Here is a 57,671-nt window from a genome sequence, read left to right as displayed (position 1 = left end):
GAAATCGATGTCTTACCCGGTTTGACTTTCCAGATTTCGTTCAGCGCAAGCTGCATTTCGCCGAACACACCGGACGCGGTAACGAACAGCGTGACGAGCCCCAGGATGGCAGCAAGCGTGCCCGCCGTTTGACGTGACGCGTTCTCGAGTGTCGCTTGCAAAAGTTCGGCGCTCTGCGGACCCATCAGCCCCGACAGCTGGGCCGAAAGCGCCAGTTGCGCCGCATCGTTTCCGAAGGCCATGCCAGCGATGGCGACAACGATGAGCAGGATCGGCGCAAGCGAGGTCGTGGCATAAAACGCCATCGCTGCCCCGTGGCTCAAGGCATTGTCATTGATGAAGCCGACAATGCTCTCGGCAAGCAGCGCCCAGCCCTCTCTCGCCAGATTCCACATGTTTTGCCTCACCTGCTTCTCAAGCAAGTAGAAGCAACACGCCAGCGGACCAGAGCAATAAGTTCGAGAAGTCCTGGTCTGTTTGAATCCGGCGTTTAGGTGACGGATCTTGGCGTGACCTGTCCCGAGGCCCTCTTTGTGAGACCATCCTGCGTTGGAAAGGCCGAGAATGCCGCGATGGCTAGAAAGATCGGAATCCCCAGTTCGAGGATTTCCTCGAACACTGTGGAGGTATCGATCCGGGTGAGGTGGATGCCGAGAAATGTGAGATTTGATGGCGCCCCGTCGATGACCTTGGAGAGGACGGCGCAGCCGATAGCGGCGGCAATGGCAACGGCAGTCGCCTCGCCGTGGCGAAGCCCGTGCACAAAGCTACGGAAGCCGTTCTTCAGGAGCAAATAGAAGGCAACGCCGAGGGCAATCACGACCGTCGCGCCGATTAGCTTTTCCAACAGCGGAACGTCAGGCGAGACATAGAGGGTGGTCTTGGTGATGTTGTGGGTGGTGAAATGCGCATGGAAGTCCAGCTCGCGCAGGCACATCGCCATCAGGATGGCGACGAGATACCACCGCTTGAGCAGGTCCCGATATGACATTTCCCGGACAAGCGTTGCCACGACGATCAGGTAGCCGGCGGTCGAGAAGACTTCAATTGGACCACCCTCGCTGAGGTAAAACTTCCGTATGTCTTCGGGAAAGAAAGCGAGCGGCAGGGCGATGAGAAAGACGAGCACCAGCAGCGCAAGGCCCATTTGATTGAAATAGTGGCCTTTGCCGTAACCGGTCTTTCTTTCGCTCCACACCATATCTGTCTCGCCCATCTGTCTTGTGCCGACTCTCTGTTGATCGTGATTTTCACTCAATTTGAAAGACTAGGCCGTTGTCAAGTTGCCGCTCGGTATGCCCGGCCACTTGCCGGCGCTCTGGCGGCATGACTGCGTAAGCGTGGCGAGCCTACTCGGTCTAGCGCGGTGATGGCTGTCCTGTCCAGAAACGTGTCTTTGTAGCGACGACGACCCGTTCGCTCACGCCACCGATCGCCGCCATCCACCCTGCGGCGGTGTTAATCAATCGGCGCCCCACCGCCTGTTGGGTAAAGGCGCTGTTGGACGCTGTCACGATCCAACCAACGGAACTGTGACAGTTGTCGCATAATTGATCGGATATTGGTCGAAGTACGGGAACTCGATCACGAAAGCATATCTGGCCGTGAGATGCGCCATGCGGAAGCCGCCGCTGGGAGGGTCGATTGCTATCGTCACATCGACATCTTTCAATCCCAAACCCAGCAATTTTTCTGTGGCTATGGCCTCTATTTCGGCCTCGGTCAGCGAGTTCTTCAACTGCAGCGCACGTGAGGACGTTTCCAGCGTATAGCGAACGCTGGACATGGCATTCAGAGCCCAGCCGAATGCGAAGATACCGAACAAAAGCATGATCAGAAAAGGTGCGATCAGCGCGAATTCCATCCCAGTCCCGCCTGATGCATCACGGCTGAACGCTCTCGCGATCCGTTTAGCGGACACGGATCACCTCTTGGTGGCCGATCTCGCGAGAAAGAGAAAACGCGCCAAAAATGAAGGGCGGGGACCAGGTCGCAGTCGCTTTTATTTCCACGAAGACCGAGGGAGCTTTCGTCCCCCCGTTGCACAGGCTCGATGCATCGACCACGGTGCTTCCGCACATGTATTTCCGGCCCAGTGTAACCTGTGCGCCTTCGGGATGGTTTTCCCAACTCGAAAGGGCGACGGCTTGGGTGGCCGCGTCGTCGGTTGCTCCCTCCATCACAAGATTTGCCGCCGTCTTGACGCTTGCGCGCATCGACATCGAGCTTGATACGAAAGACCAGCCGTCAATGATGCCGAAAACCACCAGGCAAAGAATCGGCACAATCAGCGCAAACTCCACCGCAGCAACACCCGAATCGTTCCGGAAAATCCGGCCTGACCGCCGTTCCATGACGGTTACTCGACAAGCTGAACGGATTGCGCGGCCGGAATCTCTCGCATTCCGAGGCTCGTGCAATCCTGCTTGATGCTTGTAGCGCCGGACCACTCTATCATATCGGCGACGACCTGTGTGCAACCACCTTGGCCCGAGAAATTGCCGAGATATTTAACCTCCTGCGTTGGAAAATACAGAGCACCGGTCAAAAGCGAATCCGCCGTGCCATTAAACGTGTTCGATCCCGTCAGGTTTGCTCTGTCGCCGTAAAACAGCACACCCGAATAGGTGCCTGACGTCGGTGCGTTAAGCTTGACGGTGGCCGTGCCGTTCATGCTGACACCGGAGCTGCCGGCCAGATAGATGACGACTCCGTCGCCGGAAATATTTGCGTTCGCGCTTGCTTTGAAATCGCCCCCCTCAACGACATACACCCCAGGCGAGAGCGTTACATCGCCGCTCAAGCTGAGCCCCTTGCAGTATGTTCCAGGTTTCAAGGTCGACTGATTGTCGTTTTGACAGGGATTCGTGGCTGGCGGCGCCGGCAAGTCGGCAAAAGGATCCGCAGCGGGCAGCGCCTGGGTAAGCGGGTTCGCGCAAACGGTTTTTACAACGTTGCTCAATGAAACCCCGCCTGCCGATATCAGGCAATCGGCCTCCAGATATGCCGACCCTTGAAGCTTGAGGGCGTCCGCGGCGATTGAATCCGACATGACGGAGCAGCCGGTCAGCTTGAGGTTCGAACTGCCGGAAAAGAGCGCCGCTCTCGAAGCGGAAGGATTGAGCGCCAGAACGCAGGCTTTTGACGCGTCCGTTATAAGAGCCACGGCCCTTGCCTGTGCGCCGACCGCGCTTTGACTGAATATCGATGTGAAAAATCGATCGAGCGTCTGATGGACGACTACTTCAACGGCCTTTTTTGCGACATTCGGTCCGGACGATGGAGGCGTGAAGACCTCGATTGTGCCTGTCGATGGTCCCCAGCCGTTCGTGATCGCTGACAGTGTCGCGGCCGAGACAATCGTTGGCTTGTCGGATCCCGAAACTTTTTCCAAAGCGCCAGCATAGGCTGCCGCGTCCGCCACCGCCTGTAGCTTCAGGCTGCTGTAGTACCAATAGGAAGTCTCGACACCGAGGCCCGCTCCGCCGACAACAATCGGCAAAGACAGGGCAAAGATAATAGCAACGTTGCCGCTCTCGCCATCTGGTCGCAGACAGCTGAAAAGACGCCTGAAGATACCGCCACCCCATCCCATTTGCGTATTCAAGCAGCAATGCATAAAGGAATGACTAAGAATTTCACTCGATTTGTTAGCTGCGCTCCTCGCCATCCGCCGGCGCTGAACCCAAACCAGGCGCGCGCAGCGGCGTCACAAGTTCTGTTGGCGCTGGATAGAACGCGGACGTTGGCCCCAAAAAGATCTTCGTTAAGCGTGCGTTGAGTCAGGACGGCAGTGGCTCATAAACTGAAACCCCGACGTATCGATCGTATGAGCCACGATCTTTCTCAGGAAGCTTGTCTCGGGTTACGCGCAATGTGAATCCCCCATGCAAGTGCCCCTTGGCGAGAACCATCCAATCGAAAATATCGTCGCCTTCAAATGCAAGTCTCTGGGCGGCCTGATGCCATTTCTGAAGCGCGGGTGGCACCTCGAAAAACGTACCCGAAAATAGCCGCTCCTCAGCATGATAATGCACGGCGGTAAGCCAAAGGAAAAGAAAGCTGTCCTCGCCAAGACGTTCGGACTCGTCAGGATCGCGAAACCGAAGCTTCGCAGAACACAGGGCGTCTGCATTCCTCTCTATGTGTTCGATAAATTTCGGCACACTCGCAAGCGCTCGTTCGTAAGCAGCTAGGGTGGCGGGATCTGTTTTCGAGATAGCGACGAAGAGTGGCTCATCCCACGGCTCGTCGAATTTATCGCTCAATTGAGATTTTTCGCTCATAAAAGACCTGTTGGACTAACCTTGAACGCTCAACGAAACCTCAGCACTCGCGAGGCGTTGTCGCAGCACCAGCCAAAGTGCCCCTCACGCCACCGACCAGCCGCCATCCACGAGTATATTCGCCCCCGTGATCAGCGATGCTGCCGGCGAGGCCAGGAACACCACGGTTCCCGCGACATCGATCGGATCACCGATGCGGCCGAGCGGAATGTGGCCGAGCACATGCCTATGAAACTCCGGATCGGCGAGCGAGGGCCGTGTTCCGTCGGTCCAGATGAACGTCGGCGCGACGCTGTTGACGGTGATCTTGTGCTGCGCCCATTCGGCCGCGAGGCAGCGGGTGAGGTGGTTTATCGCCGCCTTTGTCATGCAGTAGATCGCTTCGCCCTTCAGCGTCACCGTGCCGGCTTGCGAGCTGATGTTGATGATGCGCCCGGATTTCTGCTCGATCATCAGCCGTCCGACCGCCTGGGTGGTGAAGAACGTCCCCTTGAGGTTGACGTTCACGGTGAGGTCGAAATCCGCTTCGGTCACGTTCTCCGCCAGGTTTTCAGGTCCAAGCCCGACATTGTTGACCAGCACGTCGATGCGGCCGAAGGCGGCGTGGGCGTCGGCAACAGCTTTTCGCACCGTCGCCAGATCGGTGAGGTCCATCTGTACCGCCAGCGCGCGCATGCCCATGCGCTCGATCTCGGCGGTGAGATCCGCGCCGTCGGCAGCACTGCGCACGCCGACGATCACGTCGGCGCCGGAGCCGGCGCAGGCGAGCGCGCAAGCGCGCCCGATGCCGCGCGGGGCGCCGGTGACCAGCACGACCTTGTCAGCCAGATCGAATTTCGGCGTGAACTCGTTCGTCATCTCAACCTCCCCTGAAAACCCTGCGCGAGGCGCGCCGCCCGACAGGGACGGTCTCCTCAGCCCTGAACATCATCGGGGCGGATACACTACCCGCTCGCGATATGAACGCCAGTCACAAGAAATTGCCGACGAGGGCCGGTTTCGTTGGCAAAAGGTTACCTTTCCCTGCTATTCCCCCTCCAAATCAGAAGCAGTGGACTTGCGCATGACCAATGTCGCCCTGACCGGGCTTGCCCGCGATCTCGCCAAGCGCGCCGCGGAAGGCCGTCCGGTGCGCATCGGCGTCATCGGCTCCGGCGAGATGGGCACCGACCTGGTGACGCAAGGCATGCTGATGCCGGGCATTTCGGTTTGCGCCGTTTCGACCCGGCGCCCGCACACGGCACGGGACGCCGTCCGCATCGCCTATGGCGATGAGGCGATGGCACGGGAGGCCGATACGCCGTCGAAGGTCAGCGAGGCGATCGAGAGCGGAAAAATCGCCATCACCTCGAACGAGATGCTGGTCACCAATCCGCTGATCGACGTCGTCATCGACGCCACCGGCAAGCCCGGCGTCGCCGCCGATTTCGACCTGATGGCGATGGAGCACGGCAAGCATCTGGTGATGATGAATGTCGAGGCCGACGTCACCATCGGCTGCTATCTGAAGCAGCAGGCCGACCGGCTCGGCGTCGTCTATTCGGTCGGCGCCGGCGACGAGCCGTCGAGCTGCATGGAGCTGATCGAGTTCGCCTCTGCGCTCGGCTACACCATCGTCTCGGCCGGCAAGGGCAAGAACAACCCGCTCAACCATGACGCGGTTCCCGATGATTATCGCGCGGAAGCGCTGCGCCGCAACATGAACCCACGCATGCTGGTCGAGTTCGTCGACGGCTCGAAGACCATGGTCGAGATGTGCGCCATCGCCAACGCCACCGGGCTGGTGCCTGACATAGCCGGCATGCACGGGCCCAAGGCCAACCGCGATGAATTGGCCAAGGTGCTCATCCCGCGCGCCGATGGCGGCATCCTGTCGAGGAAAGGCGTCGTCGACTACACCATCGGCAAGGGCGTGGCGCCCGGCGTCTTCGTCGTCGTTGAGGCGACCCATCCGCGCATCATCGAGCGCATGGACGACCTGCATATCGGCCACGGGCCCTATTACAGCTTCTTCCGGCCATATCATCTGACCTCGCTGGAAGTGCCGCTCACCGCCGCGCGTATCGCGCTCTATGGCAAGCCGGACATGGTGCCGCTGCCGAGGCCGGTCGCCGAGGTCTGCGCCGTGGCCAAGCGCGATCTCGCCGCCGGAGAGATTTTCGATGCCATCGGCGAGACCTGCTACCGCTCCTGGACCATGACTGTCGAAGAGGCCCGCGCCAACCGCGCCGTGCCGGTCGGCCTGCTCGAAGGCGGCAAGGTGCTGAGACCGGTCAGCAAAGGCGAGCTGCTGACATCAGACAATGCCGCACCCGACCCGACCACCAGGCTGTTCGCCTTGCGCCGGCTGCAGGACGAGATGCTGTACGGAGCGGGGTAGTGCGGTGCAGAAATTTGATGCCGGCGGGACAGAGGGGGGCGCGAAGGATCGCTACGGAACGTTTGCTATTGCAACTGATCGTCGACCTTCGCCTCGCCGCCGACCGGCTTGCAACGCCTCAAGCAGCTACTTCCCCAACTCGATCGACCGCAGCCGCGCCGCTTCCACCGCTTCGGTAAGCAGTTTTGTCAGCCGGTCCTCGCCCATCAGCACGGCCAACGCGGCGGCCGTTGTGCCGTTGGGGCTGGTCACCTGCTGGCGCAGCACGCCCGGATCCTCGCCGCTTTCGGCGGCGAGCGAGGCGGCGCCATAGACCGTCTGCATGGCCAGCAGCCTGGCGGTTTTGGCCGGCAATCCGGCCTTCTCGGCAGCCACGGTCAGCGCTTCGATGAAATGGAAGATATAGGCGGGTCCAGACCCTGACACCGCCGTCACCGCGTCCATCAGGCCTTCGTCGTCGATATCAGTCACTTCGCCGCTCGCCGAAAGCAGATCGGCAACGAAACGCTTCGTATCGATGGAGACCAGCCGGTTGGAAAACATCACCATCATGCCCTTGCCGATGGCCGCCGGCGTGTTGGGCATGCAGCGCACGACCGGCGCGCGATCGCCCAGAATGGCCTCGAAAGTGGCGACCGGCGTTCCGGCGGCGATGCTGACGAAGGTGATGCGGCCATCGTTGAAGCGCTTGTAGGCGGCAGTCGCGTCGCGGATCACTTGCGGCTTCACAGCAATGACGACGAGGGCCGGAACGGCATCCGATGGAATTCCGCCGGCGTCCGCCGCAGCACTGCAGCCCAGCGCTTCGGCGCGCTTGCGCAGATCGGCATTGGGCTCGACCACGAAGACGGCCGCCGGGGGGAGCTTGCCCGATTTCAGCCAGCCCGAGAGCATGGCGTAACCCATATTGCCGCAACCGGCGAGAACAAGCTTGATCATCATTGGAGCCTCCGCAGAGCATCGGACCCAAAAGTGGGTACCGGTTTTGGGAAAATCCGATGCTCAAACAAAAAGATGGCTTCCCATAGACGTTCGTCGCGGGGCGGGGAAGCCCCTGTTGGGACGGAAGATCAGGACGGACCACGAACCGCCATCGGGCGCAGCGACACTTGTCTGAGGCCGAACATGCCGAACACGAAGAAACCGTGACGGCGATGTACGCGCGGATCGAGAAGATCCATGGCCGCAACTGGGTCGAAATCGTCGGTGCGTCGCGCAAATTCTCCGAATGCATGATCTACGGCCGCTATGTCGACGACGTGCTCGACGGCGCCGGCCATTTCCACGGCTCGGAGGAGATCTGCCGCGTCCACTGGACGGGCGAAGCGCTGTCGGACGACGAGTTCCGCCGCTTCGTCGCCGCCATGGCGCGCGAACAGGTGGCCATCGGCATGCAGTCCTTCATCGGCACAGATATCGGCCGCATTCGCCGCCTGATCGGGCTCGACTAGTTCTTGGGCAAAACCCAATCACTCTAGAGGCGTTGAAGCTTCACCCCAGGTTTCAATCAGCATCCGCATGAACCTCTCGGCGGGCGGCGAGAGCGATGCGCCGCGTCGACGCACGACCCCGATCGTTCGCGAGATTTCGGGATCGCGGATGGGCCTTGTGACCAGGAACGGATGGTCGCCTTGCGGGGTCGCCATGCGCGGCAGGACCGATATCCCGAGACCGGCTTCGACCAGACCGAGTGATGTCGAGAGATGCGTCACTTCATAGGACCAGCGCAGCGCGAGGTTCGACTTCGTCAGCGCGGCATCCAAGAGGATCCGGTTCGCGCTCGACCGATGGACGGTGATGAGATGGTAGGGGACGAGATCCTGCCAGGTCAGGATATCCCTTGATGCCAGCGGATGCTCCTTTCGTGCGGCGAGAACGAAGGGGTCCTCGATCAGACGCTCGAAGGTCAGGTCGGGATCGGACGAACCCATGATGTTGACCCCGAATTCGACCTCCCCGCGCGCGACCGCCTGAAGCCCGTCGGTCGCCGGAAGGTCGAGAATCCGGAAGCGGATGTTGGGGTATTGCGCATCGAACTGCCGGATCACTGAGGGCAGGAAGTAATAAGCCGCCGTCGGCAAGCAGGCGATGGTGACAAGACCGCCTCGCCGCTCCCCCAGCTCGCGGAAGGCGAAGAGCGAACCGTCAAACTCCTCCAGCATGCGGCGCACCAGCGGGACCAGCTCCCCGCCGACGGCGGTGGGCGCCACATGGCGCGTCGTCCGCTCCAAGAGGGGGGCGCCGATGGAGCCTTCGAGTTTCTGAATGCGACGACTCAGCGCCGGCTGCGAGAGATTGAGCGACTCCGCTGCCCGGTGGAAGCTCGCGAGCTCCACGACGAGCAGAAAGGCGCGGAGGTCCAGGATTTCACAGTTAATGTGCATGACGCATCAAAAGCTCCGATTTTAGCATTTCTCATATTAATCGGATTCGCGTAACAAACAAGATGATTGAACCACAAAGCGCATGAAAGGGAGGATGTCGCACGATGAATGATCTGATCCGCATTCCGTGCGCTCTGATGCGCGGCGGCACGTCCAAGGGGCCCTTCTTCCTCGCCTCCGACCTACCGTCCGATCCGGCACTTCGTGACCAGATTCTGCTCTCGGTCATGGGGTCAGGGCATCCGCTGCAGATCGACGGCATTGGCGGCGGCAATCCGGTCACAAGCAAGGTGGCCATCGTCGGGCCCGCAAGCATCAAGGGCGCGGACGTCGACTATCTTTTCGCACAGGTGCGCGTTGACCAGCAGATCGTCGACATCTCACCCAACTGCGGCAACATGCTTGCCGCCGTCGGTCCCTTCGCCATCGAGGCGGGGCTTGTGCCGGTGCAGGGTCCTACGACGCTCGTCCGGATTCACAACGTCAACACCGGAAAGCTGATCGAGGCAGAAGTCCCGACGCCCAACGGCAGCGTCTCCTATCTCGGCGACGCGGCGATCGACGGCGTTCCAGGCAGCGCGGCGCCGATTGCGATTACCTTCATGGATGCAGCAGGCGCCCGCACGGGCCAGCTGTTTCCCACAGGCAAACCGAACGAGGTCATCGACGGCGTCAGCGTCACTTGCATCGACTGCGCCATGCCAATGATACTCCTCGAGGCTGAGGCCCTCGGCGTCAGCGGATTCGAGACCGCCGCCGAACTCAACGGAAACAAGGCGCTGTTGGAACGGCTCGAGAGCCTGCGCATCGCCGCCGGTGAGCGAATGGGTATGGGTGATGTCAGCAACCAGGTGATACCGAAGCCGGTGCTGATTTCCCGGCCAAGGGCAGACGGCGACATCAGTGTGCGCTATTTCATGCCGCACCAGTGCCATCCTTCGCTTGCCACGACAGGTGCTGTTGGGATTGCGACGGCCTGCATCACCGAAAATACGGTGGCATCCCGCTTGATCGGCACTCGCAAACCACCGGTGGTCCTGTCGATCGAGCATCCGAGCGGCCATCTCGATGTCAAGCTTCAGGACAGGAACGGCAAGATCGTCGCGGGCATCCTGCGCACCGCCCGCCGCCTATTCGAAGGACATGTTTTCGCAAAACCTGTCACGCAGTTCGTCTGCGCGGCATAATGACCGTGGCCGCCGGGAGGGCGCCACATAACTTGGAGGAAAATCATGCGTAAGCTCATGCTCGCCCTTGCGGCAACCGTTGCCTTTGCGGGCTCCGCCCTGGCGGAATCCGTGCGCATCAGCGTCGGTTCCTACAACCTCAACAACCTGCCTTTCCCGGTCGCAGCCGGCCTCGGCCTTTACGAGAAGGAGGGTCTGGAGGTTACCGTAGAGAACTTCGCGTCGGGCGGCTCGAAGACCCTTCAGGCGCTCGTGGCTGGCTCGACGGATATCGCCGTTGGCTTTTACGATCACACGATCCAGATGCAGTCGCAGAACAAGGCGGTCGTCGCATTCATCCAGCTCGCCCGCAATTCCGGCCTCGTTCTGGCCGGCGGCAAGGATAGCACCTTCGACCCGTCTAAGCCGGAAACGATCAAAGGCGCGAAAGTCGGTATCACATCGCCTGGTTCCTCGTCCGACTTCTTTGTCCGCTACTATCTGCAGCGGAACGGCCTGTCGGCCGACGACGTGTCGCTGATCGGCGTCGGCTCCGGCTCCGCTGCTGTCGCAGCCCTCGAACAGGGCAAGGTCGACCTGCTCGTCAACTACGACCCGGCGGCCACTTTCATCGAAGCAAAGGGCGTGGGCAAGATCCTGATTGACGCACGTAGCGACGAAGGTGCCAAGGAAATCTACGGTGGCATCTATCCGACATCGGTTCTCTACGCCACCCAGGACTACATCGACGCCAATCCGGAAACGGTCCAGAAGGTCACCAACGCAACGGTAAAGGCGCTCGAATGGATGGACAGCCATTCGGCCGAAGAAATCGTCGAAAAACTGCCAAAGGAATTCATCTCCGGCGACCGCGAGACCTACATCAGGGCCGTCGAAAACGCCAAGGCGATCTTCTTGACGGATGGCCTCATCAGCGAGGAGAACGTCAAAACCCCACTCGCGGTTCTGAAAAGCTTCAACGAAAAGGTCGCGGCGGCTGAAATCGACCTTTCCAAGACCTACACGAATGACTTCGTTGGCAAGGCGCCGCGCAACGTCGCCAACTGACAAGGAGGAAGTCATGGCACTGGCCGTAGTGAAGTCGGCAACAACGATGATGAGCCCGGACAAACCAAGGCCGATGGTGTCGATCGATTCGGTCACCATGTCCTTTGGCACCTTCATCGCCGTCCAGAATGTCAACCTGACTGTTGCGGATGGCGAGTTTCTGGCCATCGTCGGTCCGACAGGGTGCGGCAAGAGTACCATTCTCAACGCCATCGCCGGACTTCTGAAGCCGGCGAGCGGGACTGTCTCGATCGACGGAGCGCCGGTGCATGGCGTCCAGAACAACATCGGCTACCTTTTCCAGCAGGATGCGCTCCTTCCGTGGAAGACGGCGCTCGAAAATGTCGAGCTCGGGCCGATGTTCAAGGGAACAGGCGCGAACGAAAGGCGCGAACAGTCCATGAAATGGCTCGCCAAGGTGGGCTTGAAGGGCTTCGAGCAACGCTACCCGCACCAGCTTTCGGGCGGCCAGCGCAAGCGTGTTCAGATGGCGCAGGCGCTGATTACCGGCCCGAAGGTGATCCTGATGGACGAGCCCTTCTCGGCGCTCGACATCCACACCCGCCACCTGATGCAGAACGAGCTGCTCGCGCTCTGGCAGGAGGAGCGCCGCGCGGTGGTGATGATCACGCACGATCTCGAGGAAGCCATCGCGCTCGGCGACCGTGTGGTCGTCCTCGCTGCGGGGCCTTGCAGCCACGTGATCGACAGCTTCCCCGTCGATCTCGCCCGGCCGCGCGACGTCTCGGAAATCAAACTCGATCCGCGCTTCATGGATCTTTACCGCAATATCTGGTCGTCCCTGCGCGGCGAAGTGGAGAAAAGCTATGAACGCCATGACTGAACGTATGATCCAGCTGGGACTGCTGGTCGTCATTGTCGGCGGGTGGCAGCTCGGCGTGGAAGCCGGAGTGATCGATGTCTTCTTCTTTCCTGCCCCCTTCGACATCATGAAGCAGATCGTGGCCTGGATCATCGACCCAGGCTTCTACAGGCACGTGTCGATCACGCTCACCGAGACGGTGCTCGGATACGTGATTGGTACCGCCCTCGGCGTGGCGGCCGGCGTCTGGCTAGGGCTTAGCCGTGGCGCCTATCGCATCCTCGACCCGTTCATAAAGGCGCTGAACGCCATCCCCCGCGTGGTGCTCGCTCCTATCTTTGTGCTCTGGCTCGGCCTCGGGCTGTGGTCGAAGGTGGCGCTATCGGTGACGCTGGTGTTCTTCATCACCTTCTTCAACGCCATGCAGGGCGTGCGGGAAGTCAACCCGGTGGTGCTGGCGAACGCGCGGATCCTCGGCGCCAAGCGCTCAAGCCTGCTGACCCACGTCTACTTCCCAGCCGCGGCCAGCTGGATCCTATCGTCGCTGCGCACCTCGGTCGGCTTCGCGGTAGTCGGCGCGATCATCGGCGAATACCTTGGCGCCTCCGCCGGCCTTGGCTATCTGATTGCCCAGGCGGAAGGCAACTTCGATGCGGTCGGCGTCTTCGCCGGCATTATGATCCTCGCGATGTTCGTGCTGATCATCGACCGCATCCTCGACATCGCCGAGGCCCGTCTGATCAGGTGGAGCCCGCATTCGACCGAGAGCCGGGCCACCTGACGGGTGCCGAAGGCCGGTCGGCAATGATGCTGGCCGGCGACCAAGGTGACGACGGAACTGAGGCTAGCCGGGCGCTTGTTGCCGCGAGCGTCTGAGCCTAACCTGGTCGCTCCATCGACCTCGGCAAATTCGTAAATTGAGTGCCCATCAGGTCAAACGACCGAACCACGCCTGGTCATTGGGGAGGACGGCTATGCAACTCAACGGCATGCTTTATGGGTCGAGGCTGCTCGGCCACGTCGACTTCCCCGCGTCCGAGGTGCACGGGCCCGACGCTGGCGAAGACGCGATCCAGGACCTGATCGCCCGCCACGGCCTGATCTTCGTCAAGCCGGTCTTCCGCGGCGGCGTCGGCAAGAAGGGCAAGGCGGGACTAATCGGCAAGGCGCGGGACCTCAAGACCGCGCTCGCCGAAAAGGAGCGGCTCTACTTCGCCGAGCACCGCCACGGCAACGCCTTCGCCAAGGCGAACGGCGTGACCTTCGAGGCCGGCATTCCCGCCGAGCACGAGGTCTATTTCGCCATCACCGACGACACGCATTTCCGCGCGCCGACCATGACGCTGACCCACCGCGGCGGCGTGGAAATCGAGGATCTCGATAAATCCGACATCGCCACCGTGCCCTTCGAGGCGCTCACGGGGCTCAAGGCCTTTGTGGTGGCGAACGCGCTGACGGACATTGGCGCGCCGCGGGAGATCATCTCGCCGCTGGTGCAGCACCTGCCGAAGCTCTGGGAGCTGATGCATCACTACGGCATGACGACGCTGGAGTTGAACCCGATCCGCATGCGTCCCGGGCGCGACGGGCGGTTGACGCCGGTGGCCTGCGACTTCAAGTGCGGCTTTGACCGCGACGACCCGCGCGTAGGTCGGCTCGGGCTGCCGGACCAGCTGTTCGCGGCAGACATCTCTGCCTTCGAGCAGGAGGTGAACCAACTGCGCACCCACCAGGGCCAGTCGGACGTCTTCGTGATCAACGAGAGCGGCACCATCCTTGCCCCGACCTTCGGCGGCGGCGCCAACAGCCTCGTCACCGAGGTGCTGGGCGAGGCGGCGATCATCTCGTCGGACTTCGGCGGCAACCCGCCCTACGAGAAGATGAAGGCGGTGGCCTCGATCTGCTACCGGCACTTCCTCGCCCAGACCAACGTGCTCTTCATCATCGGCGGCAAGTCGAACAACACCGACATCCTCGAGACCTTCCGCGGCATGGGCGACGCGCTGCGCGAATATTTCGCCGCGCACGGGCCGACGCCGCTCTACGTCGTCGTAGGACGCGGCGGTCCGAACCTGGTGCGCGGTATGGGCAACCTCGCCGAGACGCTGGAGTCGCTCGGCCTGCCCTACCGCTTCTTCGGCTTCGACAGCGCGATCTCCGAGGTCGTGAACTACGCCAAGCGCGTCGACACGTGGATGCGCGCCGGCGGCCGCGACGAGATCGCCGCTATCCTGGGGCTCAAGGCCTCGGCGGCCTGAGGGAGGACGGACATGTATCACAAGGGCATCGAAGGCTTTCCCTATTTCCTCGGCCTCCGGTCACTGGCCGATATCGCGACCCGCGACGACCGGGTCTGCGTACTCAACATCCTCGGCGGCGAGTCGCGCACGGTCACGCCGACCAGCCACGTCTTCTCCGGCGGCAACGTGGTCTTCGGCACCTCGCCCGGCCGCGGCGGGCAGGTGCTGAAGACGCCCGTGGGCGACATCCCGGTCTACAACAACGTGCGCGAGGGGCTCGACGCCGGCCACGCCTTCGATACCGGCGTCGTCTACCTGCCGCCGTCGGGCGTGCGCGACGGCGTGGCCGAGCTCGTGCGGGTGAACCCGGGCTTGCGCAAGATCGTCATCATCACCGAGAAGATCTCCGTGCACGACGCCCGCGAGATTCGGGCGATGGCTCAGGCGAACGGCATCGACATCATCGGCGGCAACTGCCTCGGCGTCGCCGATTCGTGGAACCGCGTGCGCATCGGCGGCGCGCTCGGCGGCGACAAGCCAGAGGAGTCGCTGCTCAAAGGTTCGGTCGCGATCTTCTCGAACTCCGGCGGCTTCACCACGACGATCGCCCAGTATCTCGCCACTGCGGGCTGGGGCACGACGACGCTCGTCTCCTCCGGCAAGGACGTTTACATCCACTACGCCGCGCCCGACTTCGCCCACGCCTTCGGCAACGACGACCGTTCCAAGGCGGCGGTGCTCTATGCCGAACCCGGCGGCTACTACGAGCAGGGCATCTGCTGGACGAAGCCCGTCGTCGCCTGCGTCGTCGGCCGCTGGAAGTCGAAGCTGACCCGTGCCGTCGGGCATGCCGGCGCTATGGCCGGCTCGGGCGACAGCGCCGAGGACAAGGAGCGCTGGTTCATGGAGGCCTTCGGCGTGCCTGGCCTCTTCACGCCCGAGGACCCGGTCGTGACCGCGAAGGGCGCCGTCGTCACCAACATCGCCGACATCCCCGCCGCCCTCACCGCGGTGATGGCGCTCAACGGCGCCGCGCCCGACTTCGCGCCGCGTGGGGACCTCGCGCTGAAGCCCTGGGTCGCCAACGACCAGGGCCTGCGGCTGCCGCCCGAACTCGCCATGCCGGCCGTCACCGCGCCCGAGCCCTACGCCGGCCAGATCGCCGCGCTCGGCGCCCAGGTCGGGGCGGTGGTCGCGCGGCAGAACATGAAGGACAAGTCCGGCGCGTCGGTCATGGACCCGAAAACCCAGGTGACGAGCGTGCACGGCCATTCAGTGCTCGATCTCGCGCTTGAGCCGCTGGAGGCGACCTTCGCCCTGCCGCTCGTGCACGAGATCGCCACCGAGAACGACCGGGCGATGCTCGACGTCGCGGTCGCAGCCGAGGTCAACCTCGTCGGCGACCCGATCCTCGTCGCCGCCGACGCGGCGCGGGAGGCCGGCAATGCTCCGAATGCGGTGATGGCAACCGCCGCCGCCATCGTCGGGCCGAAGCGCGTGGAGCGGGCGCTCGGCTGCACCCGGGCATTGATCGGGCTCTTCGCCCATTCGGGCCTCAGGGACGGGCGCGACGAGGAATTCGACGCCTCCGGGATTGTCTGTGACGATGCCACCCGGGCGCTGTTCCTGGCCACCGAGGCCGAGGCCGCCGACCCGCGTCCAGAGGCGATGCTCGCGGCGATCGCAGCCCGCGGCGGCAGGTCGGCGTTCCTGAAGTTCCTTGGAGGCCTGGGCGGCCGGTTGTCGCGGGACGCAATTCTCGCGGCCATCGCCACGACGATCGCCTGGGGGCCGCTGATGCGCAAGCGCATCTCGCGCCTTACCGCCGAGACACTGCCCTGGTACCTGCGGCTCTATGGCGTCATGGTCGGCGCGACAATCCCCGGCGAGCACCACCGGTCGGGCTCGCTATGGGGCATCCCACGCGACGAGCGCTTTGGGCAATGGACGATGGCCGACCTCTGCTTCCTCGCCATGACTGGAAAGAAGCCCACCCCCGAGGAGGCGCTGCCGCTGCAGATGCTCGTTGGGCTCCTGATTTCGAACGGCCCTGGGTCGATCTCGGCTCAGGGTGCCAAGGGCGCGGTCTCGGCGGACGGGCCACAGACGCCCGCGCGCGTGCAGATCAACAAGGCGATGGTCGGCTTCCTTACCCATACCGGCTACAGCCACGGCGGCAACGGCTTCGAGGGCATGGCCTTCCTGCTCGAGCAATTCAAGGACGCCGGGCTGACCGACCCCTCCGATCCAGCCCACGGCCTCGACCTGAAGGCGATGGCGACGGCGTTCGCGCGCACGTACCGCCGCGAGAAGGCCCAGGCCAAGGAGCTCGGCACTGAGGTCCGCGCGCTCCCCGGCGTCCATCACCCGGTCTTCAAAGGCAAGCCCGTCAACCACGATCCGCGCGAGCGCTTCATCGCGGAATTCATGGCGCGGCAAGGAAAGTACAACGTCTTCCACGCCTTCTACCGCGAGCTCGTCCAGGCACTCCACGATCAGGGTGCCTCGCCTTACGTTTTCTGCGTCAACGTTGACGCGGTAATTGCGGCGCTGCTGCTGGCGCTGCTGTGGAAGGACTTCAAGTCCGGCACCCTGACCGAGCGCGACCTGGAGACCGCTGCCTTCACCGTCTTCCTATACGGTCGCATGATCGGCGCGGCCGCCGAGATCGACGACCACCTGAACCGCGGCCGCAACATGGACACCCGCACCCCCCCGCCCGCCTGCGGCTTCGTGGTCTGATGGCGGACCCCGCCCGCCACCAGCCCGCGGTCCGCACCATCGCGATGCCGCCGCGGAATACTGAACTGATCCCACACCGGCCTTGGCTTTGACTTTAAGAATGACCGGAACCCACACCCTTAGCGGTCATTTGCTTCGCCCGAATGGATGTCCGGTTTTTGAAGGTTTTTCGATGCGGGCCGCGGCACGAGGGTTGGGGCTGGATCGACATCGGCCCGCGTTGGAAAACCCATGGCCGCAACTGGGTCGAAATCGTCGGTGCGTCGCGCAGATTCTCCGAATGCATGATCTACGGCCGCTATGTGGACGACGTACTCGAGGGCGTCGGCCATTTCCACCGCTCGGAGGAGTTCTGCCGCGTCCATTGGACGGGCGAAGCGCTGTCGGATGACGAGTTCCGCCGCTTCGTCGCCGCCATGGCGCCGGAACAGGTGGCCATCGGCATGCAGTCCTTCATCGGCACCGATGTCGGCCGCATCCGCCGCCTGATCGGGCTCGACTAGTCTTGGGCAAAACCCAATCACTCTTAACGACCGGGTTCGATCCCTTTGCGGATGTTTAGTTGGGGCGCATGACGCGATCTGACCCGAATACGACTCTCACACTCCACTCACGGAACGGCTGTTGTGCGCCGCATCTCAGCCGTTCGTCGACGCTCAGCTCGATCCCGAATCCCGCCGTTCGCTCAGTCGTTGTGATGGGCTCGAGTCAATACCGTGCAATCCAATGGATTGGCGGCTATCCGCCGGCATGATCCCGCCGGAAGAGCGAATTCGATCCAACGGCCGCTCGAATCTCTACCGGTATCGGCGAAGCCGCTGATCTGTGCTAAGCCGCCGCCCGAATAGCCAAAGGAGTACACCCATGAGCGAGCCGACCGTGGCCGAGGCGACCGACAGCATCTATGCATCGCTCCAGGCGAACAATGCCGACATCGACGCACATATCGCGGCGCTCAAAGCAGCGCTGACGCGAGAGGGGATAGAACAAGCGGTGTTCGATCCGACCAGGCTGGCGCAGAACAACCGTTCGGGCCGCAAGCTAATGCAGGCTTATTTTCGGCAGCGCGGCGTGAGCGTGAGGTTTTCGGCCTCGTAGGGTGCACGCTGAGGCGCCACGGCCCGCCGGCAATCATTGTGGTCCAGGATCCCGCGGGGAGTTCAGGCAAGTCCGCTTTTGGCTTCTGTAGGCCGACATGCGGCTTCCGGCCCCGCCGACGTCAAAATACCTAGGAAATCGGCCGACAAATGGTCAATTCAATCACCTGTGCCGGCTGCCGAGTACATCAGCGACCGATGCGCCGCTTCTGGCCTTCGGATTTGACCGGCCCAATCGCATGAATCTGCCGCCTTGAGCGCTTCGGCGCGGTCAGATTTGTCTAACGCGCCGATCCGTCGAACCAACGCGTAGAACCTTGGATAGTCGCCCGAACACAAATCGAACAATCGGAGAAACGTCGCCACCCGATCGCCGTAGACGGAACTCGCGGCGAGCTTCGCGTTGTTAATCGGAGAATCGAACCAGACATCGTATCCCCGGTATCCACGCCAGCGACTGTCGCGCATCTCTCGGTAGCGCATCCGCAGCCGTTCGATCGCGGCTGTCTTTGCGGCCCGCTTCTGGTCCGAGGTACTGGAGTCGTCATAGACGTGCCTTAGCTCGTCTCGGGTCTGCGACACCAGCGCAAGAAATTGAGCTCTGCGCCTCCGGTCGGCTTCGTAACGGCGCAATTCGCCGGTATCACCAGCCGCGCGCAGCCATTTTCTCACGCCGGTTGTTTCGACGGCGACAGCGAATGCCTCGTTGAATGCGGAATCGTCCTTCACATAGACGCGTTGGTGGGCCAGCTCGTGGAAAACTAACCCTGCAAGATACGTTTCATCTTGGCTGAGCATGGTGCCTAGCAGCGGGTCACTTGACCAGCCGAGCGTGGAATATGCAGTGATGCCCGTCACATAGACGTCCAGGCCCTGTCTCTGAAGTTCGACAGCGGTTTCAATCGCAGACCTTTTGGAGAAGTACCCTCGGTACGGAACGCATCCGAACACTGGAAAGCACCATGTTCGTGGCGTCAGCGAGAATTCCGGCGCTGCGAAGATGGCCCATGTCACCGCGTCCCGACCAACGTCAACATAGCTGCGGTAGCTATTGTTGTCCGGCAGCGCTAGGTCATCTATCGCAAACTGTCGGATGGCGCTCGCCGATGCCATTCGAGCGCGCAATGTCCCAGGAGTCGACGGATCGTCGATCAGCTCTCCGACATCCTGGCGCGCCGCCATGATCTCCACGTGACCCTTCAAGGATTGTGCGTAGTAGGAAATGCTGGTGCAACCTGCCACGCCGGACATCACGATCATCGCAGCAACCGAACGAAAAAATACACGCATCACGGTTGCCCACGGCATTGCTCACACGTCCGGATAGGGCAAACGTCGCAACTACGCCCGGTCCCAAACAGTCGCGCTAATTTGGTTGAGGTCCTGGATGGGGTTTAGGTTAGACGTTCGTCTTCGGCAAGATTGTCACAATTCGGTCACTCGCCGCCAAAATGCCGAATGTCCGGACACGGCGGACTGAAGCAACGCAGCATTTTCCACTTTGAGGCGAAGTAATTCTCAACTATGGTCCGCCAGGCTTTTGGCATGGGGGGGAATATTGCCGATGGTTTTATCACGCAGGGGTGTCGTGCTCGGCGGCCTGGCGCTGGTCGCGGTGGGTGCAACCAGCAATATTGCTCAAGCCGCGCCGGCAAAATCCTTTTTCGCCGGTACCGCCAGTGACAACAATTTTGTCTATCGCAAGACCAACTTCGCCAAGATCGACAAGAGATGGCATCGCCAGATCGTCAAGTATTTCAGCAGCGAGCCGGTCGGCACCGTCGTGGTCGATACCCGCCACCACTTCCTCTACGTCATCATGGAAAACAAGACCGCCATCCGCTACGGCGTCGGCGTCGGCAAGGACGGCTTCAAATGGTACGGCCGCGCGACGATCGACCGCCGCGCGCTGTGGCCGCAATGGGTCCCGCCCCCCGAAATGCGTAAGCGCAAGCCGGACCTACCGCACATGGTCGCAGGCGGCGCGTCCAACAATCCGCTCGGGCCGCGCGCGCTCTATCTGCACCGCAACGGCGCCGACACCGGCTACCGCCTGCATGGCACGCTGGAGCCATGGAGCATCGGCACCGACGCTTCCAGCGGCTGCATCCGCATGTTCCCGGAAGACATCATCGACCTCTACCAGCGCTGCCCGATCGGCACCGCGGTGCAGGTCCTGCCGCACATCGCCGACCAGGCGCCCGCTTCCACCACTGTCGAATGATTGGCGCCTCATGAACCGCATGATTGAAAACACGCGCCGGCTGCTCGCCGCCGGCCTGCTGGTGCTGGCCGCATCCTGCTCGACCAGCAACACGCTGGCCCCTTCCACGCCCGACATCACCAACACCGAGGTTGCCGGCTTCCAGAACGTGCAGCCGGGCAGCGAGGAGGATTTTATCCTCAATGTCGGCCGCCGCACCTATTTCACGCAAGGTTCGGCCGCGCTCGATTCTGTCGCCAAGGCCACCCTCGACACCCAGATCGCCTGGTTAGCAAAGCATCCGCGCTGGCTGCTCAAGCTGCAGGGTTTCGCCGACGATCCCGGCGCAAGTGAAACGGCGCTGTCGCAGCAGCGCGCCGATGCGGCGATGGACTACCTCGCCGCCGGCGGCATAGACCGCAACCGCATGTGGGCCAAGGGCTACGGCAAGGACAGGCTCGTCCGCGACTGCCCCGACACCGCTTGCAGGTCGCAGAACCGCCGCGTTGTGTCTAATTTGCGCGATGAGAGGGACGAGTCGTAGGGGCTGCTGTTCTGCTTGTGACCCGAAGCAGAGTCTCACACGCGACGGCGGCATGGCTGCCCGATGTCCGCCCTTCCTGGCGGCGGCAATGACCGACCGCCGCTGGCATGCTAGCCGCCTCGGACGATCCTCTAGGCGCATGACGGCTGCTGCTGGCCTGTTCCTGACCCAGAGGGGGCCCGACGATGCAAAGGGCTGAAGTCGACTTCCAGTGTCGGAAACCTGCTGCACCACGGCAACGGGCGCGTCGCCCGGGCAGTGTGAACGCCGGTCGGCATCTCGCCATGCTGCGCCAGCCAGTTGGTGGCGTAGTCGGTGATGACGTGGGCTCGGATACCAATGGCCTGCGGGCGGTGCGGGCCCGGGCCCAGGTCGGCCTTCGCCCACGCCTTGGCGAAGGCGATGATGCGCCGCCGCTGGCTGGAAAAACGGCTCTTCAAGATCATGCCGTGCCCGTGTGCCCTTGAGCCAAAAACTGTAGCACGGCTAGTTTGGCAAGCAATGGAGACGTCTCCCCCGAACAGCCCGACCATCCGTCCCGGGGGGCGGATTGCCGAAGGCAGGGGTGTGGTCGAATGTGGGGCCCACCCGATATGCAGGCGGCTGGTTTCAGCGGCAGGCCCAGTCGACAGCTGGGGAGGTAATGATCACAAATACACACCGCTCGCTTCAACAGAAGTGCATGGTCTGCGGTCTCCCACTGCACTGATCGGCCCCGACGATGTGGTATGCGACCTGACGTGGAGCGCATCGCGTCAAGCCCTTGAGACCGGTTCGGGGGCCGCCGCCCGCCACCTAGTTTACGCGGCGTGTCGTTGGGCGAGGTGGAACCCCGAACGGGGTCGACGAGGATCGACGGCAGTAGCGATGCTGTGGTGGTGATCGCAATAGACGCGGTCCGGCGAGGTTGGCCCAGCACAAAAGCGGTGGCCGCCGGGCACTAACGGGTCTTCGCGAACCGGAAAGCGGCATTGACAGGAGCCCAGCCTAATGAGGGGGACGCCGCTCGTACTTAGTCTGGCAATTTCAGGCATGATGTCTTTCAGGATCCTAGGGTTGGCAGTAGGCCATCGCCATGACGTGCTAGTCTGCTTCCACCGTGAAGGGCAGCACGACCGTGTCGGGGCGAGCTTTCCTCGCCTTGGCTGGCTATGGACCACCATGTGGTATCGGGCGCTGCTTCAATGAAGTCCGAGGGTTTGCTTTCAGAAGCCATTTGATTGCTGCTGGAGGCCACAGCTGCTGATGGTAGGTGCGCTTGGACTTTCCAAGACAGGAAGACCGTCGGACCCGCTGCGGCTCCACCTTTGCCGATTGTGTTTGCAGCTTCGCGGCGTTTGGCGACCATGTTGCGCATTGCGACCGCCGAACCCGGCTGACGCGAGGTTTGGAGCTCCAATGCGTCGCTTCAACCAGCGGCGTCAGAGTCCGTGTTCCGGTACGGTGAACAGGCTCACAGGGTCAGGGATGCCGCGGATGAGGAAGTCGCCCAGTTCCTCGACGGGCTCTTCGATCAATTCAGCAACCCTGTCGGACAGGAGCAAGCGCCGCCCGGTCGTTTTCGATAGCGGTTCGATCCGCGCCGCCAGATTGACAGTGCGCCCAATGGCGGTGAAGTCGAGCCGATCCCTGGATCCGATATTGCCGAAGAATACGGGACCGCGATGCAGCGCAATTCCCATGCTGAGCGGCCGCCAGGAAAGGTCGCGCGACGGCTCGCCGGACTGAGCCTCGTTCAGGCTGTCCACTGCAACCAAACCGTTCCGAGCGGCGGCGAGTGCCGCAGCGGCGGCGGCCGGCGCCGACTGCATGCCGAAAATGGGAAAGGCCGCCAGCATGCCATCACCGACAAATTTCAGGACCTCACCGCCTTGTTCATGCACCGCATCCACGAGACCTTCGAAAAAGGCGTTCAGCAGCCGGATCATCTCGGCGCTATCGATGCGATCCGAGAGGCTGGTGAAGTTGCGCATGTCGGATACCCAGATGACCGCCTCGATGGTCTCGCCAAATCCGCGCCTTATGTCACCGGCGAGGACCCGCTTGCCAATGCGTCGGCCGAGATACGCATCGAGCACGTGCTCCGCGATCTTGCCACGCGAGACGATCTCGACATTGAGCGCCAGAGCCGGGCGCAACGCCTCGACGGCTTCGATGGTGGCGCGGGAAAAGCCCCCTGCTTGCCGTGTGGCAAGCGTCATCAGCGTAAACTGGCGGTCGTCCCGCTTCAGCGCGAAGCCCCAATAGTCCGTGTATCCGGCCTCCGCGAGGGTCTGCATGATCGGGTATGTCGACTGCGCCACTGAATCCTGGGGGTTCACCCGAATTGACCGGCCCTCCTCGATGATCGGCCTGAGGGGGCTGGTCAGGTAGTCGGTTGTTTCGCGGACATGCGCGTTGACTTCCACCTCATCACAGACACCGAGATCTCCGCGCCAGTGCGCCGTGATGCCCACAAGCTGCGGATGCAGCGTCGACATGTTGAGCGTTGCCCGCTCGATCGGCTGGCCTGCCGCGACCAGTCGGGCGATGACGCCGTCCAGCAGCTCTGCCGGTCCGGCGGATGCTGCCGTCCCCGACATCAGCCAGTCGAGCGCCGTGCCATCATCTGTCGTGACTAGCGAAATGGGTCGGCGCCGGACCAACTGGAGATCAGGCGGATATTCCAATCCCACCGAACCAGTCGACAGCGATGCTTCAGCGAGTTCGGATCGTTGAGCCGGCATCATTCCTCGCGGCGTCATTCAAACGACAGATAGGCTTCCGAGGGGCAATCGCCAAGCTCCTATCATACGGCCTTTGACCCCATCACTGTCTACAAAACGATCTTGCCGACTTCTGCTTCTCCCTACGTTCCTTTCGCAGACTTCCGTGATCGGGAGCATGAGGTAGCAACATGTCCAAGCTGAAAATCGCGGTCATCATTGGTTTCACGCGCGATTCCCGTTTCGGGCCGGCGCCCGCACAGTGGATCTTCGAACTGGCCCGGAAGCGCGAAGAACTCGATATGGAACTTCTCGACCTGAAGGCGAGAGGTTAGCGGAAAGGCGACTGCAAAGCCCTGTGCCAGCAGGTGGATCTGGTCACTCCGCCGAAGCAGGCGCCAGCAATGTCTGGCGCGACCTGCTCGCGCAGATGAGCCAAGGGCAACTTTTCGCTCTCTACGGTCATCCAGTTGCGAGCGTTGCATAACGCGATCTGACCCAAAGACGACTTCCGTAGGCCGAAACCTTGGATGGCTGCTTTGCGCCCGATGTCCGCCCTTGAGGCGATCTTTGCGATTGCCGGATAGCAGACGCTGCCGGCGACCACCCTGGACATCTTATTGCGCCAGAAGCAGACATTTCTGATCGCGGGGCAGGCTGCCCGGATGAGTCGCTACTTCGGCATTGGGAGGAGACTTCTGAAGTCCGGTCCCTCTCCGCCCCCAGATCGGCATTGATGTACCGACACCGGGTAGTCATACTTACGGGGCAAGTGAGGAGAAACGAGCCACAATGCGTCTGCTGCCAAATCTGCTCTCCCGTTTTGTAAAAAACGGGCGCCTGACTGTCATATTCGAGGACGGTTTCAGGCAAGCCTTCGGCAGTGGACAGGATGGGCCCGACGTGACGATCCGCCTAACCGACAAAGCGGTCGAACGCGAGATCTTCTTCAATCCGGAACTGAGGGCGGCCGAAGCCTACATGGATGGGCGCTTGGTGATCGAGAACGGTGGCAAAGCATTTGACCTCTTGTCACTTTTTTCCGTCAACCGCACTGGGTTGGCAGCCCACCCTGTTCAGAAGGCGTTGCGGAAAGTCTGGCGTGCGTTGCGCCGGCGCCAGCAGAACAATAAGCTCGGTCTCGCCGCCAAAAACGTTCAGCATCACTACGACATCCCGACGAAATTTTATGAGCTATGGCTCGACGAGACAATGACCTATTCGTGTGCCTATTACACGGCACCGGACAACAGTCTGCAGCAAGCGCAGATGGACAAGCATCGCCACATTGCCGCGAAGCTCAAGCTAGAGCCGGGCATGCATGTGATGGAAATCGGCTCAGGCTGGGGCGCTCTCGCCATCTATCTCGCCAAGTATTGCGACGTGAAGGTCACGGCGATCAACGTTTCGACGGAGCAATTGGCGGCGTCTCGGCTTCGAGCGATCGAGGCCGGGGTCGCTCATCAGATCGATTTTCGCGAGGTCGACTATCGCGAGGTCAGCGGACAGTTCGACCGTGTTGTCTCGATCGGAATGATGGAGCACGTGGGCGTCGTTCATTTCGACAGCTATTTCACGATCATTAGTAGATTGTTGAAGGAGGGCGGCTTCGCATTGGTTCATGCGATCGGACGCATGTCACCGCCTGGTACGACGGCGCCGTTCATCCGCAAGTATATCTTTCCAGGTGGGTATGTGCCGGCTCTGTCAGAGGTGTTTGCCTCGTTGGAGCGCACGGGGATCTGGTGCGCCGACTGCGAAAATTTGCGGCTGCACTATTACTGGACGATCCACAATTGGCGTCTCGGTTATGAGGCCAGGCGCGAGGAGGCAGTCGCCATGATGGGCGAACGCTTCTGCCGTATGTGGGATTTCTATCTGGCGTCGGCCGAACTCGGCTTCCTAAACGGTTCAAATTTTGTCTTCCAGATACTGATCTCGACTCGCCGTGACGATGTCCCAGTCATCCGCGATTATATTGTCGAAGAAGAGCGACGCCTACTGAGCTCGATGCAGACGAGTGCGTAGTTTCGCTATCTACACCAGTGGGCCCGGTCCGCTGGTTAGCTCCCCCTGCAGGACTCGGATGACAACAGACAGCCACGCCCACTCATCCCGCCGGTCAATCTTCGTCCGACGGAAGCGCCAGTGCAACCAATCGACAAGTCCGCAGATCAAAGCGGTCGGCCACGAATGACAGCTTTGCGCATCTCGGACGTTGACGTCAGCATTGTCACTTCCTGAAAGCGGACATTGCTAGAACGATTCGAGTGGTCGCGGTTGCGCCGATGTCGGCCATTGAGGTGACTGTTGCCACTGCCTGAAAGCAGACATTGTTGACGACCCTCTGGGGGTCGCGGTCGCGCCACTAACGGACTAAGAGTGGATTCTGAGCCCGCACTTAGGGTCCGTACAGAAATTATGGAATCGATTAGGTTCATTAGGCCGCGGCAATTGGCCGAATCCCGTCAAGGAACTGAAGCAGTTATTGCCATACGGGCCCTTAGTAGCCCCGTTCAAGGTTTACGAGATTGGTGATGTCATTGCCCAACTTGATCCCAGTCCTCTGGCTCAGGCGTCGAGCCATACTTTTCCGAAGTCGTGCTCGAAGGTCGGGTGCATGCCGTGGTTCTTCACCGCGGCCACCGAGTGGTTGTAGAGCTTGCGCCAGTAAGGCTGGATGATGATGCCGGAATCCTGGAGCATCTTCTCGATGTCGGCCATCACCGTCTTGCGCTTCTCGGCATCGGCGATCGACAGCGCCTCGCCGATCTTGGCGTCGAGGTCCGGATTGGAATAGGCCGCCTCGTTCCAAGCCTCGCCGGTGCGGTAGGCGATGGCGATTACCTGGATGCCGAGGGGGCGCATGTTCCAGTTGGTCATCGAGTACGGATACTTCGTCCAGTCATTCCAGAAGGTCGAACCAGGAATGACGGTGCGCTTGACCTTGATGCCGGCCTCGCGGAGCTGGGCGGCGATCGCGTCGCCCGTGTTCTTGTTCCAGTCCTCGTCGACCGTGATCAGCTCGTGCTCGTAGTTGGCCTGACCGGCTTCCGCCATCATTGCCTTGGCCTTTTCGATGTCGCGGGTCACCTTGGGCAGCTCCGCATAATCCGGATGGATCGGGCAGACATGGTGGTTTTCAGCCACAGTGCCGGCGTTGCCGTAGCCGAGTTGGAGCACCACCGCATTATCGACCGCCAATTGCAGGGCGTTACGGACCTTCTGGTCGTCATACGGCTTGTTAGCGACGTTGGTGCGCGCCACGATGGTCGAGGCGGTGACCACTTCCGATTTAACCAGATCGAGCGCATCGAGTATCGGCATATAGTCGGCCGTGGTCTCGTGGTTGGTGTGGACCTCGCCGGCTTCAAAGGCTGAGACCATGGCTGAAGGATTGGTGCCGTAGTCGATGAACTCAACGCCGTCGAGCATGACCTCGCCGCCCCACCAGGCGCCGTTTTCGCGACGCTTGTAAACGACCTTGCTGCCGACATCGTAGGAAACGAGTTCGAACGGGCCAGTGCCGATCGGGTTCTGGACGAAGTTGGCGCCGGTCTCATCGAAGGAGTGATGCACGATCAGGCCGGGATAGTCGCACAGGTTCGGGATGAGGCCGATGTCCGACTTCGTCAGCGAGAGCTTGACGGTCATTTCGTCGACCTTGGTGATGGACCCTTCGCGCAGCTTGCCGGACGCTTCGTCGACCAGTGTGCCGAGACGGCCAGGCATCGAATTGCCTTCGGCGCTCTTGTCGGCCCAGCGGGTGAAGTTGAAGATCACGTCGTCGGCGTTGAACGTGTCGCCATTGTTCCAGGTGACGTTCGGCCGAACCTTCAGCGTGTATTCGGTCGCTTCGTCATTTACTTCCCAGCTCTCGAGCAGATAGGGCTCGAAAGTGAAGTCGCGCGTGTATTTCACCAGCGGCTCAAGCGTCTGGCGCTCGGCATTGGCGATTTCGGACCAATCGGCAGTGCGTGGATCCTTGGGATCCCTCACGTTCATCGCAACTTTCAGAACGCCGCCCCTTTTCGGCGTCTCCTGGGCAAGCGCCTTGCTCGGAGCGGCCAAGCCGAGCATTCCGTAAGCCATCGCGGTCGAAGCGCCGAAGGTGCTGGCCATCGCAAGAAATTCGCGGCGGTCGAAATTTCCCGCCTTTACCCCTTCAGCTATTTTCCGGATGTGATACGGAGCACGATTCCCATTACTCCTATAGAAGGTCATGGCTCGCTCCCATTATGGCTTTGGCGCGATCCCCACGTTGCACAGTTTATCCAGAAGCGCCTTCGCATCGATCAAGTCGCGCGTGTTGAAGCCTTCCGTGAACCAGGCGTAGGTCGGCGCGAGCAGGTCGTAGGCTTCTTGCCGATCGCCGCGGTCGGCCCACAGGCGGGCCAGCGAAGTCGACGCGCGCAGCTCCAGTGATCGCGCCTGCTGTTCGCGAGCGATCTCGATGGCGCGACGATAATGCGCCTCGCTCTGTTCGGAGTCACGGGGTTTTGCCAGGAGCAGAAGATTTCCAGCGAGCCGGCTGAATTCCGACTCCCAAAGGCGCGCGCCAGTAGCCTCCGCCTCGGATATTGCTGGCAGCAGCATGCTCAGGCCCGTGTCGACGTCGCCCGCCAGTTCGCAGACGCATCCGAAAAGACAGAGAAAAAGGCCCTTTCCTTCGACGTCACCGAGGATTTCGTTTGGCAGCGGCGGCGGGGCGGCGGTGACGGGGGCTGGAACTTGCTGTGCGCTCTCGAGGGCCTCGATCATTGCCAACTGCAGACTGATATGGGGGACCCAGGCCGGAGATACCTCGTGCGCCAATTGAAGCCTCGCCGCGACTACCTCCCGAGCCGCCGCGGCGTCGCGGCGAAAGTAGTGCAGCACGGTGGCATAATAGAGAGCGTGCTCCAAACTGGGCGGATGAGGCAGTTGGCGGGCCCGGGCAATGGATTCTCGCGCCCGGGCCAACGCCTGATCCGGAAAGCCAAGCATCCACAGACTGACGCCCTGCTTGGCAGCTGCGCACACGCCGGAGTCGTGGCCACTATAGACGAAGGCGTGCGAGAAGTGTTCTGGCCGATAGAGGAGAAGACCCTTGTCGGTGTGCTCGTACACCGAGCGCCACTTGCCGAGCGCGTGTTGCGTCGTCCAATTGACGTGGTGGGCCTCCAGCAGCAGGGACGGGTCGCCCGATTGTCGGGCGATGTCGATCAGTTTATCAGCGAGGGCGGTGGCCGTGTGCATCTGCCCCCGGGCCCGGTGGCCGGTGCACAGGCCGCGCAGCGCGGGGAAGGATTTGGACGTCTCGCTGCCCAGTTCGGCACATAGCTCGCAGGCTCGCGTATAGGCGGCGACGGCCCCGGCAGACCCATAGCCCTTGAGCGATGCCAAGGGTATGCCAAGCGCAAGCTGCAGATCGATCTCGCGATCGTCGCGGGCCCGGCTGTCGGGGAGTTGGGCGAGGAGGTCAAGGCCTTTTGAGAGGTGCGCAACGGCTTCGTTGTGGGCCGAGCGACGATTGGCGCGGAGGCCCGCCTTGTACCAGGACGACACCGCATCATCGAACAGTCCGCCCTCGGTAGCATGGTGGGCGAGAACCTCCGGTTCCGCCTCTGCTCGCTCGGGAAAGCGATCACGGAGGAGCGTGGCGATCCGGCAATGGAGTTGCTGGCGTCGGCTCTTCAGTAGCGACTCGTAGGCGGCATCACGCACGAGTGCATGCTTAAAGGTATAGATGGCGTCCGGAGGCTTGCCGCGACAAAAAGCCAGTTCGGCATGGACAAGTTCGTCCAGAGCGGTCCTGACCTTCGGCTCGTCCCTCCGTGCCGTCGCTTCAAGCAATTCGTAACTGAACTCGCGGCCGATAACAGCGCCGATTTGCGCCACTTCCTTAACCGGCGACAATCGATCAAGGCGAGCCAGGAGCGAGTCCTGCAGCGTCGAGGGGATGGCGAGCGGTGGAAGCGGGCCGGCAAGCTCATAGTGCTCACCGGCATCGCGGAGCAGACCGGATTCGAGCACGGTCTTTGTGAGTTCTTCGACGAATAGCGGCACGCCTTCGGTCTTGCGGAGAATATGCGCTTGCACTTCGCCGGGAAGCGGCCGGCCGCCAGTGAGATGGTCAATAAGTGTTGCGCTTTCGTTCCGCTGGAGATGACTGAGTGTCAGCAGCGTCACATACGGTCGGCCGGTCCAGCGTGGCGCGAACTCGGGCCGGAAGGTAACAACCAGCAGTACCGGCAACCGCTCGACCCGGTCGACAATGCGATCGAACAGCTCAAGGCTGGTGGGATCGAACCAGTGAGCATCCTCGACCGTCATGAGCACCGGCTGCTTGGCCGCGAGGCCCTCAAGCTGGGCGAGCAGCGCCTGAAACGTCTTCGCCTTTTTCTGTTCCGGGGCGACTTTGGGCACCGGGTAGCGGTCGCCTGTCGGGATCGCCAAATACTCAGCGATCAACGGGATCGCCGATTTCGGGTCAGGCTCAGCCGCGGTAAGCAGTGCCTCCAGCTTGGCCAATTTCACCTCCGGCGCATCCTCGTGCCTGAAGGCCGCAGCCCGACGCAGCTGGTCCAGCACCGGGAACAGAGCGCTGTTTGTGCGATGGGGCGAGCCGTGATAGCGCAGCGACAGACATTCCTCGCCGAGCCGCTCGCGCAATGCGATCGCGATGCGGGACTTGCCGATGCCAGGCTCGCCGGACAGCAGTACGACCTGGCCCCTGCCATCCTTGGCCTGCCGCCAGCGGTCGAGGAGCAAGGCTACCTCCTGATCGCGGCCGACCAGCGACGTGAGGCGCATCCCGTGCAGCGCCTCGAAGCGGCCCTCGGCTCGGCTCTCGCCCATGACCAGCCATGCCTGCACCGGCTGGGCGAACCCCTTCAGATCGTGGGTGCCAAGATCAACCAGCTCGAACAGCTCGCGAAGCAGCAGCCGGGTCGTTCCAGCCACGACCACATTGCCAACCTGGGCAAGTGCTTGCAGGCGTGCCGCCAGGTTCGGCGTCTCGCCGACCACCGCCTCCTCCTGCGCTGCACCTTCGCCGATCAAGTCGCCTACCACCACCAGACCCGTGGCGATGCCCACTCGCGCCCCCAGCGGCACTTTCGCGGGCGTCGCCAGCTCGGCGACAGATGCGACAATGGCAAGCCCGGCCCGCACTGCTCGCTCGGCCTCGTCCTCATGTGCACGCGGCCAGCCGAAATACGCCAGCACTCCATCGCCCATGTACTTCGCCACGTGGCCATCCACACGCGTGATCTCGGCAGCCACCGCATTCTGGTATGCCCGGATCACCTCTCCCATTTCTTCCGGGTCGAGCTGACCCGACAACGCAGTCGATCCGGCCAAGTCAGCAAACATTACCGTCAACTGACGGCGTTCAGCTTCCGGGCGAGGCGGTGGACCACTTCCAGGGATCGGTTCAATTCGGGCCGCTGTGGCGGGATCCCCCATACCGCGCTTGCCAAGCTCCGCGATCGCCGCCAACACGAGCTTCCTTGGGCCCATCGGCAGCCCCAGCGTCTTGAGGTCCGCATCCGAGAGATGCGGGAGCACTTCGGGCGTGATCTCGTTCCTGGCGAAGGTTCTGCTATATTTGCCGAGCCCAAGGCTCGAGAGCCACCCGGCAATGTCCATGACACGCTCCGTGTAGTCCGAGACAGATTAGCACCGAGCAAGCGCAGGGCGAAGCCCGGATGCATCGTCCGACGGCATCAATGTCATGCGCAGGTTAGCGCATGCTGAGGAGTGAGATTGGGATTCCGCTGGGGACGGAACCCTGCCGCGTCCATCGGCGCGGAGAATGAAAGTATTCTACATCCGATTGAACCGGGGAGGCGGCCTGAGGGATTGCGCTGACACAGGTAAAAAGTCAGGTCACTCAATCCTGGGAATGTCGCGAATGGCTCGGTTCGAGCCCTTTGCGACAACGCTCGCGAAGGTCTGGAAGGGGTCAGTTGGAGACTTCAATCCAAACTGATCGGATGTCTTCTATCGATTTCTGGAGTCCAGAAGCTGCCGGACCGATCTCGGCCCAAAATAGAATGACCATGAACAGCGAGGTTGGTGGAAAACGGAACGTCCGCTGTCGGCGCACCCTCCAGCAAATTTCCACCACATCCCAGAACTAACGATCGCTTCATCGGGATTGGCTGATAGCTTCGGCACGTCTTGGCATGACATGACTGCGGGAGGATGCCCCCTTGAGAATGAGATATCTGCTAGCAGCCTCACTCGTTGTGGCGATCGTCCTGACGCTCAGATGGGAATGGCGGGAGCCCCATTACTTCGAGGATGAGGTCATGCGAGCCGCGCTGGCAGAGGAAGTTCGCCGGGACGACACCCGTTGCCCGCTCAGCAGCAAAGCTGTGGAGCAGGCTCGGCCATGGGTTCTTGCAGCCTGCGCGGCAGGCGGGCTCGGCTGGCATGAGGCAGCGGCGAAATATGGCGACGATGCAGCCAGAGTGTTCCTCGTCTATGGCGAGGATGCGGATTTCGTGGAGGTTTTCGACCGTCTCGGCCATCCGGTCGTGCCGGTGATTGCTTACTTCGTGAAGAATGGATCGTCGCAGTACTTGTTGCAGGAAACCGTCGGTCAGGGCCTCTCGAGCCTGTGGGACGACCGGCAGGTGGGATTCGGCCTCGCCGAGATTTCGCCGGAGCAATATGGGCTTATTGCCATTCACGAGCTCAAGGATCGCGGGCATGAGATGCTGTCGGAGTTCGAGATTGTTGACGGAACAGCAGTCCGCAGACAGTTCACCCGCACACTGCTTGGTGCGAAGAACATAGTCCTGGGCGGCGTTTCCGATCTGGAAGGGGTGATCACCCGCGGCGAGCGGCTTCCGACCTGGGGCGAGATGGGTTGGGCGGCCTTCGATGCGGCAATCGTCGTCGGGGGCATGGGCGCCGCAGCCAAGGCATTGCGCGTTGCGAGGGCACCGGTGGCCGCAGCTGGTCGCGGAACTGTGCGGATAGCACAGCTGAGGGCTGCAGGCAAAGGTGCGTTCCAATCGCTTTCCGCCGTCGGTACCGCGGCCGGTGTCGCCGCCGTCGTCGCACTTCCCTATGTGGCGATCACGCGACCTCACCTTCTGACAAACGCGGCCGGTTGGATAGCCGAACAAGCAGGTCTCCCGGCCTGGCTCGGCGCCTTTGCGGCCTACCTTATACTCTGTCTTGTCCTGGCTTTTCTGCTGAGGATGGTTCTGGCGCCGCTGGCCTGGACGCTGCGAACGCTGAGCAAGATCGTTGGACGAGTCGCCGGTGCCGGCGGTGTCCGATCCGCGGCGGCCTAAATCCCGCGCCCAGCGCCAATGGCAGGTTATAAATGGTGGAATGCTAACCCTTCAGTCATTGGAGTCGCGATCTTGAATGCCTTCAGGTTTTAGGGGAAATTAAGCCGATGATAAAAGCGGATACTCCGTTCGCCCTTATGCTGGAGATGAACGCCGTGGTCTTAGGCTTTCCAGCGCTTATTCTGCTGGCATCAGCCGCGATCGTTGCATTGATACGCCCCTGGCGCTTTTCTTCATCGGTCGGCTTGGCTTGCAAACTGGCTTCAGGAGTTGGCATCATGGCTGTGGCAGTTGTGCTCGCACAGGGAGCATTTCTTCTCGGCTTTGGCACGCTGTTAGAGGATCCACGCTATCGTTCTCACTTCGTCTGTGAACCCTGCTTTTGAGTCCGCAAAGGGGCCGTCAACAGAACGGCCGCTTTGTTGCGCCGCTTCCTGATAGCTGCCGGACTGCTTACGGCCCACTATGCTCTCGAGCAGCAATGCGCCCTTATCGGACATTGAGACCAGCGTCGCTGGGCGCTCAGAAACGGACCCTCTCGATCCAGAATCGGCAGCTGGATGGACCAGCAAGCGCGCCGACGAGCAAGCGCGCCGAGCAGCAGACGCGCTCGGCCGAAGAGTCTAGTTACCTGGTCGGTGATCGGTCGGGTCCCAAGCCAATTTCCTCCTGCCGCGCTCCACTATATTGCAAGACGGTCAAATTTGAGCTTCCGCATTCATGCTTTGTCGAGCGTATCTCTTAGAGTCGCTTAAACCTTCTGCGCCGTAAGTTTTAGCCGTGCTGAATCGCCGTCAGCAACGATGACGACGACATAGGAGAACGCAATGACTCGCAATCACGTTGAACGTCTTGGAGAGTTCAGGGAAATCCTGGTCGCGACTCGACGCGAAGGAGTCCGTAACGTGCACCATACCCGCGACGCAATGCGGGCAAGTGGCTTTCAGATCGGGGACAGCGACGGCTCCAGCTACGGAGCTGAGCTAAAGGAGCTCCAAGAGGAAATCGAGGCAGTCGATCGCGCCATCGAAGACGAGAAGCGGCTGGCCTTGGCCCTTGAGAGTGCGGCTCAATCCCGCCGACCAATTAAGCCGAGAATCGTGAAGGGAACATAGAGTCGGAGACGGCCCTTGGTGCCCGTCGCGTGGATTCGCCTGCGACATCGTGTCGGGCTCGTCGCCGCCGTGCTACAGAGCCCTGAACGTCATCCGTTGCCATCAAACGTGGGGCAGGGGCGGCCGAAGCCGCCCTGTGTCGATGTCGACTTCGCTGTGTCCATCGTTGTCGATGCCGTCGCTACCCTCGCCAACGGCGTTCTTCAGGTATCCGATCTGAAACGCGATATTTGGACATGAAATCACGGAGGCCAGCTTCTGGCGCAAAGCGGTCGGCACTACCCTGGATGAAAAGGTCGGCTTTCTAGCCCCATCATCCCGAAAGCGGACGTTCCGCTTCCCGGCCCGAAACGATCATTTCATTCCAGTCGCCAATTTGCGTGAAGCGGTCGGCGTGGTGCAGGGCGGGGCAAGAAGATGGTTCAGTCAAAGAAGCCCGCATCCTCTTGCCTGAGATACTTTCGGGCTGCTTCGGCGTCGATATCGAGGCCCAGCCCCGGTGCTTCCAGCAGATCCACCATGCTGTCCGTCACGATCTGCGACGGCAGGCCGATTACGAGGTCCTCCCACCAGGGATCGGAGGCGCTCGGATATTCGAAGGCGATATAGTTGGCGGGCAAGGTGGCGCAGACATTGATCAACGCGCCGAGGCCAAGCAGGCCGTTCGCGGTGCCGTGCGGCGCCATCAGGATCGAGTGCATATGGGCGTGCTCGGCGACCCATTTCAGCTCGGCGATGCCGCCGACATCGGCCGGGTCCGGACCGATGATACGGACCGCCTGCGTTTCGATCAGCTCCTTGAAATTGTGGCGCAGGTAGATCTGCTCGCCGGTATGGATTGGCGTCGAGGTGGAGGTGGTCAGCTCCCGATAGGCCTGCGGATTGACCCACGGCACATAGTCGCCGGTCAGCATGTCCTCGAGCCACATCAAATTGTACTTCTCGACCGCGCGAGCAAACTTGATCGCATCGGGCAGCATCCAGCCGGGGCCGCAGTCGAGCGCCAGGCTGACCTTGTCGCCCAGCACTTCCTTCATCGCGATCACGCAGTCGAGCATGTGATTGAAACCGCGCTCGCTGATCACGCCTTGATCCATGGCACCGTGATAGCCGGCCTTCTTCTGCGTCACGCCGTAATGGAAGCCCTCAATGGTGTCCTTCATGTTGGAGTGGAACGAGAATCCTTGCTTGATCATGAAGAAGTTCTGCGGCTGCTCCATCATCCATTTGACGTCAGCGGCGTAATCCTCCGGCCGGTCGCCCGTGCGTTTCTGGCGGATCGAGCCGTTGTAGACGCGCACCTTGTCGCGCACCTTGCCGCCAAGCAGTTTGTAGGCCGGCACGCCTGCGGCCTTGCCGGCAATGTCCCACAGCGCATGCTCGATAGCGCTTACCGCCGCGCCATAGGGCTTGAAAGAGCCGCGTTGGCGGATCTTCAGCATCACCCGCTCGACGTCGGTCGGGTCCTCGCCGATCAGCGCCTCGCGAAAATGCAGAACCCACGGCTTGAGGTAGGGCTTGGTGTACTCGACCTCGCCCAGGCCATAGAGGCCCTCGTCGGTGACGACGCGAACGATGGGGTGCTTGCCGATGACGGCACAGCGGAGATCGGTGATCTTCATGTTCGGTTCTTTTCGCCTCAGCTCCAGGTGCGATCCCAGGAATACTCGTTGTCCCAGTGATCCGTGGGCTGCCAGATGCCGGTGACACCCGGCTGCAGATGCTGCGAGATCACCTCGTCGACGACGTCGTCAATCCCCAGGCCCGGCTTGTCCGGAACGGTGATAAAGCCGTCCTTCACGAGCGGCTTGGGAACGCCGGTGACGATATCGTCCCACCAGTCGACATCGACAGAGTGGTATTCGAGCGCCATGAAGTTTTCGGTCGCTGTCGCGACATGTGCCGCGGCCATTGCGGCGATTGGACTTTCTGCCATATGGATCGCCATAGCGACGCCGTGGTCCTGCGCCATGTCGCCGATCTTCTTGGTCTCGAGGATGCCCCCGCTGGTGAGCAGGTCTGGGTGGATAACGGACAGGCCGCCGCTCTTGAGCAGAGGTTCGAAGCCCTCCTTGAGGTAGATGTCCTCGCCGGTGCAGATCGGCACCGTAGTGGCGTCCTGCAGTTGTCGGTACTGCTCGGTGTACTGCCATGGGATCACATCCTCGAGCCAGGCTGGCACGTATTTTTCAATCCGCCTGGCGAGGCGAATACCGTTCTGCATCGAGATATGGCCGATGTGGTCGATGGCGAGCGGAATATCCATGCCGATAATTTCGCGAACCTCGGCAATGTACTGCTCAAGCAAGTCGAGGCCCTTGTCGGAAAAGTGGAGGCCGGTAAACGGGTGGGGGACGTTATGCAAATCGTAGGCGGCGTTGCGGGCGCGTCGCTCTTCAAGAGTCTTGACCGGGCCGCGGCCGGGCTGGACCCGGTACCCTTCAAGTGAGCCGGCAGGAGACACGACCGCACCGGGGACATCGGCGATCTGCATCAGCCCCAGATCCATCTTGAGGAAGGTGAAGCCGAGCGCCATGCGCTGCTTGAGGCGCTTGCCGGTCTCGGTGCCGCTCGGCACGGTAGCGTCGGTATCGCAATAGAGGCGCACCTTCTCCCGAAACCGGCCGCCGAGCATCTGGTAGATGGGCACGCCATAGGCCTTGCCGGCGAGATCCCATAACGCGATTTCGATCGCCGAGACGCCGCCGCCTTGCCGGCCGTGTCCGCCGAACTGTTTGATCCGGCGAAACAGGCGGTCGATGTTGCAGGGGTTCTCTCCAAGCAGCCGGCTCTTCAGCATCAGCGCGTAGGTGGCGCTGGCGCCGTCGCGCACCTCGCCAAGCCCGACGATGCCCTGGTTGGTGTAAATCTTGAGCAGGGTTGAGGTGAACGGCGCGCCGACGATTTCGGCTACCCGCATGTCGGTGATGCGAAGCTGGGATGGCTTAGAGTTCGCGTTCACCCGATTGAGCGCCTCGTCGGCGCCACCCGTCTTTGCCATGACTTATCCTCGTTCTGGTGGATGGGGCTTGTCGCCCGCACGCCGGGCCGGCATAGAGCGTTGCTAGCCCAGCTCAATCTCGTGGGCCTGCAGGTAGTCGCGGTTCATCTCAATACCGAGGCCATGCCTCGACGTCAGCTTGAGGCTGCCGTTCGAGACGTCGAGTGGTCTGTCGATGAGGTGATCGTATTTGCCCAGGTTCCACTCCGACGTTTCAAGCTTGTAGAAATTAGGAACGGTCATCATCACCTGCGCTCCCGCAACCACGTTGATCGGTCCCGCGGCGTCATGTGGCGAGACCGGGACGTAATAGGCTTCGCATAGGGCAGAAATCTTCTTGAGTTCGGTAATGCCGCCGGTCCAGGTGACGTCCGGCATGATGTAGTCAGCGAGCCTGTTCTCGAGTACCGGCACGAAATCCCATTTCGTGTGGCCGCGCTCGCCCCACGAGATGGCGGCACTGACCTTCTCACGCACCTGCTTGAGGGCGTTAAGGCTCTCGGGCGGGCAGGGCTCCTCGAACCAGTCGATCTGGCCGGCTTCCTCGAGGCTCCGACAGAGGCGAATGGCGGTGGGAACGTCGAAGCGGCCATGCGCATCGATGAGAATGTCGACGTCAGGCCCCGCCGTTTCGCGGATCAGAGCCGTGAGTTCGGCGGCTTCGCGTTCGTCCTTGCGGGTCATGCTGCCATCGAGGTAGCCGTCTCGCTGTTCGCGGGGCAGGCCATCGGCGCTGCGGCCCTGGTGGGGGTATGGATCGAACTTGAGCGCAGTGTGTCCGGACTCGACGATGTCTAGAATTTCGCGGACCACAGCCTCCTTGCTGGTGAATTTGGCCTGGTTGGGATGGGTGTAGAGCGCGATTTCATCGCGTACTGGTCCGCCCAGCAGCTCGTAAATCGGCTTACCGAGGACTTTGCCCCGGATATCCCAGAGGGCTATATCGATGGCGCTCACGCATTCGACGGCGGCGCCGCGGCTGCCCATGTAGGTGAAGCTGCGAAAAATCTTGTGCCAGAGATGCTCGATACGCGCTGGATCCTCGCCTGTCACGGCGACACCGATCTGCCGCAGGATCGTGCAGAGAGCGCGGTTGGCGAGCCTTGTAGTGGTGGTGATCTCTCCCCAGCCACTCACCCCCTCATTGGTCGTCACTTCGACGAACAGGAACTCTCCCCAATAGGAAGCATCGGACTTGATCAGCCACGGCCGAATGCTCGTGATTTTCATCTCAATTCCTTTATCTGAAATCGTCAGGGCTAACGATGTTCAAGACTGGACCTTCGTTCCTATCCGGCCCGAGCGGCGTTGCGCGCACGCATCTGTTCGAGAATATGCCGGCCGGAACCCTCGACATGGCGGGAAACGAGTTCGGCCGCCTTGTCGGCTTCTCCCGCTTTTACGTGCGCGATGAGTTCGCGGTGCTCGCGAATGATCGCGGCACGCCGCGCAAGCGTGAAATTGAAACGCCGGCTGACGGCTCGCAGCACTTCGCGATGCTTCCACCAAAGTTCGGCGGCATGGCGGTTATAGTGCCGCTGGTACATCACGGTGTGGAAAGCGGTATCAAGCTCACTGTGCCTCAAGGTGTCGGCAAAGTTGTTCTCTTCAATCAGGCCTTCGAGACGTTCGAGTTCTGCGATGTCCTCGCCGGTCGCCATATTCACAAACCATCGCGTCAGGGCCGGCTCAATCAAAACACCGATTTCATAGATATCCCGGACAAAATCCTGATCTATGGGTCGGACGCGCGCCCCGCGGTTGGGGAGAAAGGTGACAAAACCCTCCCCGCGCAAGAGTTGCAGGGCCTCGCGCACGGGGTTGGTCGAGGTGCCGTGACGCCGGGCGAGATCGGTGACCACAAGCCGTTCGTTGGCGGCGAGCCGTCCCTCAATGATGTCTTCCCTGATCAGTTCATAAAGCGAGGCGCCCTCGCTGGAGGCCCCCATGGGGTCAGTCTCCACCGGTGGCTTGGCTTTAAAATCACCTGTTTCGGCCAAGACCGGCTCCCCTAATCAAATACATACCCTGCCCGATATCACACACGGTTTTCACAAACAATGTACGATCCAACGCGTTGACAGGCAATCCATGATCTGAAAACGTATAAGATGACCGAAGGGGTACATAGAACAGAAAGGCGTCCCGCGGTCGAACGAGCTAGACCGCTTTGCCTCGGCGCAGGGCGGCATGGAGAACCAGGGAGGATACCTATGACGAGGATTACGCTCGGCAGTGCGGTCCTGCGCGGCACTGTCGCCACTGCTTTGATGGCATCGCTGATGTCCACATCGGCGCTCGGTGCGCCGCCGGTCGACCTGACCAAGTGGTCGCCGGAATATGTGCGCTCCATTGCGGGCACACAGGATTTTGACACGGCGGCCGATTGCGCCAAGGTCACCCCCCTCGACTACAAGGGGCGACTGACTTTCTGGTATCAGGGCGTGTTCGAGGGCGACCCCGATCTTTTGCGCGAGTACTACAAGGATTTCTTCGAGACTTTCCGCAAGACCTATCCGAACGTCCAGCTCGAGGAACAAGCCCTCACCTATAACGACCTTCTTGACAAGTTCCGCACGGCGCTCCTGGGCAATGCAGCGCCGATGGCGGTCCGCCTGCAAATCCTGGGTGGTACCGAGTTCGCCTCAAAAGGCTACCTGGAGCCGCTCAAACCCGAGGATGTGGGGTATTCCACCGAGGACTTCTGGCCCGGCGCCATGAAGGCCGTGACCTGGGAGGGGGTGACCTACGGCATTCCAACCAACAACGAGACGATGGCGTTCATCTGGAACGCCGACATCTTCAAGCGTGCGGGCCTCGATCCGGACAAGGCTCCGGCAACCTGGGACGACGTCGTCAAGTATTCCAAGCAAATCCACGACAAGCTCGGCATTGCCGGTTACGGCCTCGTGGCTCGCAAGAATGCCGGCAATACGCCGTACCGCTTCATGCCGCAGCTGTGGGCCTATGGCGGCGGCGTCTTCGACGAAGCCACCGCGAACCCGACCTATGAGCAGGTCAATCTCGATAGCCCGCAGAGCAAGGCCGCGCTGCAAGCCTCGTACGACATGTATGTTCGCGACAAGTCGGTTCCGGTTTCGGCACTCACCAACCAGCAGGCCGATAACCAGCCCCTGTTCCTCGCCGGCCAGCTTGGCATGATGATCTCGCATCCGTCCGACTACGACGTCATGCTCGACCTGCAGAAGAAGGCGACGGGCGCCGACAAGGACAAGGCGCAGACCGTCATCGACAACATGCGCTACGGCCTGATTCCCACTGGCCCCGACGGCAAGCGCGCAGTCGTTTTCGGCGGCTCGAACATTCACATCCTGAAGCCCGAATATGTCGAGGGCGGCAAGGTCGACGAGCTGGCCGCAAAGGCTATCATCTGCATGTGGACGAGCCCCGAATGGTCGCTGAAGATGGCCTATGCCGGCTCGAACCCGGGCAACCTTAACGGCTTCAAGACCAAATGGATGAAGGAACGTCTGGACAACATCAAGTTCCTCGACGTGACGACCTCGATGCTGCCATACGGCATCCCGTTCCCAGCGCTGCCGCAGGCCCCGGAGATCATGAACATCATCGTCCCGGACATGCTGCAGAATGCCCTGACCGGAGCGATGACCGTCGACGAGGCAGCGGACGACGCGGCCAGGAAGGTGAGAGACCTGATGGGCGGACTCTAATGCATGTCGCGCAAAAGCATGCCCTCGGGCCTGGACCCGAGGGTGTGCAACGGTTTTGCGATAACGACATGCATAAAACAGCAACCTAAAGCGCGTCGCGTGAGGCCGATCAAACGCGACGCGCTTTAGTCCAGGCCTGACCGGCTGCACCGATAGTGCAGCCGGTTCGTTCAGAAGAAACAAGGGCGCGCCATAGTGACGATCGTGACCGGCAAGGCCGAGGCTGGCCGAAGATTGCAATCTGGCAGGTCCGGCGTGCTACGCCAGATATGGGAGCATCGCGCCGACTACGCGTACGTGCTCCCTGCGATCGCCGTGATGCTCGTCGTCATCGCCTATCCGATCTACTACACGATCGAGCTGTCGTTCTTCAAGACGCCGCCTGGCCTGCAACTTCGCGACAAGACCTTCATCGGCTTCGACAATTACACGACCATCCTCACCAGCGAGGTGTTCTGGAGAGTCACCTGGAACACTCTGATCTGGACGCTGGGCTCCACTTTGATTGCCTTTGTCCTGGGGTTTGCCACCGCGCTGGCGCTCCACCGCGAGTTTGTCGGCCGCGGTGTGCTGCGCGCAATCCTGATCATTCCCTGGGTCATCAGCGCGGTCGCCGCCTCCTATATCTGGAAGTGGATCTATCATTCGGACTTCGGGATCATCGGTGCGGTGCTGGTCGGCCTCGGATTGGCCGACCGACCGCCGAATTTCATCGACAGCGTCAGTACGGTGCTGCCTTCCCTGATCGTCGTCAATATCTGGCGCGAGTTTCCGTTTGCCATGATCATGATGATGGCCGGACTGCAGACCGTGCCCGAGCAGTTGCTGCGCGCCGCGCAGGTCGACGGCGCCAGTGCCTGGCAGCGCTTCTGGCACGTCACCTTCCCGCACTTGCGCAACGTCTCGACGGTGACGATCCTGCTGCTCGCGGTGGCCAACTTCAATTCCTTCATCATCCCCTGGATCATGACCGGCGGCGGGCCGTCCAACGCATCGCATATCTGGATCACCCACATTTATGAGCTCGCCTTCGGCCGGCAGCGCTGGGGCGTGGCATCTGCCTATTCGGTGCTCCTGTTCCTCACCCTGATGACGCTCGGCTATTTCTACGTCCGTGCGCTAAGCGGTAACGAGCGGCAAGAGGGGAGCGCATGAGCACGACTGCCGAGACAGCCCCGCGAGCCCTGAGCCGTCGCCGGATGCGCGTCGACGGATGGCGGTGGACCGGGCGCATCTTTCTCGCGTTCATGCTGCTTTACACCGCGGTGCCGATGATCTGGATGCTGATCACCTCGATCAAATCCGGGTTCGCGGCTATGGAATTCCCGCCGCAATGGTGGCCGGACGAACCTACCCTCGCCAGCTACGAGAAACTGCTCGATCCCCAGAACAGCGTCGGCCAGGACTTCCTCCGCTTCTTCTGGAACAGCCTTTTCGTGTCGACCGTCACGACAATCCTGTCGGTGATCGTCGCCGTGCCTGCGGCCTACGCGTTTTCGCGCTTCAGTTTCCCCGGCCGGAACTTCCTGTTCTTTGCCGTGCTGCTGCGCAACATGTTCCCGGCGGTGATCTTTCTCGTGCCGCTGTTCATCCTGATGCGCCTGCTCGGCTTGATGAACAGGCATGGCTCGCTGATTCTCACCTATCTGACCTTCGGCCTGCCGCTGGCGATCTGGTTGCTCAAGGGCTTTTACGACAACATTCCGGTGCAGCTCGAGCAGGCGGCGCGCATCGATGGGGCAACGCGGTTCCAGGCCTTCATCTTGATTGTGATGCCGCTCTCGGCGCCGGGGATCATCGCCACCGCGATCTATTCGTTCATCGGCGCGTGGAACGAGTACATCTACGCCTACACCTTCCTCACCAAGAACGACCAGTTGACACTGCCGGTCGGCATCCAGCGCTTCTTCTCGGAAAATACGACGGACTTTCCGGGCCTGATGGCGGCCAGCTTTATGATGAGCGTGCCCGTCGTGGTGCTGTTCCTCGTCCTGCAACGATACTTCGTACGCGCCCTTACAGAAGGCGCGGTCAAGCACTAGGGAGTTGCCGATGGCCCACGTGGTCCTCAAAGATCTCGTCAAGTCCTATGGCAGCTTCAAAGCTGTCAACCACGTGTCGCTGACGGTCAATGACGGCGAGTTCGTTGCGCTCGTCGGCCCTTCAGGCTGCGGCAAGACAACCACGCTCAATCTCGTCGCGGGGCTGATCCCGATCACATCGGGCGACATCGTCATCGGCGACCGGGTGGTCAACGACCTCGACCCCAAGGACCGGGACATCGCAATGGTGTTCCAGAACTACGCGCTCTATCCTCAGAAATCGGTTTACAAGAACCTGGCCTTCCCGCTGCAGATGCGCAAGCTGCCCCGGGACGAGATCGACAAGAAGGTCAAGGAAGCGGCGCGAGTGCTCGACATGACGCACCTGCTCGAGCGCAAGCCGCGGGAACTTTCGGGCGGGCAGCAGCAGCGGGTGGCCCTGGGCCGTGCGCTTGTCCGCGACCCCGCCGTGTTCCTCATGGACGAGCCGCTCTCTAACCTCGACGCCAAACTGCGCGTGCAGATGCGGTCGGAGATCAAGCGCTTCCACCAAGACCTCAAGGCGACGATCATCTATGTGACGCACGACCAGCTCGAAGCCGTGACCATGGCCGACAAGATGGCGGTGATGAACGGCGGCTACCTGCAGCAATATGATTCACCGGCGCAGGTCTTTGCCCATCCCGTCAACATGTTCGTCGCCAGCTTCATAGGCAGCCCGGCGATGAGCCTTATTCCGCTGCAGGCATCGACGGCAAACGGCAACTCTGTGTTGACCGGCGCGGAGGGCTGGAGCTTTGAACTCTCGCCGCGCAACGCCCAGAAGGTCGCAAGGGCAACGACCAGGAAAGTCGTGCTCGGCGCACGTCACTCGACGATCAAGCTGCACAACAGCGCGGTCCCCGGTGCCATTCCGGCCAAGGCCTACACGGTGGAGCCGACCGGAGACGTCACCTTCGTGCAGGCGTTCCTGTCCGGCGCCATCGTCAACGTCAGCGTGCCGCCGAACATTGCCGTCGCGCCCGATGAACAGATCTGGCTCGAGTTCGACCAGGAGCGGATGCATCTGTTCGACGGCGAAACTGAAATGGCCCTCAAGGCCAACTGAGACAGGGCGCCAACTAAGACAGGGGCGGATGCGTTTGAAACGTGGGCGCGGATGACTACGAAGCTTAGGATCACCGCGATCAAGCCCTATCCCGTGTGGGTAGGAACGCGCAACCAGATGCTCGTCAAGGTCGAGACCGACCAGGACATCTTCGGCTGGGGCGAGAGCGGCTTGAGCGGTCGCGAGAGGGCCGTGGCCGGTGCGGTCGAGCACTATCGCGAGTTTCTCATCGGCCGCGACCCGATGCAGATTGGTCGGATCTGGCAGGAGGTTTATCGCAGCCAGTACTTTGAGGGCGGGCGAGTTCTGCAGGCGGCGATTTCCGCCATCGACATCGCCCTTCACGACATTAAGGGCAAAGCGCTGGGGGTGCCGGTCTACGAGTTGCTAGGCGGCAAGCAGCGCGACCGCATTCCCACCTTCGCCTCGACCGGGGACGAGGCCGAAGGCGATGTTGCCATCGAACGAGCCCGCGAACTACGCGCACAGGGGTGGCAGGCGATCCGCTTCTTCCCCGTCGGGCAAAACAGCAGGGACATCTTCGAGCCGCGCCAGTCGATCGGCGTTACCGCGAGGATGCTTAACAGGGCGCGCGAGGCGCTGGGCGACGACGTCGTCCTCGGCATCGACTATCATCATCGGCTGTCGGTGGCCGAGGCGGCGAGCTTCTGCAACAAGCTCGGCCGCGGCGTGCTTGATTTCCTCGAGGAGCCGATACGGGACGAGACACCGGAGGCCTACGAATCCCTGCGTAGGATGACCGACATCCCCTTTGCCATCGGTGAGGAATTTGCCAGCAAGTGGCAGTTCCTGCCCTACATCGAGCGCGGCATTCATCAGTTCAACCGGCTCGATGTTTGCAATGTCGGCGGGCTTACCGAGGCGATGAAAGTCGCTGGCTGGAGCGAGGCGCACTATGTGGACCTGATGCCGCACAATCCGCTTGGTCCGGTGTGCACGGCCGCGACCGTGCATCTCGCCGCAGCGGTAGCCAACTTCGCGTGGCTCGAGACCAGGGAACCCGAAACTAAGCTCGGCTTCGACAATTCCGACTTCTTCCCCGTGCAACCACGGCTCGACGGGACCGACTATCCGGTCGGCGATCTGCCGGGGCTCGGCGTCGAGGTCAACGAGGAGGCGATTCAGGCGGCGCGCTTTCGTTTTTGGGAAGCGCCTCACCTTAAGCGCCGCGACGGTTCGGTTACGAACTGGTAGTTGCCTTTCAACCGGAGTCCACCATGACACATGCTCCCGACATCACCCGGCCGCCAAAAGACCTGATCGAAGCGCTAAGCGGGATCGGCGCCGCGACGGTTGCCGGCACGCTTGGCCACATGGGTTTTCGCAATCCGCACATGGTGGGACCGGTGGCGCAGAACCACGGCAAGTCTATCGTCGGGCCGGCGCTGACGCTGCAGTTCCTGCCACAGCGGCCGGACCTGTTCACCGAGGGAGAATATGCCGATCCGGAGACGCAGCTGCATCGGCACGTGCTCTACCACGCCCAGGAGGGCGATGTGGTCGTGGTCGACGCGCGCGGCGACATGAGCTCGGGCGTCTTCGGCGATATGATGTCGACGTATTTCAAAGGCAGGGGCGGGGCGGGCATCGTCATCGATGGATGCATGCGCGACCGGCCCAATGTTGAAAAGCTCGATCTGCCCCTATGGCTGCGCGGCTGGACGCCAAATTATCATGTGCAAACCAGCATCTATCCCAATGCCGTCAACGTTCCGATTGCCTGCGGCGGTGTCACGGTGATCCCCGGCGACATCATCGTCGCCGACGACGACGGGGTGGTGGTGCTTCCCGTAGCAATGGCCGCAAAGGTGATCGAAGAATCACAAAAGCATCACGATTGGGAGGAATTCTCACGAGTGAAGCTCATGGAGGGTGCGCCGTTGCAACGCTATTATCCGCTGCATGACGATGCCCGCGGGGAGTACGAGGAGTGGCGCAAAACAAACCGCGTGAAGAACCCAAGTTAGCGGCCGCCGACGCGGTGGCGAACATGCCGAAATCGGCGATGGACAGCGTGTTGGCCAGCGCGATGAAATAGGCGAGCGAAAACACCCAGCCTCCATCGAGGAAATCCGAGCCAGCTTGCGCGAATTCCGCGAAGCGGTTCGCGAACTCACCGAAAGCCGATCGCGGCGCTATTTCTGAGCGCCGAATAGAATAAAAGCCATCGGTTTCGAGTTAGCGGCATAAGACGGCGCTTTGACGGGATTGCCCGGTCGGGTTTTCGTGAAAATGCCGCCCGAAGCAGAACGATGTTGAGGTGGTTCATGGCCGAGTTGATTGACGGAAAGAGCGTCGCCGAAGACGTGGTGCGGCGCGTCAAGGCCTTGACGATCGAACTGATGGAAAAGGGCGCGCACAAGCCCGGTCTTGCCGTGGTCATCGTCGGCGAGGATCCGGCGAGCCAGGTTTATGTCGCCTCGAAATCCCGCACCGCCAAGGAATGCGGCTTTCATTCGGTCCAGCACACGCTGCGGGCCGAGACCTCCGAACAAGAACTGCTTGATGTCATCGGCGAACTCAACGCCGATCCGGCCGTCAACGGCATCCTGGTGCAGCTTCCGCTGCCTGGCCATGTCGATGCGGGCAAGGTCATCCAGGCTATAGCGCCGCAAAAGGATGTCGACGGCTTCCACTTCATCAATGTCGGCAAGCTCGGCACCGGCGAACTGGAGACGGCGTTCGTGCCTTGTACGCCGGCCGGCTCGATGCTGCTGATCGAGCGTGTGCGCGGCAAGGATCTTTCCGGGCTCAATGCGGTGGTCGTCGGCCGCTCCAACATCGTCGGTAAACCGATGGCCAATCTTCTGCTTGCCGCCAACTGCACTGTCACCATCGCGCATAGCCGCACGAAGGACTTGGCTGCACTGGCGCGCACCGCCGACATTCTCGTTGCCGCTGTCGGCAGACCCGAAATGGTCAGGGGCGACTGGGTCAAACCGGGCGCCACCGTCATCGACGTCGGCATCAACCGCATCGCGGCGCCAGAAAAGGGCGAAGGCAAGACCCGCCTCGTCGGTGACGTCGCCTATGCGGAAGCGGCGAAGACGGCCGGCGCCATCACGCCGGTGCCTGGTGGCGTCGGGCCGATGACCATTGCCATGCTGATGGCCAACACGCTAGCTTCCGCCTATCTCGCGGCCAGATTGAAACGGCCGTCTTTCTGAACCTGGAAAGCCTCAGCTTTGCCGAATCTCACTGTTCCCTCAGAGCGGCTGGTCACGAACGATCCCGTTCAAGGCGGCCGGCAGTTCGGGTTCCTGCTGGTCGACAAGTTTTCCATGTTCTCGCTGGCCGCCGCAATCGACACGTTCCGGTCGGCGAACCGGCTGCTCGGCCACGACTTCTATGGCTGGACGACGGTGTCGGCCGACGGCGATGCCGTCATGGCCTCCAACGGCCTGCCGCTCAAGATCGACTACGCTGTCGCCGATCTGCCGCCGGTCGATATCCTTTTCGTCTCGGTCGGGCTGACGACGGAGTTTCCCGGCAAGAGCAAGGTGCTGGCGGCGCTGCGCAGCTGGGGTCGGCGCGGCAACGCGCTCGGCGCACTGTCGGTCGGCTCTTATCTGCTCGCCGAGGCAGGCCAGCTCGAAGGCTATCGCTGCACCATCCACTGGGAAAACCGCGCCGGCTTCGTCGAGCGGTTTCCCGACATCAACTGCACCGGCAACGTCTTCGAGATCGACCGCAAACGCTACACCTGCGCCGGCGGTACCACCTCGATCGACCTGATGCTGGAGATCGTGCGCGGCGATTTCGGCTCGAGCCTCGCCAACGGCGTCGCCAACCAGTTCCAGCACGAGCGTATCCGCTCCGCCGGAGACCGCCAGCGCGTCGGTCCTGAGCGCGACCTGACCGGCAAATCGGAAAAGCTGCGCCGCATCGTCGAGCTGATGGCCGATCATCTCGACGAGCCGCTGTCGGCGGTGCAGCTCGCCAAGTCGGCCGGCCTGTCGGTGCGCCAGGTCGAGCGCCTGTTCCTGCGTCACCTTACGGTGACGCCCGGCCGCTATTACATGCGGCTCAGGCTCGAGCGGGCGCGCGAATTGCTGCGCCAGACCAACATGCCGATCCTCGACGTGGCGATCGCCACCGGCTTCACCTCACACTCCTATTTTGCCCAGAGCTATCGGCTGCAGTTCGGCCGGCCGCCTTCCGAAGAGCGTCGCACGACGTACTGAGTGGTTTGGCTCAAGGGTTGTGGCCAACCCTCCCACGCCCGGCGTCCGGGCTTGTGTCCTGACGCGGCGTCAAATAGCTTCGCCCCCCTGACTGGCAGAAACTGACTGGGGGGATTTTCATGGCGGGACTTGCACGGAGCATCGCTGCGGCGGCCCTCCTGTTGTGGATGACGACGCTCGGCCTTGCTGCCGACCGAGTCATCCTCATTCTCGATGCTTCCGGTTCGATGTGGGCGCAGATCGACGGCAAGCCGAAGCTCGAAATCGCCCGCGAATCGCTGCGAACGGTGTTGCAATCGGTCCCCGCCGATAGGGAAATCGGCTTCATGGCCTATGGCCATCGCGAGAAGGGCAGTTGCGAGGATATCGAGCTCATCGTGCCGCCGCAGGCCGGCTCGGCAGCTGCTGTTTCCACTGCCGCCGACAGCCTGAAATTCCTCGGCAAGACGCCGCTGACATCAGCCGTAAGCCAAGCGGCCGAGGCGCTGAAATACACCGAGTACAACGCCACCGTCATCCTGATCACCGACGGGCTCGAGACCTGCAATGGCGATCCGTGTGCGCTCGGCAAGGAACTGAAGGCTGCCGGCGTCGACTTCACCGTAGACGTCGTCGGCTTCGGTCTGAGCGCGGACGAGGGCAGGCAGGTTGCTTGCCTCGCCGACAACACCGGCGGCAGATACATCCAGGCGTCCGACGAGCAAGCGCTGCGGGACGCGCTGGTCGAAACCATCGCCGCCGCACCTGCACCCGAACCAGCCCCTGCGCCGCAGCCGGCTCCCGAGCCGGAAAAGCCGGAGTTCAACTTCATGCCGGCCGTGGTGCTCGCCGAGGGCGGCGATCCCGTCACCGACGGCAATTCCTGGGAGATCTACAAGGCAAAGTCCGACGGCACACGCGGCGACTACGTCACCACCGAATACGGAGCTTACAAAGGCAATTTGGAGCCGGGCGATTACATAGTCGTCGCGCGCCACGGCGAGGCCAGGATCGAACAGAAGATCACGGTCGAGGCGGGCCAGGTCTACAAGTCCGTCTTCACGCTCAATGCCGGCACGCTCATCCTTCATCCGCGGCCAAGCGAGGGCGCGGATGTGGCCGATGGTGCGGCTGTCGTGATCTCCTATCCGGGCGTCGATACGCCCGCGACCTATTATGGCGACACGAAGGTCATATTGCCGGCCGGCGATCAGAAAGTGACGGTCAGGATCGGGCAGGGCGAGGTCACCGAAATCATCCCGCTCACTGCCGGCAGGATCGTCGACAAGGATATCATCGTCGGCGTCGGTCATGTCGTTGCCAACGCCTACTACACTGCCGGCGGCGACAAGGCCGACGGTTCCGGCATTGGCTTCAAGGTGTTCAAGGCAAAAAAGAAGATCGACGGAACGAGGCAAGAGGTGGCTCATGCCTATGGTCCCGATAGCAAGTTCGATCTGCCGCCCGATGACTATGTGCTGACGGCGACGGTCGACCTTGCCGTCGTCGAGCAGCCGTTCAGCGTCAAGGCCGGTGAGCATCAGGATCTGAAGATCGCCATCGATGCCGGCGTGCTGGCGATCACCGCGCCAGGGGCTTCGAAGATCGAGATTTTCGATCCGAAGAAGGACATCAACGGCAACCGCAAATCGCTCGGCTACGCCTATGACGAGAAATATCAGGCGGCACTGCCGGCCGGCGACTACGCTGTGGTCTCCGAAAAGTTGGACAACAGCTCAAAGGAAAGCACGGTGACCATCACAGCCGGCGAGCGAGCCGAGCTGACGGTTCAGTAAGGACGCAGTTCGACGCCGGCAAAAGGGCGACCACGAGCCGCCCTTTTTCACTGCAGCGCAAATTCCGCCACGTTGTTTCCGAAGGCGCTGGCGCCGTGGTCGGCACGCCCAACCATTTGCCGGAACCCGGCGAAAAGCTCGCGGCCGAAGCCGAATTCATTGGCGACAAGATCGCTGTCCGCCGCTCGCCGCAGCGCGAAATCGCCTGCCGGCACCAAAACTTCCAGCGTTCCGGCGTCGGCGTCGAGCCTGATGATGTCGCCGTCATGGATCCTGGCGATCGGCCCGTCCTCGACCGCCTCCGGCGTCACATGGATCGCCGCCGGCACTTTGCCGCTCGCGCCCGACATGCGCCCGTCGGTGACCAGCGCCACATGCTGGCCGCGATCCTGCAGCACGCCGAGCACGGTGGTCAGCTTGTGCAGCTCCGGCATGCCGTTGGCTTTCGGCCCCTGGAAACGGATGACGGCGATAAAATCGCCGGTCAATGTGCCGGCCTTGAACGCCTCGTTGAGCCCTTGCTGGCTGTCGAAAACCTTGGCCGGCGCCTCGATAATGCGCCGCTCCGGTTTCACCGCCGAGGTCTTGATGACGGCGTGGCCGAGATTGCCGGAAAGCATTTTTAGCCCGCCGGTCGGCTGGAACGCCTTCTTGAACGGCGCCAGCACCTTCTCGTCGCCGCTTTCGCGGGGCGAGGCCTCGCGCACGACGCCGCCGTCGGCGCCGAGCTTGGCCTCGACTGCATAAGGCCGCAGCCCTTCGCCCCAGACCGTCTGGACGTCCTGGTGCAGGATGCCCTCGTCGAGCAGTTCGCGGATCAGGAAGCCGAGACCGCCGGCCGCATGGAAATGGTTCACGTCGGCAAGGCCGTTCGGATAGACCCGCGCCAGCAACGGCACGGCTTCCGAAAGGTCCGAAATATCCTGCCAGCTAATGGCGATGCCGGCGGCGGCGGCCATGGCGATCAGGTGGATGGTGTGATTGGTCGATCCGCCGGTGGCGTGCAGGCCGACGATGCCGTTGACGATCGAGCGTTCGTCGATCATTCGGCCGACCGGCGTGTAGGCGTTGCCGAGCGCGGTGATCGCCAGCGCCCTCTTCGTCGCCTCCCGGGTCAGCGCGTCGCGCAACGGCGTGCCGGGGTTGACGAAGGAGGCACCCGGCGTGTGCAGGCCCATGATCTCCATCAGCATCTGGTTGGAGTTCGCCGTGCCGTAGAAGGTGCAGGTCCCCGGTCCGTGATAGGATTTGGATTCGGCCTCGAGCAGCTCGGCCCGTCCTGCCTTGCCTTCGGCATAGAGCTGGCGGACCTTGGCTTTCTCGTCATTGGGCAGGCCCGTCGTCATCGGCCCGGCCGGGATGAACACCGCCGGCAGATGGCCAAAGGTCAGCGCTGCGATCACCAGCCCCGGCACGATCTTGTCGCAGACACCGAGATAGACGGCCGCGTCGAACATGTTGTGTGACAGGCCGATCGCCGCGGCCATGGCGATCACGTCGCGCGAGAACAGCGACAGCTCCATGCCGGGCTGGCCTTGCGTGACGCCGTCGCACATTGCCGGCACGCCGCCGGCGACCTGGGCAATGCCGCCGGCCTCGCGCGCCGCGTCCTTGATCAGCGCCGGAAATGTCTCGAAAGGCTGATGCGCCGACAGCATGTCGTTATAGGAGGTGATGATGCCGAGGTTCGGCACCCGGTCGCCGCCAAGTGCCAGCTTTTCCGAAGGGCTGCAGACGGCAAAGCCATGGGCGAGGTTGCCGCAGGAAAGCACGGCCCGGTTGGCGGTGCGGCCCGAGGCCTCGGCGACGCGGCCGAGATATGCCTCGCGCCCCGGTCTGGAGCGTTGGCGGATGCGCTCGGTGATGGCTTCGATGTCGCGTCTCGCGGTCATGGCGTCGGTCCTTTCAGGCGAGGTCCCGCAAACACGGTCCGGCTATCCGCCGGGACCCCTCGGCAAGTTGAATCAGGGTGCCCAGAAAACCTGTACGGGTCTCTCGGCTGCGTCGAGCACGGCACGAATGGGTTTTCCCGTTTCCGATGCCATTGCGCTTTCGAAAGCCTTGCGCTTGTCTTCACCTTCGATGTGCAGTGCGAGGAAGCCGGCCCTGACGATCCGCGCCAGCGACAGCGTCAGGCGCGGCTCGCCGGCGCTTGCTGCGTGAACCGGGAGCACAACCTTTTCCGAGAACGGATCGAGCAGTTTTTCCAGATTGTCGGCATCCGGAAAAAATGATGCGGTATGGCCATCGGCTCCCATGCCAAGCACGACCACATCGAGCGGCCAGGGCAGCGACCGCAACATCCTGCTATCGGCCTCAGACATATCCTCAATGCTTTCCGCCTCCTGGTAGAGCGGCACGAAACGTGCCGCCGCTGCCGCGTTCTGCATAAGATTGGCGGCGACCAGCCCGGCGTTGGAGCGCGGAGAAGAGGCCGGCACGCAACGCTCGTCGACCAGCGTCACCGTGACCTTGTTCCACGCGATCGGGATACTCGAAAGCGATGCGAAAAATTTCGCCGGCGTCGTGCCCCCGGAAACCGCGAGCAATGCCGTGCCGCGCTCAGCGATTGCCTTGGTCAGGCGGCCTGCGACGTGGCCGGCAAGTGCTGCCGCCAGGTCCTGGCGTTCGGCAAACGCGTGCCAGCTATAGGCGGCGCTGTTCAATTGCTCTCGTGCCATGTCCGCCCGTCGCGTTCGATAAGCGCAATCGAAGCCGAGGGGCCCCATGTGCCGGCCGTATAGCCCTGCGCCTCTTGCCTGGCGCTTTCCCATGCGTCCTGGATCGGGTCGATCCACTTCCACGCTGCCTCGACCTCGTCGCGACGCATGAACAGCGTCTGATTGCCACGGATGACATCCATGATCAGCCGCTCATAGGCGTCGGGCGCACGGCCGTCGAAGGATTGCGCGAAGCTCATGTCGAGCGGGATCTGGCGCAGCCGCATGCCGCCAGGCCCCGGATCCTTGATCATGATGAACTGCTTGACGCCTTCGTCGGGCTGCAGCCTGATGACCAGCTGGTTTGCCGAGATCGGCCCGGCGCTGTCGCCGAAGATCGAATGCGGGATCGGCTTGAATTCGATGACGATCTCCGAAACGCGTGTCGCCAGCCGTTTGCCCGTCCTGAGGTAGAACGGCACGCCCGCCCAGCGCCAGTTGCCGATTTCGGCCTTGAGCGCAACGAAGGTCTCGGTGTTGCTGTTCTTGCCGAACTCCTCGACATAACCTTTCACCGGCCCGCCGGCCGAGGCCCCGGCACGGTACTGGCCGCGTACCGTGTGCTTGGGCGCTTCGTTGCCGCTGATGCGTTTCAGCCCGCGCAACACCTTCAGCTTTTCGTCGCGCACGGCATCGGCGTCCATCGACGACGGCGCCTCCATGGCGACGAGGCAGAGAAGCTGCAGCATGTGGTTCTGCACCATGTCGCGCAGCGCACCGGCCTTGTCGTAGTAGGTGACGCGGTCTTCGAGGCCGACGGTCTCGGCCACGGTGATCTGCACATGGTCGACATTGGCGGAATTCCACAGCGGCTCGTAGAGCGCGTTGGCAAAGCGCAGCGCCATCAGGTTCTGCACCGTCTCCTTGCCGAGATAGTGATCGATGCGGAAAATCTGGCTTTCATGGAAATCGTCGCCGACCAGATCGTTGAGCTCGCGCGCCGAGGCGAGATCGCGCCCGATCGGCTTCTCCAGCACGATGCGCGAGTTCGGCGTGATCAGCCCGTTCTCTTTCAGCTTGTGCGAGATCTCGCCGAACAGCGCCGGCGCCACCGCCAGGTAAAAGGCGCGGATGCATTCGCTATCGCCGATCGCCTTCTTCAATTTGTCGAAGCCCGCGCCGGTGGTCGCGTCGGCCGAGACATAGGAAAGCCGGCCAAGAAACGTCTTCAGTTCCGTGGCGTCGATATCGGCCGGCTTCACATGGTCGGAAATCGCTTGCCTGGCGAAAGCCTGGAATTCCTCGTCGGTCATTTTCGAGCGCGAGGTGCCGATGATGCGCGTCGGTTCGGAAAACTGATGGCCGCGCTGGCGGTGATACAGCGACGGCAAAAGCTTGCGTTCCGACAGATCGCCGGTGCCGCCGAAAATGATGAAGTCGAAAGGGTCGACGGGAATGATCTGGCTAGTCATGGTCTGTCCGCTTTGACGCCGGTCGCTGTGACGCGGTCGATATAATCTAATCGATTTAGATTTTCCAGTGCCATGGCGTCACACCCCAAGGCCAATCGGGTTTTTCCGATTGGTCCTGAGGTGTGCCCTTGACACTGGCGCAACCCGGCGGCTTGTCGGCAACGTGTTCCGGGAGGCCTTCGCAGTTGCAGCATAGAGCGGGATCGAGGCGAAAGCCAAAGGAGAAATCGAGGGTATATTGATCTTTCGGCGGCCATTGCCGGCGGCTGCCCGAGCGATCGTCTTCAATCATGAGTGAGAAAGCCATGCGCCTGGAAAACAAAGTTGCCATCATTACCGGTGCCGCGTCAGGCTTCGGCGAGGGTATCGCCAAGCGCTTTGCCGTGGAGGGCGCCAAGGTCGTTGTCGCCGACCTCAACGCCAGGGGCGCCGAACGCGTCGCCAACGAGATCGGCCGGGCGGCGATCTGGACCCAGACGGACGTCTCGACGCGTTCCGAGTTCGACGAGATGGTCGATGCCGCAAAGAGTGCCTTCGGCCGCATCGATATCATGGTCAACAATGCCGGCTACACCCATCGCAACGGCGATATGCTCGAGGTCGACGAGACGACCTTCGATCTGATCACGGCCGTCAACATGAAGGCGATCTATCACGCCGCTCTGGCGGTCGTGCCGGTCATGGATAGGCAAGGCGGCGGCGTTATCCTGACCACGGCCTCGACCGCCGGCATCAGGCCGCGGCCTGGCCTCACCTGGTACAATGCGTCGAAGGGCTGGGCGATCACCGCGACCAAATCCATGGCGGTGGAACTCGCGCCGAAGAACATCCGCGTCAACTGCCTGTGTCCGGTCGCCGGCGAGACCGGCATGCTGGAAAAATTCATGGGCGCCGACACACCCGAAATCCGTGAGAAATTCCGCGCGTCTATCCCGCTTGGCCGGCTTTCGACGCCGCTCGACATAGCCAACGCGGCGCTCTGGCTGGCTTCGGACGAGGCGGCTTTCATCACTGGCGTGGCGCTGGAAGTCGACGGTGGACGGTGCATCTGAGCCGTCCGGCGCTGTCGGGTTCAAGTTTAACTTGATCGCTCTTCGCACCCGGCGGCTGATTGCGTCAGCCAAATGAGCCGTGGGCAACGTCAAAGAATGGGCTGACCGGCCCCTAAAGCGCGTCGCCTTTGAATGGACTCATGCGACGCGTTTTAGGTTCTTGTTTTTATGCATGTCGTTGTCGCAAAATCGCTGCAGCACCTTCAAGCCCGAGGGCATGCTTTTGCGCGACATGCATTACGCGCCGGTCTTGACGAAGCTCTTGTAGATCCAGCCGCGTTTGCCGTTGTAGACGATCTGGCACCATTTCTTGCAGCCCATCACCTGAACCGAGGTCTTGGCGGGAATGGTGACGATGGCGGGCGCACTGTTCTTCGGACCGGTGCGCATGGTGACGCCCCTGAGGATGCGTCCGGTATCTGCCGCGCTCGGCTGCTTGGCCTCGACTTTGGCCTGGGTGGCATCCTTCTGTGTCGCCGCCGGCTCTTCCGGCTTCGGGGAGGGAATGGCGGCGGTTGGCGCACCGTCCGTCGCCGTCTTGTTGGGAGCGGCGACTTTGGCAAGCAATGCTGCCACTTTGGTTTTCGCTGCCGGATCGGCGAGTGCCGACGCAGCGGACGGTTTGTCTGCCGTTTTTTCAGCCTGGCCTGCCATCTGGCCGGGTGTGGTCTTCGGTCCCGATCCTGTCCAGCGAGGATCATTGGGCGCCAGCGCCGCTATCTCGGCCTTCGCTGCAACCATCGCCGGAGAAACCGCATCGGTCTTGCCCGTGCCCTGCTGCACCGCGGCGACCTTCGAGGCCGCAGCCGGCACGATCCTTGATGTTTTTACCGGAATGCTTGAAACGATCTGCTCGGGACTCGCAACCGCTTGTCTCTCGGTGGCCGGCAATGCCAGCCATAGCGCCACCGCGGCGACGCCAAGCAGCGCTGCTGTGCCAAACGCGGCGATAACCAGATGCAGGTTCGACCGGATTTGCCGCCAGAACCTGGGCTGCATGTCGTAGCCAAACTGCATCGCAAAGCGCCGCCGTTTCGGCGCGCCGAAACTCAAGGGCTCACTCACTCTTGCAACCTCCATTTGCGGGCCGACGTTCTTACGACCTGTGCCGGGAAAACCGGCACTTGGTCGGCATCGGTCCCAAACCAACGCGGGCAGGCCCGCAAAATCCCCGTTCAACTGCCCTGAGCGCGCATCCTTTGCCGGCGATTGTGTCATCACTGCGCCCTTACCGGGCGGATTCTGCACCTTTGCGAGAGATTCTGCAACTTGCAAGGGATTTTGCAACCTATGGTTAGATACGGTCTCTCAATGCATACCAGTTGAGCGCAAGAAACAGCAGAGGCGCGCGGAAGCGCCGGCCACCGGGAAAGGCCGGGATTTTCAGGTCCTCGATCAGCCTCAGCCGGTCGCGGTTGCCGGCAACGGTTTCGGCATAGAGCTTGCCGAAAAAGTTCGACAGCATGACGCCGTGGCCGGAATAGCCGCCGACCGAGATCACATTGGGCATCACCTCGCGCACGAACGGTTTTCTCGGCATCGTGATGCCGACATAGCCGCCCCAGCCATGGGTGATCTCGACGTCCTTCAGCGCTGGGTAAAGCTCGGCGATCTGCCGGCGGATGTGGACATGGATGTCTTTCGGATCGTTGACGGCATAGATCTCGCGCCCGCCGAACAGCAGCCGCCCATCCGTCGATTTGCGGAAGTAGCGCACGACGAAGCGGGAATCATCGACCGCCTCACCGCCCGGCAGCACGTTTGTGTCAGCCCCCAGTGGCACCGTCGCGCCGATGAAGGAGCCGATCGGCATGATATGCGCGGCACTGATCGGCTCGAGCGTGCCGCCATGGGCGTTGACGCCGATCAGACATTTCTCGGCTGATATCGTGCCCTTCGGCGTCGTAACCCTGACCCTGCCGCCAACGGACGCGATGCCGGTCGCCGGCGTCTGCTCGAACAGCTGCGCGCCAGCCTGCGCCGCCACCTTTGCCGTGCCGATCACCAGTTTCAGCGGATGGATGTGCCCGGTGCCGGTGTCGCGGGTGCCGCCGAAGTAGCGCGTCGAGCCCAACCGCTCCGCCGTCTCCTTGGCGTCCATGAAGGTGATATGCGGATAGCCGAAGCGGTTCGCCATGATCTCGGCATGCGCCTTGTAATCCTCGACATAGCGCTGCTTGTGCGCCACCGACATCTGGCCGGGCATGTAGTCGATCTCGATCTTGTTGGCAGCGGCGAACTCGAGGAGATGCGCCTTGGCCTCTTCGGCGAGGTCGAACAGCGCCTTGGCACGGGAAAAGCCGTAGTCGGCCTCCAGTTCCTCGGCCCAGGCGCGCTGGCCGGTGCCGAGCTGGCCGCCATTGCGGCCCGATGCGCCGTCGCCGAAACGATGCGCTTCGATCAGCGCGACATTGCAGCCGGCCTTGGCGAGGTGCGCCGCCGCCGACAGGCCGGTAAAGCCGCCGCCGACGATCACGATGTCGCATGTCCGGTCGCCGTCGAGCGCCGGGTATTCGGGCCGCGGCCCGGCCGTGTCCTCATACCAGGAACGGCCGGGGGAGATTGGGGATTGGTAGGGCATGATGCTCAAGTAGGGGAGTAGGGGAGTAGGGGAGTAG

General features: G+C 61.9%; 49 protein-coding genes and 2 pseudogenes (1 of these 51 running past the window's edge). 28 read left to right on the top strand and 23 right to left on the bottom strand.

Features of this window, described 5'->3' with window-relative positions; genetic code table 11:
- The 7 genes from AC0L3L_RS15315 to AC0L3L_RS15285 form a co-directional block, all read right to left on the bottom strand.
- Nucleotides 1–395, bottom strand: the beginning of a protein-coding gene (locus AC0L3L_RS15315; protein ID WP_473638200.1) for a YihY/virulence factor BrkB family protein. Its footprint begins 607 nt before the window's first position; 395 of the gene's 1,002 nt are visible here — the first part of the coding sequence; its start codon is at nt 393–395; its stop codon lies beyond the left edge, outside the window.
- Nucleotides 396–490: 95 nt separating this feature from the next.
- Nucleotides 491–1,216: a hypothetical protein gene (locus tag AC0L3L_RS15310; RefSeq protein WP_473638199.1), complete on the bottom strand. Its 726-nt coding sequence runs from the start codon at nt 1,214–1,216 to the stop codon at nt 491–493.
- A 294-nt stretch (nt 1,217–1,510) separates the two neighbouring features.
- The gene (locus AC0L3L_RS15305) at nt 1,511–1,864 is read right to left on the bottom strand and encodes a TadE/TadG family type IV pilus assembly protein (RefSeq protein ID WP_123146641.1); all 354 of its coding nucleotides are present in this window, start codon (nt 1,862–1,864) and stop codon (nt 1,511–1,513) included.
- A 46-nt stretch (nt 1,865–1,910) separates the two neighbouring features.
- Complete coding sequence (locus AC0L3L_RS15300; RefSeq protein WP_123146642.1) at nt 1,911–2,354, bottom strand: TadE/TadG family type IV pilus assembly protein; 444 nt, start codon at nt 2,352–2,354, stop codon at nt 1,911–1,913.
- Nucleotides 2,355–2,359: 5 nt separating this feature from the next.
- The gene (locus AC0L3L_RS15295; protein ID WP_473638198.1) at nt 2,360–3,607 is read right to left on the bottom strand and encodes a TadE/TadG family type IV pilus assembly protein; all 1,248 of its coding nucleotides are present in this window, start codon (nt 3,605–3,607) and stop codon (nt 2,360–2,362) included.
- A 175-nt stretch (nt 3,608–3,782) separates the two neighbouring features.
- Entirely contained in the window at nt 3,783–4,286 is a 504-nt protein-coding gene (locus tag AC0L3L_RS15290) for a DUF2314 domain-containing protein (RefSeq protein WP_473638197.1), read from the bottom strand.
- 84 nt (nt 4,287–4,370) lie between these two features.
- Nucleotides 4,371–5,144 (bottom strand): SDR family NAD(P)-dependent oxidoreductase, encoded by a 774-nt coding sequence (locus AC0L3L_RS15285; protein WP_473638196.1) that lies wholly within the window; start codon nt 5,142–5,144, stop codon nt 4,371–4,373.
- Nucleotides 5,145–5,349: 205 nt separating this feature from the next.
- Here AC0L3L_RS15285 and AC0L3L_RS15280 point away from each other — a divergent pair, with 205 nt between their 5' ends.
- Nucleotides 5,350–6,666, top strand: coding sequence for an NAD(P)H-dependent oxidoreductase (locus tag AC0L3L_RS15280; RefSeq protein ID WP_473638195.1), 1,317 nt, complete (start codon nt 5,350–5,352; stop codon nt 6,664–6,666).
- Between the two features lie 126 nt (nt 6,667–6,792).
- Here AC0L3L_RS15280 and proC read toward each other — a convergent pair whose 3' ends face one another.
- Nucleotides 6,793–7,608: a pyrroline-5-carboxylate reductase gene (gene proC, locus AC0L3L_RS15275; RefSeq protein WP_473638194.1), complete on the bottom strand. Its 816-nt coding sequence runs from the start codon at nt 7,606–7,608 to the stop codon at nt 6,793–6,795.
- A 200-nt stretch (nt 7,609–7,808) separates the two neighbouring features.
- On the opposite strand from proC, the pseudogene AC0L3L_RS15270 reads away from it, so the two are divergent.
- Nucleotides 7,809–8,117, top strand: a pseudogene (locus AC0L3L_RS15270) (DUF6492 family protein); the annotation flags it as partial.
- An 18-nt stretch (nt 8,118–8,135) separates the two neighbouring features.
- Here AC0L3L_RS15270 and AC0L3L_RS15265 read toward each other — a convergent pair.
- Nucleotides 8,136–9,050 carry a LysR family transcriptional regulator gene (locus AC0L3L_RS15265; protein ID WP_473638193.1) on the bottom strand — a complete coding sequence of 305 codons (915 nt, stop codon included), beginning with the start codon at nt 9,048–9,050 and terminating at the stop codon, nt 8,136–8,138.
- 104 nt (nt 9,051–9,154) lie between these two features.
- On the opposite strand from AC0L3L_RS15265, the gene AC0L3L_RS15260 reads away from it, so the two are divergent.
- From AC0L3L_RS15260 to AC0L3L_RS15225, 8 genes and pseudogenes are all read left to right on the top strand, one after another.
- Nucleotides 9,155–10,237 (top strand): 4-oxalomesaconate tautomerase, encoded by a 1,083-nt coding sequence (locus AC0L3L_RS15260; protein WP_473638192.1) that lies wholly within the window; start codon nt 9,155–9,157, stop codon nt 10,235–10,237.
- A gap of 45 nt (nt 10,238–10,282) precedes the next feature.
- Entirely contained in the window at nt 10,283–11,284 is a 1,002-nt protein-coding gene (locus AC0L3L_RS15255) for an ABC transporter substrate-binding protein (RefSeq protein ID WP_473638191.1), read from the top strand.
- 13 nt (nt 11,285–11,297) lie between these two features.
- Nucleotides 11,298–12,128, top strand: coding sequence for an ABC transporter ATP-binding protein (locus tag AC0L3L_RS15250; RefSeq protein WP_095491415.1), 831 nt, complete (start codon nt 11,298–11,300; stop codon nt 12,126–12,128).
- Nucleotides 12,112–12,888 (top strand): ABC transporter permease, encoded by a 777-nt coding sequence (locus AC0L3L_RS15245; protein WP_473638190.1) that lies wholly within the window; start codon nt 12,112–12,114, stop codon nt 12,886–12,888. The genes AC0L3L_RS15250 and AC0L3L_RS15245 overlap by 17 nt, the downstream gene beginning before the upstream one ends.
- A gap of 193 nt (nt 12,889–13,081) precedes the next feature.
- Nucleotides 13,082–14,365, top strand: a complete 1,284-nt coding sequence (locus tag AC0L3L_RS15240) for an ATP citrate lyase citrate-binding domain-containing protein (protein ID WP_473638189.1) — start codon at nt 13,082–13,084, stop codon at nt 14,363–14,365.
- Between the two features lie 12 nt (nt 14,366–14,377).
- The gene (locus tag AC0L3L_RS15235; RefSeq protein WP_473638188.1) at nt 14,378–17,089 is read left to right on the top strand and encodes a CoA-binding protein; all 2,712 of its coding nucleotides are present in this window, start codon (nt 14,378–14,380) and stop codon (nt 17,087–17,089) included.
- Nucleotides 17,090–17,313: 224 nt separating this feature from the next.
- Nucleotides 17,314–17,592 (top strand): annotated as a pseudogene (locus AC0L3L_RS15230) (DUF6492 family protein); the annotation flags it as partial.
- A 361-nt stretch (nt 17,593–17,953) separates the two neighbouring features.
- Nucleotides 17,954–18,187, top strand: coding sequence for a hypothetical protein (locus AC0L3L_RS15225; RefSeq protein WP_292180813.1), 234 nt, complete (start codon nt 17,954–17,956; stop codon nt 18,185–18,187).
- A 158-nt stretch (nt 18,188–18,345) separates the two neighbouring features.
- On the opposite strand, the gene AC0L3L_RS15220 is transcribed toward AC0L3L_RS15225, so the two are convergent.
- Nucleotides 18,346–19,494, bottom strand: coding sequence for an aminopeptidase (locus AC0L3L_RS15220; protein ID WP_473638187.1), 1,149 nt, complete (start codon nt 19,492–19,494; stop codon nt 18,346–18,348).
- A 256-nt stretch (nt 19,495–19,750) separates the two neighbouring features.
- Here AC0L3L_RS15220 and AC0L3L_RS15215 point away from each other — a divergent pair, with 256 nt between their 5' ends.
- Nucleotides 19,751–20,410 carry a L,D-transpeptidase gene (locus AC0L3L_RS15215; protein WP_473638186.1) on the top strand — a complete coding sequence of 220 codons (660 nt, stop codon included), beginning with the start codon at nt 19,751–19,753 and terminating at the stop codon, nt 20,408–20,410.
- Between the two features lie 10 nt (nt 20,411–20,420).
- Entirely contained in the window at nt 20,421–20,933 is a 513-nt protein-coding gene (locus AC0L3L_RS15210) for an OmpA family protein (RefSeq protein ID WP_473638185.1), read from the top strand.
- A gap of 131 nt (nt 20,934–21,064) precedes the next feature.
- On the opposite strand, the gene AC0L3L_RS15205 is transcribed toward AC0L3L_RS15210, so the two are convergent.
- Entirely contained in the window at nt 21,065–21,379 is a 315-nt protein-coding gene (locus AC0L3L_RS15205) for a hypothetical protein (protein ID WP_473638184.1), read from the bottom strand.
- Between the two features lie 975 nt (nt 21,380–22,354).
- A complete protein-coding gene (locus AC0L3L_RS15200; RefSeq protein WP_473638183.1) occupies nt 22,355–23,659 on the bottom strand; it encodes an adenylate/guanylate cyclase domain-containing protein in 1,305 nt (434 codons plus the stop codon).
- Between the two features lie 170 nt (nt 23,660–23,829).
- Between AC0L3L_RS15200 and AC0L3L_RS15195 the strand changes: the two genes are divergently transcribed.
- Together AC0L3L_RS15195 and AC0L3L_RS15190 are read left to right on the top strand one after the other, a co-directional pair.
- Nucleotides 23,830–23,973, top strand: coding sequence for a hypothetical protein (locus AC0L3L_RS15195; RefSeq protein WP_473638182.1), 144 nt, complete (start codon nt 23,830–23,832; stop codon nt 23,971–23,973).
- A 457-nt stretch (nt 23,974–24,430) separates the two neighbouring features.
- Nucleotides 24,431–25,666: a class I SAM-dependent methyltransferase gene (locus AC0L3L_RS15190; RefSeq protein WP_473638181.1), complete on the top strand. Its 1,236-nt coding sequence runs from the start codon at nt 24,431–24,433 to the stop codon at nt 25,664–25,666.
- A gap of 543 nt (nt 25,667–26,209) precedes the next feature.
- Here AC0L3L_RS15190 and AC0L3L_RS15185 read toward each other — a convergent pair.
- Together AC0L3L_RS15185 and AC0L3L_RS15180 are read right to left on the bottom strand one after the other, a co-directional pair.
- Entirely contained in the window at nt 26,210–27,862 is a 1,653-nt protein-coding gene (locus tag AC0L3L_RS15185; protein WP_473638180.1) for an ABC transporter substrate-binding protein, read from the bottom strand.
- 12 nt (nt 27,863–27,874) lie between these two features.
- Entirely contained in the window at nt 27,875–31,270 is a 3,396-nt protein-coding gene (locus AC0L3L_RS15180; RefSeq protein ID WP_473638179.1) for an adenylate/guanylate cyclase domain-containing protein, read from the bottom strand.
- Between the two features lie 572 nt (nt 31,271–31,842).
- On the opposite strand from AC0L3L_RS15180, the gene AC0L3L_RS15175 reads away from it, so the two are divergent.
- From AC0L3L_RS15175 to AC0L3L_RS15160, 4 genes are all read left to right on the top strand, one after another.
- Nucleotides 31,843–32,931: a hypothetical protein gene (locus AC0L3L_RS15175; RefSeq protein WP_473638178.1), complete on the top strand. Its 1,089-nt coding sequence runs from the start codon at nt 31,843–31,845 to the stop codon at nt 32,929–32,931.
- A gap of 107 nt (nt 32,932–33,038) precedes the next feature.
- Nucleotides 33,039–33,317, top strand: a complete 279-nt coding sequence (locus tag AC0L3L_RS15170; RefSeq protein WP_473638176.1) for a hypothetical protein — start codon at nt 33,039–33,041, stop codon at nt 33,315–33,317.
- Between the two features lie 441 nt (nt 33,318–33,758).
- Nucleotides 33,759–34,046, top strand: coding sequence for a hypothetical protein (locus AC0L3L_RS15165; RefSeq protein ID WP_123146674.1), 288 nt, complete (start codon nt 33,759–33,761; stop codon nt 34,044–34,046).
- 15 nt (nt 34,047–34,061) lie between these two features.
- Nucleotides 34,062–34,286 (top strand): hypothetical protein, encoded by a 225-nt coding sequence (locus AC0L3L_RS15160; protein ID WP_473638175.1) that lies wholly within the window; start codon nt 34,062–34,064, stop codon nt 34,284–34,286.
- 182 nt (nt 34,287–34,468) lie between these two features.
- Here the strand turns inward: AC0L3L_RS15160 and AC0L3L_RS15155 are convergent, their stop codons facing one another.
- The 4 genes from AC0L3L_RS15155 to AC0L3L_RS15140 form a co-directional block, all read right to left on the bottom strand.
- Complete coding sequence (locus AC0L3L_RS15155) at nt 34,469–35,668, bottom strand: mandelate racemase/muconate lactonizing enzyme family protein (protein ID WP_473638174.1); 1,200 nt, start codon at nt 35,666–35,668, stop codon at nt 34,469–34,471.
- Nucleotides 35,669–35,685: 17 nt separating this feature from the next.
- On the bottom strand, nt 35,686–37,047 hold the full coding sequence (locus tag AC0L3L_RS15150) for a mandelate racemase/muconate lactonizing enzyme family protein (protein WP_473638173.1): 1,362 nt from the start codon (nt 37,045–37,047) through the stop codon (nt 35,686–35,688).
- A gap of 63 nt (nt 37,048–37,110) precedes the next feature.
- Nucleotides 37,111–38,277 carry a mandelate racemase/muconate lactonizing enzyme family protein gene (locus AC0L3L_RS15145; protein WP_473638172.1) on the bottom strand — a complete coding sequence of 389 codons (1,167 nt, stop codon included), beginning with the start codon at nt 38,275–38,277 and terminating at the stop codon, nt 37,111–37,113.
- A 59-nt stretch (nt 38,278–38,336) separates the two neighbouring features.
- Nucleotides 38,337–39,047 (bottom strand): GntR family transcriptional regulator, encoded by a 711-nt coding sequence (locus AC0L3L_RS15140; RefSeq protein ID WP_473638171.1) that lies wholly within the window; start codon nt 39,045–39,047, stop codon nt 38,337–38,339.
- Nucleotides 39,048–39,260: 213 nt separating this feature from the next.
- Here AC0L3L_RS15140 and AC0L3L_RS15135 point away from each other — a divergent pair, with 213 nt between their 5' ends.
- The 9 genes from AC0L3L_RS15135 to AC0L3L_RS15095 all read left to right on the top strand — a co-directional run bounded on the left by AC0L3L_RS15135 (nt 39,261) and on the right by AC0L3L_RS15095 (nt 49,869).
- On the top strand, nt 39,261–40,739 hold the full coding sequence (locus tag AC0L3L_RS15135) for an ABC transporter substrate-binding protein (protein ID WP_473638170.1): 1,479 nt from the start codon (nt 39,261–39,263) through the stop codon (nt 40,737–40,739).
- 195 nt (nt 40,740–40,934) lie between these two features.
- Nucleotides 40,935–41,894, top strand: a complete 960-nt coding sequence (locus AC0L3L_RS15130; protein WP_473638169.1) for a carbohydrate ABC transporter permease — start codon at nt 40,935–40,937, stop codon at nt 41,892–41,894.
- Nucleotides 41,891–42,781: a carbohydrate ABC transporter permease gene (locus tag AC0L3L_RS15125; RefSeq protein ID WP_473638168.1), complete on the top strand. Its 891-nt coding sequence runs from the start codon at nt 41,891–41,893 to the stop codon at nt 42,779–42,781. The genes AC0L3L_RS15130 and AC0L3L_RS15125 overlap by 4 nt, the downstream gene beginning before the upstream one ends.
- A gap of 10 nt (nt 42,782–42,791) precedes the next feature.
- Entirely contained in the window at nt 42,792–43,889 is a 1,098-nt protein-coding gene (locus AC0L3L_RS15120) for an ABC transporter ATP-binding protein (protein WP_473487191.1), read from the top strand.
- Between the two features lie 51 nt (nt 43,890–43,940).
- The gene (locus tag AC0L3L_RS15115; RefSeq protein WP_473638167.1) at nt 43,941–45,104 is read left to right on the top strand and encodes a mandelate racemase/muconate lactonizing enzyme family protein; all 1,164 of its coding nucleotides are present in this window, start codon (nt 43,941–43,943) and stop codon (nt 45,102–45,104) included.
- 23 nt (nt 45,105–45,127) lie between these two features.
- Entirely contained in the window at nt 45,128–45,877 is a 750-nt protein-coding gene (locus AC0L3L_RS15110) for a ribonuclease activity regulator RraA (RefSeq protein ID WP_473638166.1), read from the top strand.
- Between the two features lie 300 nt (nt 45,878–46,177).
- Nucleotides 46,178–47,077: a bifunctional methylenetetrahydrofolate dehydrogenase/methenyltetrahydrofolate cyclohydrolase FolD gene (gene folD / locus AC0L3L_RS15105; protein ID WP_473638165.1), complete on the top strand. Its 900-nt coding sequence runs from the start codon at nt 46,178–46,180 to the stop codon at nt 47,075–47,077.
- Nucleotides 47,078–47,095: 18 nt separating this feature from the next.
- Nucleotides 47,096–48,094, top strand: a complete 999-nt coding sequence (locus tag AC0L3L_RS15100; RefSeq protein WP_473487183.1) for a GlxA family transcriptional regulator — start codon at nt 47,096–47,098, stop codon at nt 48,092–48,094.
- 119 nt (nt 48,095–48,213) lie between these two features.
- Complete coding sequence (locus tag AC0L3L_RS15095; RefSeq protein ID WP_473638164.1) at nt 48,214–49,869, top strand: vWA domain-containing protein; 1,656 nt, start codon at nt 48,214–48,216, stop codon at nt 49,867–49,869.
- Between the two features lie 47 nt (nt 49,870–49,916).
- Here the strand turns inward: AC0L3L_RS15095 and edd are convergent, their stop codons facing one another.
- From edd to zwf, 3 genes are all read right to left on the bottom strand, one after another.
- On the bottom strand, nt 49,917–51,761 hold the full coding sequence (gene edd, locus AC0L3L_RS15090) for a phosphogluconate dehydratase (RefSeq protein WP_473638163.1): 1,845 nt from the start codon (nt 51,759–51,761) through the stop codon (nt 49,917–49,919).
- Nucleotides 51,762–51,833: 72 nt separating this feature from the next.
- Nucleotides 51,834–52,550: a 6-phosphogluconolactonase gene (gene pgl, locus AC0L3L_RS15085; RefSeq protein ID WP_473638162.1), complete on the bottom strand. Its 717-nt coding sequence runs from the start codon at nt 52,548–52,550 to the stop codon at nt 51,834–51,836.
- Entirely contained in the window at nt 52,532–54,001 is a 1,470-nt protein-coding gene (gene zwf, locus AC0L3L_RS15080) for a glucose-6-phosphate dehydrogenase (protein ID WP_473638161.1), read from the bottom strand. The genes pgl and zwf overlap by 19 nt, the downstream gene beginning before the upstream one ends.
- A gap of 305 nt (nt 54,002–54,306) precedes the next feature.
- On the opposite strand from zwf, the gene AC0L3L_RS15075 reads away from it, so the two are divergent.
- The gene (locus tag AC0L3L_RS15075) at nt 54,307–55,053 is read left to right on the top strand and encodes an SDR family oxidoreductase (protein ID WP_473638160.1); all 747 of its coding nucleotides are present in this window, start codon (nt 54,307–54,309) and stop codon (nt 55,051–55,053) included.
- Nucleotides 55,054–55,290: 237 nt separating this feature from the next.
- Here the strand turns inward: AC0L3L_RS15075 and AC0L3L_RS15070 are convergent, their stop codons facing one another.
- Nucleotides 55,291–56,118, bottom strand: coding sequence for an SH3 domain-containing protein (locus tag AC0L3L_RS15070; RefSeq protein WP_473638159.1), 828 nt, complete (start codon nt 56,116–56,118; stop codon nt 55,291–55,293).
- Between the two features lie 229 nt (nt 56,119–56,347).
- Nucleotides 56,348–57,634 carry an NAD(P)/FAD-dependent oxidoreductase gene (locus AC0L3L_RS15065; RefSeq protein ID WP_473487177.1) on the bottom strand — a complete coding sequence of 429 codons (1,287 nt, stop codon included), beginning with the start codon at nt 57,632–57,634 and terminating at the stop codon, nt 56,348–56,350.
- Nucleotides 57,635–57,671 lie beyond the last annotated feature (37 nt).

It is taken from the genome of Mesorhizobium sp. WSM4849 (assembly GCF_055811385.1).
This window is presented reverse-complemented; position numbering and strand designations above follow the sequence as displayed.

Excerpts from the sequence above, each read along its gene's own strand:
- AC0L3L_RS15310 (WP_473638199.1), bottom strand. The coding sequence starts at position 1,216 with ATGGGCGAGACAGATATGGTGTGGAGCGAAAGAAAGACCGGTTACGGC.
- AC0L3L_RS15305 (WP_123146641.1), bottom strand. The coding sequence starts at position 1,864 with ATGGAATTCGCGCTGATCGCACCTTTTCTGATCATGCTTTTGTTCGGT.
- AC0L3L_RS15300 (WP_123146642.1), bottom strand. The coding sequence starts at position 2,354 with ATGGAACGGCGGTCAGGCCGGATTTTCCGGAACGATTCGGGTGTTGCT.
- AC0L3L_RS15290 (WP_473638197.1), bottom strand. The coding sequence starts at position 4,286 with ATGAGCGAAAAATCTCAATTGAGCGATAAATTCGACGAGCCGTGGGAT.
- AC0L3L_RS15285 (WP_473638196.1), bottom strand. The coding sequence starts at position 5,144 with ATGACGAACGAGTTCACGCCGAAATTCGATCTGGCTGACAAGGTCGTG.
- AC0L3L_RS15280 (WP_473638195.1), top strand. The coding sequence starts at position 5,350 with ATGACCAATGTCGCCCTGACCGGGCTTGCCCGCGATCTCGCCAAGCGC.
- proC (WP_473638194.1), bottom strand. The coding sequence starts at position 7,608 with ATGATGATCAAGCTTGTTCTCGCCGGTTGCGGCAATATGGGTTACGCC.
- AC0L3L_RS15265 (WP_473638193.1), bottom strand. The coding sequence starts at position 9,050 with ATGCACATTAACTGTGAAATCCTGGACCTCCGCGCCTTTCTGCTCGTC.
- AC0L3L_RS15260 (WP_473638192.1), top strand. The coding sequence starts at position 9,155 with ATGAATGATCTGATCCGCATTCCGTGCGCTCTGATGCGCGGCGGCACG.
- AC0L3L_RS15255 (WP_473638191.1), top strand. The coding sequence starts at position 10,283 with ATGCGTAAGCTCATGCTCGCCCTTGCGGCAACCGTTGCCTTTGCGGGC.
- AC0L3L_RS15250 (WP_095491415.1), top strand. The coding sequence starts at position 11,298 with ATGGCACTGGCCGTAGTGAAGTCGGCAACAACGATGATGAGCCCGGAC.
- AC0L3L_RS15245 (WP_473638190.1), top strand. The coding sequence starts at position 12,112 with ATGAACGCCATGACTGAACGTATGATCCAGCTGGGACTGCTGGTCGTC.
- AC0L3L_RS15240 (WP_473638189.1), top strand. The coding sequence starts at position 13,082 with ATGCAACTCAACGGCATGCTTTATGGGTCGAGGCTGCTCGGCCACGTC.
- AC0L3L_RS15235 (WP_473638188.1), top strand. The coding sequence starts at position 14,378 with ATGTATCACAAGGGCATCGAAGGCTTTCCCTATTTCCTCGGCCTCCGG.
- AC0L3L_RS15225 (WP_292180813.1), top strand. The coding sequence starts at position 17,954 with ATGAGCGAGCCGACCGTGGCCGAGGCGACCGACAGCATCTATGCATCG.
- AC0L3L_RS15220 (WP_473638187.1), bottom strand. The coding sequence starts at position 19,494 with ATGCCGTGGGCAACCGTGATGCGTGTATTTTTTCGTTCGGTTGCTGCG.
- AC0L3L_RS15215 (WP_473638186.1), top strand. The coding sequence starts at position 19,751 with ATGGTTTTATCACGCAGGGGTGTCGTGCTCGGCGGCCTGGCGCTGGTC.
- AC0L3L_RS15210 (WP_473638185.1), top strand. The coding sequence starts at position 20,421 with ATGAACCGCATGATTGAAAACACGCGCCGGCTGCTCGCCGCCGGCCTG.
- AC0L3L_RS15205 (WP_473638184.1), bottom strand. The coding sequence starts at position 21,379 with ATGATCTTGAAGAGCCGTTTTTCCAGCCAGCGGCGGCGCATCATCGCC.
- AC0L3L_RS15200 (WP_473638183.1), bottom strand. The coding sequence starts at position 23,659 with ATGCCGGCTCAACGATCCGAACTCGCTGAAGCATCGCTGTCGACTGGT.
- AC0L3L_RS15195 (WP_473638182.1), top strand. The coding sequence starts at position 23,830 with ATGTCCAAGCTGAAAATCGCGGTCATCATTGGTTTCACGCGCGATTCC.
- AC0L3L_RS15190 (WP_473638181.1), top strand. The coding sequence starts at position 24,431 with ATGCGTCTGCTGCCAAATCTGCTCTCCCGTTTTGTAAAAAACGGGCGC.
- AC0L3L_RS15185 (WP_473638180.1), bottom strand. The coding sequence starts at position 27,862 with ATGACCTTCTATAGGAGTAATGGGAATCGTGCTCCGTATCACATCCGG.
- AC0L3L_RS15180 (WP_473638179.1), bottom strand. The coding sequence starts at position 31,270 with ATGGACATTGCCGGGTGGCTCTCGAGCCTTGGGCTCGGCAAATATAGC.
- AC0L3L_RS15175 (WP_473638178.1), top strand. The coding sequence starts at position 31,843 with ATGAGATATCTGCTAGCAGCCTCACTCGTTGTGGCGATCGTCCTGACG.
- AC0L3L_RS15170 (WP_473638176.1), top strand. The coding sequence starts at position 33,039 with ATGATAAAAGCGGATACTCCGTTCGCCCTTATGCTGGAGATGAACGCC.
- AC0L3L_RS15165 (WP_123146674.1), top strand. The coding sequence starts at position 33,759 with ATGACTCGCAATCACGTTGAACGTCTTGGAGAGTTCAGGGAAATCCTG.
- AC0L3L_RS15155 (WP_473638174.1), bottom strand. The coding sequence starts at position 35,668 with ATGAAGATCACCGATCTCCGCTGTGCCGTCATCGGCAAGCACCCCATC.
- AC0L3L_RS15150 (WP_473638173.1), bottom strand. The coding sequence starts at position 37,047 with ATGGCAAAGACGGGTGGCGCCGACGAGGCGCTCAATCGGGTGAACGCG.
- AC0L3L_RS15145 (WP_473638172.1), bottom strand. The coding sequence starts at position 38,277 with ATGAAAATCACGAGCATTCGGCCGTGGCTGATCAAGTCCGATGCTTCC.
- AC0L3L_RS15135 (WP_473638170.1), top strand. The coding sequence starts at position 39,261 with ATGACGAGGATTACGCTCGGCAGTGCGGTCCTGCGCGGCACTGTCGCC.
- AC0L3L_RS15125 (WP_473638168.1), top strand. The coding sequence starts at position 41,891 with ATGAGCACGACTGCCGAGACAGCCCCGCGAGCCCTGAGCCGTCGCCGG.
- AC0L3L_RS15120 (WP_473487191.1), top strand. The coding sequence starts at position 42,792 with ATGGCCCACGTGGTCCTCAAAGATCTCGTCAAGTCCTATGGCAGCTTC.
- AC0L3L_RS15115 (WP_473638167.1), top strand. The coding sequence starts at position 43,941 with ATGACTACGAAGCTTAGGATCACCGCGATCAAGCCCTATCCCGTGTGG.
- AC0L3L_RS15110 (WP_473638166.1), top strand. The coding sequence starts at position 45,128 with ATGACACATGCTCCCGACATCACCCGGCCGCCAAAAGACCTGATCGAA.
- folD (WP_473638165.1), top strand. The coding sequence starts at position 46,178 with ATGGCCGAGTTGATTGACGGAAAGAGCGTCGCCGAAGACGTGGTGCGG.
- AC0L3L_RS15095 (WP_473638164.1), top strand. The coding sequence starts at position 48,214 with ATGGCGGGACTTGCACGGAGCATCGCTGCGGCGGCCCTCCTGTTGTGG.
- edd (WP_473638163.1), bottom strand. The coding sequence starts at position 51,761 with ATGACCGCGAGACGCGACATCGAAGCCATCACCGAGCGCATCCGCCAA.
- pgl (WP_473638162.1), bottom strand. The coding sequence starts at position 52,550 with ATGGCACGAGAGCAATTGAACAGCGCCGCCTATAGCTGGCACGCGTTT.
- zwf (WP_473638161.1), bottom strand. The coding sequence starts at position 54,001 with ATGACTAGCCAGATCATTCCCGTCGACCCTTTCGACTTCATCATTTTC.
- AC0L3L_RS15075 (WP_473638160.1), top strand. The coding sequence starts at position 54,307 with ATGCGCCTGGAAAACAAAGTTGCCATCATTACCGGTGCCGCGTCAGGC.
- AC0L3L_RS15065 (WP_473487177.1), bottom strand. The coding sequence starts at position 57,634 with ATGCCCTACCAATCCCCAATCTCCCCCGGCCGTTCCTGGTATGAGGAC.